The following is a 57,671-nucleotide window of genomic DNA, read 5'->3' as shown; positions in this document are numbered from 1 at the left end:
TTCGGCCTGCTGCCGCTGCTGCATCCCTTCGCGATGGATGCTGCGCACTTCTTCCACCGTGGCGATCAGCTGGTCGTGCACATGGCGCAGCGTGGCCACGTCGATCACGCCGCGCTGGTTGCTGCGCGCGGTATCCACCGAGGCCTGGCGCAGCAGGTCGGCATTGCGACGCATCAGTTCGTTGGTGGCGTCATCGATGGCCGTGGACAGTTCGACCGCAGCCTTCTGTTCGCCCAGCGAGAGCTGGATGGCGAACTGGCGCTTCCACGACGGAATGGTGATGTCGCGGACGGTGTTGAACTTCTCGATCAGCTGCAGTGCGTTGGCCTGGATCAGGCGGATCATCGGCAGCGACTGGTCGGCGGCGTGCTGCATCAGCTGCAGGTCGGACACGCGCTTCTCGATCAACCGGATCGCATTGTCGATCTCGCCCTGGCGGATGCGCTGCTGGGGGTCCTCGCTGCCCTGCCCGGCCAGCTGTTCGGCCTGCAGTTCGGCCAGCCGCTGCTTGCCCGCTGCCGCATACAGGCCGAGCGCACGACGTTCTTCGCGAACGATATCGTGCATGCGGTCGAACTCCCCCACGCGCTTTCCCATCAACGCCTGCTGCACGCCGACGTCGGCCAGCAGCTGTTCGATCTGCGCATTGGTGTCGCTGAACTTCTGCACCAGCTCGCCCTTGGAGGCGCGCATGCGATCAATCAGGCCACCGATCACCGGCACCTTCGATCGCTGCGCGAAGCCATCCAGCTTCAGGCTGCGCGCGATGCGCACCACTTCGCCCAGCTTCTCGCCACTGGCATCCAGGTCACGATTGCGCACCTGGTCCAGCAACTGGCTGGAGAACGCTGCGGTGCGCGTGGCCGCTTCGCGGCCGAACACCTGCAGGTTACCCGGGCGCAGATCGTCCAGTTCCAGACGGATCTCGGCGATGCGCGGCAGGTCCTCGCGTACCAGTCCCAGCGCCTGCAGCGCACCTTCATCGAGCGCAGTGGCGGTGGTCGTGCCGGGTACGAGGGCACCGGGGGTCTGGCTGTCCTGGGTCATCGGGCAGTCTCCTTGCAGTTGGGTAAGCGGCAGCGGCGGCCGGCTCAAGGCAGTCTAGCCTGAGCCGCGGCCACCTCGTCATCGATCTGTGCGTGCAACGTGGCAGCCTTGCCAGCCAACGCAGCGCCCGCAGCGGCCTGGCCCGCCAGTACAGCCTGCCGCCAGGCCGGCAGCAGCACGTCATGGATGCGCGCGAAGCGTTGCAGCAGCATGCTGTCCTGGTCCTGCAGCAGCTGCCATTGACCGGCTTCCAGGCGGCGCAGCGAGGCCAGCCGGCGAAGATGGTCCAGCCGATGCGACAGCGCGGCCTGACCGGCGCTATCCAGCGTCGTCAGCCGCGACGCAGCCAGTTCGGCCCAGCCGTCCAGCGCCGCGGCCGCCGCGGAATGCTCAACGATGGCCATGGCCCGCAGCTGCATGTGCTGCTGCAGGTGCTGGGCCTGCTCACGCGCCTGCAGGGTCAGTACGCCCAGCTGCGACTGCAGCGCGTGCCCTTCTGCTTCGCGAGCGACATCGCGCCCCAGCAGCCGTCCCCACCAGCCTTCCTGCTGCCGGATCTGCGCCGGGTTGCCGGCCTGCAGGGCCAGCGCGATGCGCGCAAGCGCAGCCACCAGGCGCTCACCCGCATCCGGTGGCAACGGCGTTTCGCGCCGCGCCAGCGCCTGCAGCAACGGCGCACCATAGTCGGCCAGCGCAGCGACATCGACCGTATCCGGCAGCATCGGTGGCGGCAGTGGCACGCGCGTGGTCACGGCAGCGGCGGCGGCTTCGGCGTGGATGCCGGCATGCCATCGCCGTCTTCCGGTGGCAATGACTCGCCGTAGAAATGGCGCATCAGCGCCTCATCCAGCGCCCGCTCCTCCGGCGTCGCGGCGCGGCGCACGCGCGCGCGCTGCGCCACCACAGCGCTCGGCGTGCCCCGCTCGACCTGCTGTCGCGCCCAGCCGGCGAACGCGGCCAGGGTCTGCGACACCTGCACCTGCTGCGCCTGCGATGCCGCCAGCAGCTCCACCAGCGGCGCCAGGCCCGCCTGCAGGTCTTCGGCCAGGGCCGTGGCCGGCACGCTGGGGGCTGCCACGACCGGCGCCGGCGCGGCGGCGGGACGCGCCTCTGAAAGGCGATGCAGGGCCTCCAGCAGCGCCGGCCACGGGGCCGGGTCCGCAACGGGGATCGCTTCCGGCGCGGGCGATGGCAGCTGCAGCGCGGTGGCGATATCGGCCAGCTGCGCCACCACGCGCCCGCCGACATCGCTGTCGTCGGCACCCATGGCCTTGTTGCGCAGGAAGTCGCGCTTGATCTGCGCCCAGCGCTGCGCCTGCGTGTCATCCAGTACGCCGCGCAGTTCGGCCAGCTTCAACAGGTTCTCCTCGGCGCCGGTGGTCAGCAGCTGCGCCTCGCCCAGGTAGTGGTCGGAGATCAACTGCTGCAGTTCGTCCTCGTTCATCACCGGGGAGATCTTCTCGGCCAGCTTGTTCATGTTGCGGTAGCTGCCCTGCAGGCGGAACGGCGGCTCGGTGCGGTAGCGGTCGTCCTGTGCGGCGCTGGCGATGTACTGCTGGTTGACCCGGTAGACCACGTCGCGCACACGCAGCATGCGCTGCAGGGTGGCGGTGATCTCGTTGATCTCCGCGCTGCTGTAGGCGTGGCTGAGGCTGTTGGTCGAGACCTCCTTGCCCATCGCGCGGTCGACCAGCACATACAGGTCGGCCATGTCGCGCGTGGCCAGCGGCGCCAGCACCGGATTGGAGGTCAGGCTGTTCTCGATGTAGCTGAGGGTGAAGGCGGCCTCCATGCCACCGAGCACGTCACCGAGGTTGTAGATGTCGGCACGGTTGGCCAGCATGTCCGGAATCTTGAACACCTCGCCGGACTCGGTGTACGGGTTGCCGGCCATCACCACGCAGAACTTCTTGCCGCGCATGTCGTAGGTGCGTGTGCGACCGCGCCACACACCCTCGATACGGCGGGTGCCATCGCACAGCGAGATGAACTTCTGCAGGAACTCGGGATGGGTGTGCTGGATGTCGTCCACATACAGCATGGTGTTGTTGCCCATTTCCAGCGCCAGGTTGAGCTTCTCCAGCTCCTGCCGCGAGGTCGCGTCCGGTGCCTGGGCCGGGTCCAGCGAGCGCACCTCGTGGCCCAGCGCCGGGCCGTTGATCTTCATGAAGACCAGGCCCAGCCGGTGCGCCACGTATTCCATCAGCGTGGTCTTGCCATAGCCCGGGGGCGAAATCATCATCAGCAGGCCCATCAGATCGCTGCGCTTGTTCTCGCCGACCGTGCCCATCTGCTTGGCCAGGTTGTCACCGATCACGCCCAGGTAGACATCGTTGATCAACTTGTTGCGTACGAACGAGGACAGCGGCCGCGCCTTGAACTCGGAAAGCCGCAGGGTCTCGCGCTCGCGACCGATGATGCCCTGGCGCAGCGCCTGGTAGGCATGGAACGCTGGCACGAAATGACGCAGGTGCTGCTGCAGGCGCGCCAGGAAATCATCCAGCGATACCACCAGCGTGCCATTGCTGATGCGTGCGTGTTCACCCAGCAGGCCATTGACCTCCGCCTGCAGTGCGGCATCGCTGGTACGGGTGCGCAACTGGCGCTGCACCAGCAGCAACGCGGCGGCTTCGTCGACATAGCCGGCATGCTGGGCATGCGCCGGCATCCGCGCCACTGCGCGCAGCCACTGCCCAGCCAATGACCAACGCGTAGCCAGTGGATCCTGGCCGCGCTGCAGGGCACGCTCGACCGCCTCACGCTGCCCCGCCTGCTCCAGCTGCTGGGCCAATGCCTCCAGCAGCGCCACCGCGTGGCGGCTGCTGCTGAACACCGGATCGCCCGCCGCCAGTTCTTCGCCCAGATAGGCGGATGCAGCCTGCGCGGCATCTGCATCGAACGGCAACACGTGGGACTGCGCATACGCCAGCAGCGCCTCGGCCATTTCTGTGCGCAACGCCAGACGCCCTTCGTCGGACCCCAGCAGGCGTGCCAGCGCCTCGGCGCCCACCTGCCGCGCCGGCCATTGCGCCACCGCTTCGCGCCGCTGCTCGGCGGCCCAGAACAGCAACGCCAGCGCACGCACCCGCGGTGCATGGCGCAGGCTGCCGGCCGCCTGCTGCAAAGGCAGTAGCGCACGCAGGATCAGTGCCGCATCGTGGTCATGGATGCCGCGCTCGTAGCCTTCGCGATAGCGTGGTGCGGCAAACGCACGCACGCGCTGATCCAGCGCTTCCGGGTTCGCGACGTCGTGCTGCAGCGCAGCCAGATCGAGGCCGTCGCGCCCCTCCTGCGCGGCCAGCAGCAGGCTGCCGGCCAGGTACTCGCCGCGATACAGCGTGGGCGATTCCGAGTCGAGGGTGACCGGCCAGAACGGCTTGAGTGCGTCCAGCTCCGGGTCGTGCAGGGTCTCCAGGAAGTCGGTGCCGGTCAGATGGATGGCCAACGTATCGCCACGCGGCAACAGGGTCAGGTCCAGTGCCTGCGTATTGACGCTGAAGCGATGGCGCGGGCCCAGCCGCACCACGTTGCCGCCGGCTTCGTACAGGTCACTGCGGTCGCGCAGCTGGCGCACTGCCTGGTCACGCACGCCCTTCAGCCGCGCCTCGATGTCGTCGGCCTTGACGTTGTCGTGCAGCGTGCGCAGGCGCTCGGCCAGCTCACGCAGCTTGAGGATCAGCGGATCGCCGGCAAAGAACGCGTTGAGCTCATCGGCGGTGGCGAAGCGCTCGGTGCGCCTGGCCAGGCCGTCGAGGATCCGATTGGCCGCATCCAGTACCGAACGCGCCTTGCGCTGGCGGTCATCCAGCAAGGCCTGCTTGTGCGTTTCGAAGGCCTCGACCAGCTCTTCGCGCTTGCTCAGGATGTCGCCGAGGAACTGCTCGTGTTCGCCAAACTGGCTCTCCAGTTCTTCCAGCTGGACCAGCAGGCGCGACAACTGCTCGTCGGCACGTTCGGGGTCGGTGGCCAGCGCCAGCGCGCTGGTGATCGACTGCGAGAACAGCGCGAACTGGGCGGCGAACTGCGCCACGGCCTCGGCCGAACCGAGTGACCTGCGGCGCTGGTCAGCACGCGCGCGCGCCTGGTTGAGGCGACCGTACAGCACCGAGATCGACTCGACCACGCGGGTGCGGGCAGTGGCATCGTCCACCTTCAGGCCGGCCATCAGCTCCGACAGCATGTCCAGGTCGGACGCCATGCCAAGCAGGCCTTCCAACTGCTCGTCCAGCTGGCGCGCCGTCTGTGCCTGCTGCGCGGCATCGTCCAGCGCCTGCAGGCGCGTGGCCAGCGGCGCCAGCGCCTCCTCGCCGGCGAGGAAGTCACCGGTGGCGGCGCCAACACGGTCCTGTGCCTCCACCAGTTCGACGGTCATCGCCTCGATGCGCGCGGTGTCGATGTAGCGCAGCTCGCGGAGGGTCAGCAGCCGCCCGCGCAATGCGGTGATCGCGTTGAGGGCCTCGACGAAGGCCTGCACCTCGCTCCAGTTCTGCGGTTGCAGCCGGCCCAGCAGCGCCTTGTGCGCGGCCTCGGCCTCCAGCATCGCCTGCGCCGATTGCTGACGGATCGACTGCACCTTCTCGTACTCGTCCAGCACCGATTCGCCGGTCGCGCTGATCTGCCGCAGCAGCGCCTCGGCGCCATCGCAGGCCGCGTCACCCAGCCAGTGGTGCGCATCGAACAGGCGCCGCGTATCGGCCACCAGGCGCTGGTAGCGCTGTACCGACACGTCCTGGCCATCGATCTCGCGCGCCAGGTTGAACAGGTTGGAAATGCCGCGCACCAGCTCGGCGTTGCCGATGCGGCCCATGAACGTGTTGCCGGGCGGCCGGTTGGCGGCGAACTCGTCACTGCTGAACGGCGTCTGCCAGACCTGCATCGGATGGATGCGGGTCGGTTCGCTGCCCTCGGCATGGAACAGCACCATGCGCCCGTCCTGCATCAAGGCGTAGCCATGGCCGAACACCGGGTTCTGCAGCACGCGCTGGATGGTGTTGTAGACGAACAGCGCCGAGCGCCCGCCTTCGCGCTCGTAGAAGATGTACAGCACGTCCTCGCCGTTTGGCGAACGGATGCTGCGCTTGAACTGCATGCCGGCCATCGAGGCATCAAATGCCTTGTGCTCGCCGCCCTGCAGGTAATAGCCACCCGGGAAGATCACGCCATGGTCTTCGGGCAGCTGCACGCAGGCCTGCACGATCGCATCATTGCGCACGATGCCGCCGGTCAGCGTGTTGTAGATCAGGCCGCGCCATTCGGTCTCGCGGTACGGCAGCACCTTCAGCAATACCAGCGAGCCGACCCGGGCGAACTCGAACTGGGCGTCGTCCAGCGACTGCGTGCTGTCCTCCACCGGCTCGCTGTAGATGCCCTGGCCGGTCTCGGTGTTGTTCTCCACCTTGATGGTGAGATCACCGCCGGTGGTCTCCACGAACAGGGTGTCGAGGATGTTCAGGTGCGAATGCCGGCCACTGACCGCAAGGTCGCGGGTGGCCTTGGTCCATTCGAAATCAAACGGCGGCGGCAATGCGATGTCGCGCTCACCGCGCGCATCCAGGTAAGTCAGCTCGCCCTCGCGCGACAGCGCCCAGCGGAACACGCGCACGTCGCTGCTGCGCTCGCCGATCTGGAACGAGGCCAGCAGCTTGTCGCCGACCACGATCAGCTGCAGCAGGCGCGCGTGCTTGTAGTAGGCATACAGCTCGTTGAAATCGTGCACGAAGCCGGGCTGGTCGAGGAAGCTGCCCTTCAGTTCCAGCGCAGCGACGTCGTAGCCGTCGCTGCCCTGCACCAGCCGGTACAGGCCGAACACATCCTCGATGCGGGTCTGGGTCTTCAACCCGATGAACACGTTGTAGCCGAACAGCAGGCGGTCCGGGCCCACCTGCACGATGTCACGGCCGACGCAGTTGTTGTCGCTGCGGATGCGGAAGCGCCCGACCACCTCCAGGCGGCTGTCGCCGAACTCGGCCAGGCGCTGGCGGTTGAGCGTTTCGGCCAGGCCCTGCAGGCGCTGGCCCTGCTCGGCCAGGCGGCGGCGCAGGACTTCGTAGGCGCCGCCCTGGGCGACAGCCTGGTCGACGGTGCTGCCGCCGGCCTCCGGCGCAGTGGATTCGGCGGACGGATGGGTTTCAGACATCAGCAGGTTTCCGGCTCACGGGCGGACGGCCGCGGTTGCGGCCGGCGCGGGCGGGCGATGGCGGCGGCCATCGCCCGATGCATCAACGGGCGCTGTCGACCACGGTAGCCGACACGGTCGGTACCGCTTCGGCATCCTCGGCGATCTGGCGCGGCGCCGGTTCGGCCACGGCCACGCCCAGGTAGCGCTGCATCAGCTCCTGCACGATCGGGCTCTTGCCGGCGAAGCCTTCGATCGACTTGCCCAGCGACACCGCCTTGACCAGGTTCTCGAACATGCCGCCGTCGCCACCGACCAGGTCGATATCGGCGTTGCGCAGCGCGCTGGCGATGACATTGGCGTTCTCGCGCGAGACTTCCTTGCCGGCTTCGATCGAGGCCAGCGCCTGCTTCAGGCTGTTGTCCAGCATCATGCGGAACTCTTCATGACCACGTGCCTGGTCACTCAGCGAGGCGATGGCTTCGAACTTGCGCACCAGGCCCTCGGCCTCGGCCAGCAGCTTCTTCTGCACCACGCCGGCTTCGGCATTGCCCAGCGACTCGGTGGCGGTGGCACGGGCCAGGCCCATCTTTTCCTCGCCCTGTGCCTGCGCCTGCAGGGTCTCGGCCAGCACGCGGGCTTCGTTGCTGCCCTGCTTCAGGCTGGCTTCGGCCTTGGCTTCGATCACGCGGGCCTCGGCAATGCCGACCTTCTCGATGGCCAGCGCCGAAGCTTCACGCACCTGCGCTTCGGCCAGGCCCGGCGCTGCCTGTTCGGCACGCAGGGCATCGGCCAACAGGCGCTTGGCTTCGGCCTGCTTGCCGGCCGCTTCATGCTCGGCCTGGGCCAGCGTGGTCAGTTCCACCGCGCGATGCTTTGAAGCGGTCTCGCGCGCCTGCGCTTCCTTGACTTCGCGCACCAGCGCTTCCTGCGCCTTGGCCTCGGCTTCCAGGATCAGCACCTGCTTCTGGCGGTCGGCCTCGGAGACTTCGCGCACTTCCTTGATGCGCTCCTCTTCCTGCGCCACGGTCTTGTCGATGGAGATGCGTTCACGGGTGATGTTGGCCACGTCCATCTTGCCCTGCTCGACCACCTTGTCACGCTCCACGCCCTGCAGCTGCACTTCACGATCGGTGGTGACCTGCTCCAGCTGGCGTGCGCGCTCCACGCGCTCGGCCTCGATGGCCACGGCACGCTGGCGGTTCTGCTCGGCCACTTCCACTTCGCGCAGGCGGTTCTGGTCGCGGATCTCGATCAGCTGCTGCGCTTCGATGCGGGCATTCTCGGACAGCTGGCGCTGTTCTTCCTGCACCTTGGCGGTCTCGGCCTCCTCGCGCGCACGGATGGTCTCGATCTCGCGCTTCTGCCGCGCTTCGGCTTCGGCCTGCTGGCGTTCCAGGGCCAGCAGCGCTTCGCGCGCTTCCACGTTCTTCTTGGTGATGGCGAGCTTCTCGTTCTGCTCCAGCTCGTTGGTCACCACGTTCTGCGCGGCGGTCAATTCGGTGATCTTGCGGATGCCCTGCGCATCGAGAATGTTGAACTGGTCCAGCAGCGATTTCGGGGTCTGTTCCAGGTAGTCGATCGCCACGTCCTCGAGAACGTAGCCGTTCAGATCATTGCCGATCACCGCGATGATCTCGTCGCGGAACTCCTGGCGCTTCTCGAACAGTTCGGTGAAGTCGAACTTCTTGCCGACCGTCTTCAGCGCTTCGGAGAACTTGGCGTTGAACAGCTCGTCGACGGCATGCTTGTCCGATGCACGGTCGGCACCGATGGCCTTGGCCACCCGCAGCACGTCGGCCTGGGTCTCGTTGACCCGCAGGTAGAACGCCACGGCGATATCGGCACGCATGTTGTCGCGGCAGATCAGGCCTTCCTTGCCGCGGCGGTCGATCTGCAGCGTGATCAGGCTGATCCGCATCAGCTCGGCGCGGTACAGCACCGGGATGATCAGCGCACCGGTGAAGTGCACCTTGGGCGTGGAGCTCATGTCGTTGACGATCAGGGCCACGCCCTGGTCGACCTTGCGGTAGAAGGCCTTGAACAGGCCGGCCAGGCCGAGCAGTGCGACCAGCAGCACGGCTACGCCGATCAGGAAGGGGGCCATGGTTGCCAACGTCATCAGTGATTCTCCTTGTTGCCCGGAAGCAGGTTGTCCTGGAAGTCGAGGGCGACCGCGTCGGCGCGGACCACCCGGTAATGGTGTTGATCAGCCACGTGTTCGACCAGCACGATGCGCTCGCCACGCTGCAGTTCGATCTCGCTGCGCACCTGCAGCACCAGTCCGGCGCCTCCATCGTCGAAGGTGGCGTGACCGCTGCGGGCATCCACCTTCGGCGAGGCAACCACGCCGGTACGCCCCAGCAGCGAGGCCTGCGCCACCGGGCGCAGGCGCAGCAGGAACCTGCGGACGGGGCGCAGCAGCAGCGCGGTGAACGGCACCGCCGGCAACGGCGCCAGAAGGGCCACGACCGCACCGATGGCCCAGCGCAGCAGGTCCGGCAGCGGCAACAGCACGAACAGATGGACGAAATAGGTGACGATCCAGGCGAAGAAACCCAGCAGCGTCACCACAAGCATGAGGGGAACCCCACCCAGGCCCCAGCGCGCCAGCAGCGCGGACAGTCCCTGCAGATCATGTGGGTCGCCATGCAGTGCCCCATCGGCGCCGGCATCGCCAAACCCGTCGTCGACCAGGCCGAAGGCCGCCAGTGCCCAATACAGCACCGCCACCGCCAGCACGATGCTGTACGGCAGGGTCGGGAAACCGAACACGACGGTGAGGAACTCCTGCATCGCTTGCCTTCCTGGGCTGTGGGCGGCGGCCGCCCGTTCGGGACGCGCCGGACGCGCCCCGTCGATCCCCGCGCCGGCCCTCATGGCAGGCGCGCTTGGGACCATCCTATGTGAAGAATGCGTGCAGGCTCAAATCCAGGTCCAGATCACGGCAAATAGTGACGACAATCACTCAAGAACCGTGCAATCGGCGCGGCGCACTTCCTCGACGAAAGTACGCATCCTGTAGCCGTCCTTGATGCCCGGCTCCAGTTCGATGCCGCTGGAGACATCCACGCCCCACGGCAGGGTGGCCAGCACCGCGTCGTAGACGTTTTCCGGGTTCAGGCCGCCGGCGAGCAGGAACGGGCGATGCAGGCCGGTCGGGATCCGGCCCCAGTCGAAGGCCACGCCGGTGCCGCCACCGCCGCCCGGGGCATGGCTGTCGAACAGGAAACCGGCGGCGCTGGGATAGCGCAGCTGCAGGGTGCGGGCGTTGATCTCTTCACGCCCGCCCATGGCGATCGCCTTCAGGTAGGGCATGTTGAAGCTGCGGCAGAAGCCCTCGTCTTCCTCGCCGTGGAACTGCAGCAGGGTCGGTCGTACCGTGCGCAGCACCTCGCGCACCTCTTCCTTGCTGTTGTTGCGGAACAGCGCCACCACGTCGACCATGGGCGCGATCGCCTGGCGCATCGCGCGCGCTTCGGCCGGAGCGACCCGGCGGCTGCTTTCACGGGCAAAGATGAAACCCACCGCGTCCACGCCCAGCTCACCGGCCAGGCGGACATCGCCGGCCCGGGTCATGCCACAGAACTTGATGCGTGTGCGGTAGTAGGAGCGGCTCATAGCGTGACCTCGGCGGGCAGGTGCCAGTTGTCGGGGTACAGGGGCCCAAGGAACACCAGGCCCTGCGGCGGTGCGGTGGGACCGGCTACGGTGCGATCGCGCCCGGCCAGCAGTTCGGCGATCCATTCCACCGGCTTCTCGCCACTGCCCACCAGGATCAGCGATCCGACGATATTGCGGACCATGTGATGAAGGAATGCATTGCCCTGCACGGCAACCTCGATCACCTCGCCCTGGCGGCTGACCTGCAGTGACTGCAGCTCACGCCGGGCGTGCAGCGCCTGGCACTGCACCGAACGGAACGCACTGAAGTCGTTCTCACCGAGCAGGGCCTGCCCGGCGGCGTGCATCAGGGTCTCGTCCAGCGCGCGGCGCTCCCAGCTCAAGGTCTGCCGGTCCAGCGCGGGCCGCACTTCGCGGTTGAGCAGGCGGTAGCGGTAGCGGCGTGCGCGCGCGGAGAAACGCGCGTGGAAATCCCCGGCCACCGGCACGCACCAGCGCACTGCGATCGAGCGCGGCAGGCGGGTGGTAGTGCCCAGCATCCACGCGCGCGGATCGCGCACCACGTCGGTATCGAAGTGCACGACCTGGCACAGGCCGTGCACGCCGGCATCGGTGCGGCCGGCACAGACCACCTGCAGCGGCGAATCGGCCACCGACGACAGGGCCTGCTCAAGGCTGGCCTGCACGCTCGGGCCGCTCTCGCCCAGGTTCTGCCAGCCCCTGAAATCGCTGCCGTCGTACTCGACGCCAAGCGCGTAACGCATGTGCTACCTCAGATATTGCGGGAGGGGCGGCGCTCAGGCCGGATCGCGTTCGGACCACACCGCCAGTTCGTTGCCACCGGGCTCGACGAACTGGAAACGACTGCCGCCGGGGAAGGAAAACACCGGCCGCACGATCTCACCGCCAGCGTCAAGCACCGCCGTTTCGATCGGTGCCAGCTGGTCAGCGTACAGCACCAGCAGTGGCGCACCGGCATCGCTGGCCCGCAGCGGCTGGCCGCGGAAGAAGCCGCCCTGCAGGCGGCCGTCGTCGAACGCGGTGTAGTCGCTGCCATAGTCTACGAACGACCAGCCGAACGCCTTCTCGAAGAAGGCGCGGCTGGCCGCAGGATCCGTGGAAGCGAATTCAACGTAGTCGATGCGGCGCTCGCGGCTCATGACGGGGTCCTTGTCGGCAGGGTCGATCACGGCAGGCGGGCCAGCAGTTCGCGGGCCTGGGCCTGGCAGTGCAGGTCGCCGCCCTCGGCCACTTCCTGCAGCAACGTACGCGCGGTCTGGGCATCGCCCAGGTCGAGGTAGGCGATGGCCAGCTCAAGGCGCTCCTGCCCGGCGCGCGGCGCCCAGCCGGCATCGCCGGCCGGCGCCGCAGCACCGTCTTCATGCGGCGCTGCGGCCAGCGCGTCGTGCGGCGCTGCGCCTGAAGCCTCGCCGTCAGGGTGCTCGGCCGGCAGGTCGAACACGCCGCGGAACTGCGGCTGCTGTTCGGCGTGCAGCGCGTAGTCCGGCACTGCCACCTCGCCGGGGGCCGCCTGCGCGAGCGGCTCATCCTGCGCGGCGGCGGCCGGCGTGGGATCCTCCTGCGTGAGCACCGGCTCGTCCCAGCGCGGCAGGTCGGTCACTGCCTCGGGCAGCTCCACCACTTCGTCATCGCGCAGCGTCTGCGCCTGCCAGTCAGCCTGGGCGGCGACGTCGGCGACCGGTTCGGCAGCCACGTCATCCTGCCCCCCGGTTTCGCTCGCCCAAGCCGGCATCGCCGGCTCCTGGCGGCCCGCTTCGGGCCCCACCGACGACCACGAGGACTGCTCGGCCAGGGTATACAGCGCCGCGCCCGCCGGTACCGCAGCGGTCAGACCGGCGGCATCGTCTTCGTCGCGCAGCGGCGGCAGCGGCGATGGCTTGCGACGACGCAGCAGCCAGGCTGCACCGGCCGCCAGCAGCAGCACTGGCAGCCCCAGCCAGTACCACGGCGTTGCCGCATCGCGGGTATCCGGTACCTGCGCCAGGCGCTGCTGCGCGGCGGCCAGGTCGTTGTCCTTCATCGCGATCAGCGACTGCTGCTGTTCCTTGAGTTTTTCCAGGTCGGCGACGCGCTGCTTCAGCTCGCCAATCTCGGCATCGCGGGTCGCGATGTCCTCGCGTGCCTGGCGCAGTTGTTCGTTGCCCAGCATGTCACCCTCGCTGCCGGCTCCAGTGCCGGTGGTTGTGCCCGCGCGCGCGGCGTCGGAAGCCAGCGCCGGGGCGATTTCAAGTCGTGCCCCATTGGCCGCGGCCGGGGAAGAAGCGTTCGTGGTTGCCGCCGCGGCCACCGGGGCGACGGTACCCGCCGGTTGCGGCACGGTGCGCGCCTGCCGCCACTGCGCGGCATGCTCGCGCACCAGCACTGCGGCCTCGGCGGCATCGACCGCCGCCAGTGCATCGCTGTCTGGCATGCGCAGTACGGCGCCTTGCTTGAGCAGGTTGACGTTGCCGCGGATGAAGGCCTCCGGGTTGGCCCGCAGCAGGGCGATCATCGCGCGGTCGCGGCTGACCTGGTTGCCGCGGGCCACCGCGCTGGCGATCTGCGACAGGGTCTGCCCACGCTGGACGATGACGCTGCCATCGGCTGCCTGCGCGGCAGCGGGTGCAGCCCCTGCCCGCGGGCGAGCCGATGCAGGTGCCGGCGCTGCCGCAGTGGACGGCGCAGGTGCGCTTGCGTTCTCCGCAGCGGCCGGTGCCGGTGCAACATCACGGACGATGGTGTTGGAGAGGGTACCTGCCGGCGCGACGATTTCCGGTTCGGCCACCGCCAGTGCGCTGGAGGGCGCATCAACCAGTGCCGAGTATTCGCGCACCAGGCGGCCCTGGCCCCAGTCGGCCTCGATCAGGAAGCTCAGCGACGGGGTTTCGACCGGCGTCTGCGAGGTCACCCGCACCACCGCCCTGCCCTGCGCATTGCGGGTCAGTTCGAACTGCAGCTCGCTGACCAGCCCGGCCGGCCGCTGCAGGCCGACGCGTTCGAAGGTGACCGCAGAGGCCAGCGCGACGCGCAGGTTCTCCAGTTCGGATGGATCGGCCGAGACTACCGGGATTTCGGCCAGCAGGGGCTGGCCCGGCTTGGACAGGACACGGATGTCACCCAAGCCCAGGGCAAGCGCCGAACTGCTGGCCAGGGCCAGCAGCGCGGTGGAAAGATAGAGGAGCGGGCGCTTTGCGCCCCTGGCCCGTTTATTCATGGGCGACACTATAAAGCGTGCGGACCGCGGTCCGCATCCACCGAGGGGGACCTTCGGCGGTGCTGGCCGCTGGCCGGCACCACCACATGCCCATCACGGCAATGCCGGCCAGCGGCCGGCACTACCGGTCAGGCAACCACGGTGATCAACGCTGTTCGGCGGCGACCAGCTCGGCCAGCTGCACGGCGTTCAGGGCAGCGCCCTTGCGCACGTTGTCCGACACGATCCACAGGTTCAGGCCACGCGGGTGCGACAGGTCCTCGCGGATACGGCCGACATACACCGCATCGGTCCCCGAAGCATGGGTAACCGGAGTCGGATAGCCACCGGCCTCGTGACGATCCACCACTTCGATGCCCGGCGACTGCTCCAGCAGCGCGCGCGCTTCAGCGACGGTGACCTTGTCGCGGGTCTCGATCGCCACCGACTCGGAGTGGCCGTAGAACACCGGCACGCGCACCGCGGTCGGGTTCACCAGGATGCTGTCGTCACCCAGGATCTTGCGGGTTTCCCAGATCAGCTTCATCTCTTCCTTGGTGAAGCCGTTGTCCTGGAAGTCGTCGATGTGCGGGATCAGGTTGAAGGCGATCTGCACCGGGAAGCGCTGCGGATCGATCTCCTTGAAGCTGAGCAGCTGACCGGTCTGCTTGCCCAGCTCCTCGGTGGCCGAACGACCACCGCCGGACACCGACTGGTAGGTGGAGACGTTGATGCGCTCGATGCCGTACTTGCGGTGCAGCGGCGCCAGCGCCACCAGCATCTGCATGGTCGAGCAGTTCGGGTTGGCGATGATGCCGCGCGGACGGTTGGCGACCTGTTCCGGGTTGACCTCGGACACCACCAGCGGCACGTCATCGTCGTAACGGAAGGCCGAGGAGTTGTCGATCACCACCGCACCGGCGGCGGCGAACTTCGGTGCGTATTCCTTGGACACGCTGCCGCCAGCCGAGAACAGCGCGATCTCGACACCGGTCGGATCGAAGGTGGCCAGGTCCTGGACCTTGACCTTCTGGCCGTTGAATTCAATCTCGCCACCGGCCGAACGCTCGGAGGCGAGGACGCTCAGGGTGCCGACCGGGAAATCACGCTCGGCCAGGATCGACAACATGGTCTCGCCAACGGCGCCGGTGGCACCGACGACGGCGACGTGGAAACTGCGCTGTGCATTGCTCATGGGGAACTCTCACGAAAACGGGAATGGGGGAAAAACACGCACGACAGCTGGGTTCGGGGAACCTCCTCAAGCGGAGCGCGCGGAGGTTCCCTATCGTTTCCCGGTTTTTTTGCCCAGCGTCACGCGCGCGGCCATCGCCGCGTCAGCGTTGATCGCGCTCGGCATGCGCGACGGGCCGCCGTCCAGGCCGAGCCCGGCAGCCAGATTATCCACAGCCAGCTGTACCATCGCCGTGCGCGTGGCCAGCGAGGCGCTGCCGATATGCGGAGTGAGCACCACGTTGCGCAGCGCCAGCAGCTCCGGGCGCACCTTCGGCTCGCCCTCGTACACATCCAGGCCGGCGGCAGCCAGGTGGCCGTTGGCCAGCGCTTCGGCCAGCGCCAGTTCGTCGACGATGCCGCCGCGGGCGATGTTCACCAGGGTTGCCGTCGGCTTCATCTTCCCCAGCGCAGCCGCATCGATGATGTGATGCGAGGCCGGCGTGTAGGGCAGCACCGTTACCAGATGGTCGGACTGTGCCAGCAGCGTATCCAGGTCCACGTAGGTCGCGCTGAGCGACGCCTCGGTATCGGCCGGCAACCGTGAACGGTTGTGGTACAGCACCTTCATGCCGAAACCGTGCGCGCCGCGGCGGGCGATGCCCTGGCCGATGCGGCCCATGCCAAGGATGCCCAGCGCGCTGCCATGGACATCCGCGCCCAGCATGGTCTGGAACGACCACTGCTGCCACTGCCCTTCACGCAGCCAGCGCTCGGACTCAGTGATCCGGCGCGCGGTTGCCATCAGCAGCGCGAAACCGAGATCGGCGGTGGTTTCGGTCAACACGTCCGGCGTGTTGCTGGCCAGGATGCCGCCCGCGCTGAGCGCGTCGACATCCAGGTTGTTGTAGCCGACGCCGACATTGGCGATCACCTTCAGCTGCGTGGCATCGGCTACCTGGGCCGCACCGATGCGCTCGTTGAGGGTGATGATCGCGCCGTCGGCGCTGGCCAGCTGTGCGGCGATCTGGTCCGGCGACCAGGCGGTGACGGTGTCGGTGCTGCGCAGCTGCACGCGATCGCGCAGCGGCGCGATGGCCGCCTCGATCAGCGGCTGGCTCACCCACACGGTCGGCCGCGTGTCAGCCATCGATCTGCCCGGGAATGCGCGGGGTGATCGTGCCGACATCGCCGCACTGCGCGCGATGACGCAGCGCCTGGTCCATCAGCACCAGCGCCACCATCGCCTCGGCGATGGGCGTGGCGCGGATGCCGACGCAGGGATCGTGGCGGCCGGTGGTGACCACCTCGACCACGTTGCCGGCCGTATCCAGCGACGGGCCCGGCAGGCGCAGGCTGGACGTCGGCTTCAGGGCGATCGACGCAACGACCGGCTGACCGGTGGAGATGCCACCGAGGATGCCGCCGGCATGGTTGCTGGCGAAGCCCTGCGGCGTCAGCAGGTCACGGTGCTCGGTGCCCTTCTGCGCGGCGCTGGCGAATCCGTCGCCGATCTCCACGCCCTTCACCGCATTGATGCTCATCAGCGCAGCGGCCAGTTCGCCGTCAAGCTTGCCGTAGATCGGCTCGCCCCAGCCCGGCGGCACGTTGTCGGCGACCACGTCCACGCGCGCACCGACCGAGTCGCCAGACTTGCGCAGCGCATCCATGTACGCCTCCAGCTCGGGCACCTGTGCGGCGTGCGGCCAGAAGAACGGATTGTCTTCCACCGCCGACCAGTCGAAACCGGCCGGGGTGATGTCACCCAGCTGCGACAGGTAGCCACGCACGGTAACGCCGAAACGCTCGGCCAGCCACTTCTTGGCGACCACGCCGGCGGCCACGCGCATGGTGGTCTCGCGTGCCGAGGAACGGCCACCGCCACGCGGATCGCGGATGCCGTACTTGTGCCAGTAACTGTAGTCAGCATGGCCCGGGCGGAACTGCTGGCCGATATCGGCGTAATCCTTGCTGCGCTGGTCGGTGTTGCGGATCAGCAGCGCGATCGGGGTGCCGGTGGTCAGGCCCTCGTATACGCCGGACAGGATCTCGACCTCGTCGGCCTCGCGCCGCGCGGAAGTGTGCCGGCTCTTGCCAGTCGCACGGCGCTGCAGGTCGTGGGCGAATTCGGCCGCGTCCAGCGCCAGCCCCGGAGGGCAGCCATCGATCACGCAGCCGATGGCCGGCCCGTGCGACTCGCCGAACGTGGTGACGGTGAACAGCTTGCCGAACGAATTGGAGCTCACGGGCGCTGCGCCGCCAGTTCGGTGATGCGTGCGCTGTGGGCGATCAGCTCGCGGCATTCGACCGCGAAGATGCCCATCTGGCCGACCTTGAACTCGATCCAGGAAAAATCGACTTCCGGCAGCAGCTTGACCAGATGCTGTTCGGACTCACCCACTTCACAGATCAGCAGACCGTCTTCGCTCAGGTGCAGCGGGGCATCGCGCAGGATCTTCAGCACCAGGTCCAGGCCATCGTCACCGGCACGCAGGCCCATTTCCGGCTCGTAGGAATACTCCTGCGGGAGGGCATCAGTCTCGTCGTTGGTGACGTACGGCGGGTTGGTGACGATCAGGTCGTAGTGGCGGCCGGTCAGGCCATTGAACAGGTCCGACTTGATCAGGGTGACGTTGTGCGCCTGCAGGCGCTCCTTGTTCTCCTCGGCCAGCGACAATGCGTCGTCACTCAGGTCGACGCCGTCCACTTCCCAGTTCGGGTAGTAGTGGCCCATGGCGATGGCGATGCAGCCCGAACCGGTGCAAAGATCCAGCGCGCGGCTGACATCGCGGCCGGCCAGCCACGGTTCGAAACCACATTCGATCAGTTCGGCGATCGGCGAGCGCGGCACCAGCGCGCGCGCGTCACTCTTGAAGCTCAGGCCGGCGAACCAGGCCTCACCGGTCAGGTAGGCAGCGGGGATGCGTTCGTCGATGCGACGCTGGAACAGTTCCAGCACGCGCAGCTTTTCGGCCCGCAGCAGGCGTGCCTGGCCGTAGGCCGGGCCGAGGTCGTGCGGCAGGTGCAGGCTGTGCAGCACCAGCTGGGTCGCCTCGTCCAGCGCATTGTCGTAGCTGTGCCCGAAGGTCAGCCCGGCTTCGTTGAAACGGCTGGTGCCGTAGCGGATCAGATCGATGATCGTGTGGAGTTCGGCGGCCGTTTCAGCGGTCATGGCGGTACTGCGGGCAAAGTGGCCCCCGATTATAGGGGCTGGCGCCCGCGGCAGCATCCGTTGCGGCGGAAACGATCGGGCCGCAGCCGGTATGATGGAGCCCATTTCGCGTGGGAGCCCCCATGTTCAATCGCAATGCCGGCATCATCCTGCTGATCGCCCTGGCGGCGGGGCTTGGCCTGCTCGCCGCCCAGCAGGTGTTCGCGCCGAAGCCGCCGGCCAACGCCCCGGCCACCGAAGCGATCACCCTGTACCCGCAGCCGCGTGAACTGCCCGACTTCAACCTGGCCCAGTCCGACGGCACCCGCCTGATCCCGGGCGAACTGAAGGGCCACTGGACCCTGGTGTTCCTGGGCTTCACCTTCTGCCCGGACGTCTGCCCGACCACCCTGGCCGAGCTGGCCGGTGCGCAGAACCAGTGGGAGGCCCTGCCCGATGGCCTGCGTCCGCGCGTGCTGTTCATCTCGGTCGACCCGGACCGCGACAGCGCCACCCGCCTCGGCGAGTACGTGCACGGCTTCCACAAGGACACCCTGGCCGCCACCGCGGATATCCCCTCGCTGGAGCGCTTCGCCACCTCGCTGGGTTTCGTGTTCCAGAAAGTGCCGGGCAAGCATTTCGACGAAAACCCCGAGGATTACACCGTCGAGCATTCGGCCAGCCTGGCCGTGCTCGACCCGCAGGGCCGCCTTGCCGGCCTGGTGCGCCCCCCGTTCAATGCGCCGGCGATCGCCCGCGACCTGCAGAAGCTGACCGAGAAAACCGCCCCATGAGCCTCACCACCGCCCTGACGTACGCCCTGCCCCATCGCCTGCTGTCCTCGATGGCACGCTCGCTGGCGTACTCGGACGATCCGCGCGTGTCGCGCTGGCTGATCGACACCGTCACCCGCAAGTTCAACGTCAACCTGGACGAAGCGGCCAACCCGGACCCGCGCAGCTATGCGACCTTCAACCAGTTCTTCACCCGCGCGCTGAAGCCGGGCGCGCGCGTGGCCGATGCCGATCCGCGCAGCCTGGTGATGCCGGCCGACGGCCGCATCAGCCAGCTGGGGAAGATCGAGGCCGGCCGCATCTTCCAGGCCAAGGGCCAGTCGTTCACCGCCGCCGAGCTGCTGGGCAGCGACGAGGATGCCAAGCCGTACAACGACGGTCTGTACGCCACCGTGTACCTGTCACCGCGCGACTACCACCGCGTGCACATGCCGTGGACCGGCACCCTGCGTGAAACCGTGCACGTGCCAGGACGCCTGTTCAGTGTCGGTCCTGCGGCCGTCAACGGGGTGCCGCGCCTGTTCGCCCGCAACGAGCGCCTGGTCTGCCACTTCGACACCAGCTTCGGCCCGATGGTCAGCGTGATGGTCGGCGCGCTGCTGGTATCCGGCGTGGAAACCGTGTGGAGCGGCGAGGAGATCCCGGCCTACGGCGATCGCATCACCCGCAAGGACTACCGCGGCCAGGGCATCAAGCTGGAGCGTTTCGCCGAAATGGCACGCTTCAATTACGGCTCGACCGTGGTGGTGCTGCTGCCGCCGGGCGTGGCCGAATTCGCCCCGCAGCTGGGCGCCGAGAGCCCTGTGCAGCTGGGCCAGGCCCTGGCAAAGCTGCGCTGACCGTAGATCCACGCGACGCGTGGATGGATTCAACGGAATGCCGGCCAGCGGCCGGCACTACCGGGTCTGTAGAGCCGAGCACGGGCTCGGCTCTACAGTCAGAAGCGGATTACTGCAGGACCGGTGCTGGGCCGACGTCCATGCCGTCGTAGTCTTCCACGCCGTGCTCCGCGGCCAGCGCCGCGAATTCCTGGTTGCGGCGGTCCAGCGAGGCTTCGTCGTGGATTTCCACGCGCTCCACGTGCAGCACGTGGAACGGCGCGTCGCCCTCTTCCGGTTCCTGCTCGAACAGTTCCACGAAGGTGTAGCCCTGTGCCTGCAGGTGCTGGGCCAGCGCCTGCAGCGGCTCGGCACTGGCGTGGACGAAGAAATACCCCCACAGCAACGGGCCGTTGATGTCCCAGTCGGTGTTCTCGCGGAGGTTGGCGAACAGGTTGCGGGTGGCTTCGAGGTCCATACGGATTCCAGTGGTCTTGGGAATTACTTGTCGCAGCCCTGCAGCTTCAGCGTCTGGCCCTGGCGCAGGCTGTAGGCCGGCGCCTTCAGGCCGTTGGCGCGGGCCAGGGTCGGCAGGTCGCACTGGAACTTCGCGGCGATGGCGCCCAGGGTCTCCCCCCGACCCACCTTGTGGCTGCGCGCCGGCTTCGGCCGGGCGGCCGGCGCCGGGCGCGGTGCCGCCACTGCAGCCACCGGTGCGGTCGGCACGCTGGTGGATGCAGCCGCGTCGGCCACCGGCACCACACCACCCACCGCCACGCTGCCGGTATAGCTCGCCGCGGTCGGGCGCTTGATCGCCGCGTTGAGATCAGCGGTGATCAGCGTGCGGGCGAGGTCGGCACGCGGACCACTGACACAGTTGCGCTGGTACAGGCCGGCGATGCGGGTGGTGGCGTTGATCAGCGTACCGGCCGGAATCCAGCCATCGGCCTCATAGCGCGGGTTGAGGTTGCGCAGCGCACGCATGTAGCCATCGCGGGTACCGTGGCTGCCCAGGCAGATGGTCAATTCATAGATGGTGGTGGACTTGGCCAGCCGCAGCGTGGCCGGCTGCGCGCTGATCTTCGGGAACTCCACGCCGTACTGCTGCGGGTGCAGGAAGATCCAGGCCGCGGCAATCACCATCGGCACGTAGTCCTTGGTCTCGCCCGGGAACTGGTTGTAGACACTGTCGGTCCAGAAGCTCTGGCCGGCGCTCTGCTTGAACACGCGCGCGGCACGGCCTTCGCCACCGTTGTAGGCGGCCACCGACATTTCCACGTTGTTGTTCAGTTCGCGCAGGCGCTCGTTGAGGTAGCTGGCGCTGGCTTCAGCGGCGCTGCGCGCGTCGAAGCGGGTATCGAAGCCGGTGCCGTCCGGGCCCAGGCCGAAACGGCGGCCGGTGGCCGGCATGAACTGCATCAGGCCGGCGGCGCCGGCGCGCGAGGAAGCATGCACACGGCCGTTGGATTCCTTGGCCATGATCCCGAACAGCAGCGCCTCGGGCAGGCCGCGCTTTTCCCACTCCGGCCACATCACCGCGCGCAGGTTCTGGTAATTTTCGTAGCTGGTCAGCAGCGCCGGTCGCATGTCGGTCAGCCAGCGACGGATGCCGGCCTGCACCGCCGGATTGTACTCGACCATGCTGTCGAAGGCGTGCCGCTTGTCGTTCAACAGCGCGGCAGCGCGCGCGGCCTCGGGCACGTCGGCGGTGAGGGGGCCGATGTGGTCCGGGTCGGCTTCCAGACGGTCACCGCCCTCATCGGCCACGTCATCGCTGGCGGCGGCATCGGCGTCGTGCTTGAGCAGGCGCTTGTAGCTGGCCAGCAGGGTCCCCATCTGGCAGCCCTTCTGCTTGACGCAGTCGTTGAGGACATCTTCCATGTCCTCCAGCGCGGCATCGGCTTCGTTGCTGCCCTTGGGATCGGCGTTGGCGACCAGCAGCAGGGCATCGCCGTAGCGCTTTTCGGCGGCGGTCATGCGCTGCTGCAGCGCATCCACCTTCACCTTGTCCCGGGCCGAAACCCGCTGTGCGTGGGCGTCGGGCGCCAGGGAAACCAGGCCGGCCAGGGCCAGCAGCGGCCAACCGCGGGAAATCAGGACAGGAACGGGCATTGATGGCACTGTGTGCGAAACAGGCAGGCAGAGTAGCGGCGCCGCCAAGGTCCGGGCAAGCCGACCTTCGGACCGTCACTGCCGGCGGTTAACATTGGGCTATTCATCACAAGGGCTGGACCATGGATCCGATTCTGCTCGGCAAAGGCATTACCGACGATGTTGCCGTCACCCTGCTGCCGAAACTCGGCAACCGCCACGGCCTGGTGGCCGGCGCCACCGGTACCGGCAAGACCGTGACCCTGATGACCCTGGCCGAGGGCTTCTCGCGACGGGGCGTGCCGGTGTTCCTGGCCGATGTGAAGGGCGATGTCTCCGGCCTGGCCGTGCCCGGCACCGGCGCAGAAAACCTGCTCCAGCGTGCCGCCGAGATCGGCGTGGCCGACTATGCGCCGGCCGCCAGCCCCACCATCTTCTGGGACCTGTACGGCAAACTGGGCCACCCGGTGCGCACCACGGTCAGCGAGATGGGCCCGACCCTGCTGTCGCGCATCCTCGAATTGAACGACACCCAGGCCGGGGTACTCGACATCGTATTCAAGCTGGCCGACGACCGCGGCCTGCTGCTGCTGGACATGGACGACCTGCGCGCCCTGCTCGGCCTGGTTGCCGAGGAGCGCAAGGACATTTCCACCGAGTACGGCCTGGTCAGTGCGCAGTCGATCGCGGCGATCCAGCGTTCGGTGCTGCGCCTGGCGCAGGACGGTGGCGAGAATTTCTTCGGCGAACCGGCACTTGAACTGGCCGACATCATGCGGGTCAACCACGACGGCCGCGGCATGATCGGCATCCTCGCCGCCGACCAGCTGGTGCTCAAGCCCAAGCTCTATTCCACCTTCCTGCTGTGGCTGCTGTCGGAACTGTTCGAGCAGCTGCCGGAAGTGGGCGACCTGGACAAGCCGAAGCTGGTCTTCATCTTCGACGAGGCGCACCTGCTGTTCGATGATGCACCGCCGTCGCTGGTGCAGCGCATCGAGCAGGTGGTGCGCCTGATCCGTTCCAAGGGCGTGGGCGTGTACTTCTGCTCGCAGTTCCCCGACGACGTGCCGGGCAACATTCTCGGCCAGCTGGGCAATCGCGTTCAGCACGCACTGCGTGCGTTCACCCCGCGCGACCAGAAGGCGGTGAAAACCGCGGCCGAGACGTTCGTGCCGAATCCGAAGCTGGACGTGGCCAAGGTGCTGAGCCAGCTCGGCACCGGCGAGGCACTGGTATCCACGCTGCAGGACAAAGGCGTGCCGATGCCCGTGCAGCAGACGTTGATCGCGCCGCCGCGCTGCCGGATGGGACCGATCACCGAGGCCGAGCGTGCACAGGTACGCGCCGGCAGCCCGGTCGGCAGCCGCTACGACACCGCGATCAACCGCGAATCGGCCGCCGAACTGCTGGCCCAGCGCGCGCAGAAGAGCATCGAGCAGGCACAGGCGCCGGCCGCGCGCAGCCGCGAGCAGGACGAAGCTCAGGAAGGTGGTTTCGGCCAGGCCATCAAGGATGCGATCTTCGGCACCAAGCGCCGCCAGGGCATGATCGAAACCATGGCCAAGCAGACCACGCGCACTGTCGGCACCAAGCTGGGCAACCAGATCGTGCGCGGCATCCTCGGTGGCATCTTCGGCGGCAAGCGCTAGATGCCCCTGCTGGGGTCAGAGCCCTTTCCGCTGGAAAGGGATCTGACCCCGCTTCCCGTTCGTCATCCAGAAAAGAAGTCGTATTGCATGTCCCGTTGGCGTCCCCCCGCAGAAAAAAGCACCGCCCTGATCACCGCTTCCGGGCATGCGCGACTGAAGGCCGAACTGGATGAGCTATGGCGCGTGCGCCGCCCGGAAGTGGTGAAAGCGCTCGCCGCAGCTGCAGCAGAAGGCGACCGTTCCGAAAACGCCGAGTACACCTACCGCAAGAAGCAACTGGGCGAGATCGACCGCCGCGTGCGCTACCTGACCAAGCGGCTGGAATCGCTGCGCGTGGTCGATACGACGCCAACCGATCCGCTCGCAGTGTTCTTCGGCGCGTGGGTGGAACTGGAGAACGTGGACAGCGGCGACACCAGCCGCTATCGCATTGTCGGCCCGGATGAGACCGATGCAGGCCTGGGCTGGATCAGCATCGATTCCCCCCTGGCGCGTGCGCTGCTGAAGAAGCGGCTGGATGATGAGTTCTCGGTGGAGCTGCCCGGCGGGCAGTTCACCTTTGCAGTGATCGGCGTGGAGTACGAGCCTGTGTAGCGTCGAGCCATGCCCGACCTCGCTGTCCATGTAGAGCCGAGCATGGGCTCGGCTCTACAACAGTGGCGGGTACGTGCGCCCTGCACGCAGCGGGCGGAAATAGTCGGCATTGCGGTAGAAGGCAGAATCCTGCACGTCGTGCCAGCCTGGGATTCCAGCCAACGGCAGCGGACGCAGCTGCAGCGGATCGGTCACTGCCCTGCCCTCGGCAATGGCAGCGCTCACCACGTCGACACAGGCGGCTTCGACATCGCCCTGCACCACCACGCACTTGCCGACCAGCAATCGCCCCGGCAGCAGGGCCTGTTCCATCAGCGCATGCCCGAATACCACAGTGATGGCGATGTCACCGCTCTGCCAGTTCACCGGGTCAAACAACGCGGGCCAGTCGTGTGCATCCCAGGCAACCCGCAGTGAGTCATCGCGCACACGCACGATCACGCCGGTTTCGTCGAACTGGGTCAAGGCGGCCTGCGCGCGGTTGCGCTGGCCGGGTGGCATCGCCTCGATATGCAGGCACTGCCGCACGTTGAGCGCGCGCTTCAGCTGCGGCTGTGAGGCCCACACCAGCGCATTGAACAGGTCGTGCCAGTTGCCGGCACGGGTGGCGATGCGTCCCTGCGCGATACGCGCCTCATAATGCAGACCATCGGCCAGCAGCGCGGCGTCCTGTTCAACCAGGCGCTTGCCAGGCACGGCCAGACGTGCATCGAGCGCCGCGATGGACGGCCACGCGGTGCCGTCCAGCAGGTCACGGAAGTCCTGAAGTCCGGCAAACAGCGGATGCTCGAACTGCCGTGCAGCTACCGCCGCACGTGGCGGCGGTACGAAGCGTCGTGAACCGCCGCCGTTGCCGGTGGCGGCCGACGCTGCGGTCACAGCACCTTGAGGTCGAACGCCGGACGGGGGGCGGCCGTCAGCGCGTCACCATACAGGTCGTGCTCGTCGCTCTCGGTGATCTCCACCTCGACGAATTCGCCCACGCGCAGCGGCACCTGGTCGGCATTCTGGATGTGCACCAGGCCGTCGATCTCCGGGGCATCGGCCTTGGAACGGGCCACGGCGATGTCGCCTTCGATGGCGTCGACCAGGCACTGCTGCACGGTGCCGATCTTGGCCTCAAGGCGTGCAGCGGAAATCTGCGCCTGCTTCTCCATGAAGCGGGCCAGACGCTCCTGCTTCACTTCCTCCGGCACAGCATCGGGCAGATCGTTCGCGGTCGCCCCCTCAACCGGCGAATAGGCGAACGCACCGACGCGATCCAGCTGCGCTTCGTCAAGGAACGACAGCAGTTCCTCGAACTCGGCTTCGGTCTCGCCCGGGAAGCCGACGATGAAGGTCGAACGCACAGTGATGTCCGGCGCGATACGGCGCCAGTTCTGCACGCGCTCCAGGGTCTTCTCCACCGCGCCGGGGCGCTTCATCAGGCGCAGGATGCGCGGGCTGGCGTGCTGGAACGGGATATCCAGGTACGGCAGGATGCGATTCTCGGCCATCAACGGCACCACTTCGTCCACGTGCGGATACGGGTACACGTAGTGCATGCGCACCCATGCATCCAGCTCCGACAGGCCTTCGCACAGCGCCTTCAAACGGGTCTGGTAAGCCTTGTCGCGCCACATCTTTTCGGCGTACTTCACGTCCACGCCATAGGCCGAGGTGTCCTGCGAAACCACCAGCAGCTCGCGCACGCCGCCACGCACCAGGCGCTCGGCTTCACGCAGCACCTCGTCGACCGGGCGCGAAACCAGCTTGCCGCGCATCGACGGAATGATGCAGAAGCTGCATTTGTGGTTGCAGCCTTCGGAAATCTTCAGGTACGCGTAGTGGCGCGGGGTCAGCTTGATACCGTAGTCGGGCACTAGGTCCACGAACGGATCGTGCTTGGGCGGCAGTGCTTCATGCACCGCTTCCATCACGCTCTGGTAATCCTGCGGGCCGGACACCGCCAGCACGTTGGGGTACGCCTCGCGGATCTGCTCCGGGCGCTTGCCCAGGCAGCCGGTGACGATGACCTTGCCGTTCTGGTTCATCGCTTCGCCAATCGCGTCCAGCGACTCGGTCACCGCAGAATCGATGAAGCCGCAGGTGTTGACCACCACCACGTCGGCCGAATCGTAGGACGGGACGATGTCGTAGCCTTCCGAACGGAGCTGGGTGAGGATGCGCTCGGAATCGACGAGGGCCTTCGGGCAGCCAAGGCTGACGAAGCCGACTTTGGGGTTCAGCTGGGACATGGAATCGCGGGACTCTGGGGGCCTGGGCCCCTGCCGTCGTGGCAGGGGTTCCTGGGGGCCGGGGCCTGAAAGGGCGCCAGTATACCGGGGTTGGCGGCCGCGCTCTGAATGGCCAGCCGCCCGATCCCGCACAGCCGCTGACATCGCGCTAACCCATGCAGCACCGACAATGCCGTTCTGTTCCCCACAACGAGATGGAAACGATGGCCGAGTGGATCACCCTGGATACGCATCACGGCCCGGTACGGGCCTGGCAGGCCCTGCCGGAGAGTACCGCGCGCGGCGGCTTGGTGGTGGTGCAGGAAATCTTCGGCGCCAATCCGCATATCCGCAGCGTGGCCGAACGCTTCGCGGCGGAAGGCTATGCGGTGCTGGCGCCCTCGTTCTTTGACCTGCTCGATGGCCCCGACGCCGATCCGGACGCGCTGCCCTACGACGCCGAAGGCGTGAAGCAGGGCCTGGAACGGGTCGGCGCGCTGGGCATGGAGCGTGCGCTGGAAGTGGTCCGCGCGGCGGCGACCCGGCTGGCCCCCTACGGCAAGGTCGGCACCGTCGGCTACTGCTGGGGCGGTACGGTGGCGATGCTGTCCGCAGTGCGCCTGGGACTGCCGTCGGTCAGCTACTACGGTGCGCGCAACGTCCAGTTCCTCGATGAGCCACCCAAGGCGCCGGTGATCTTCCACTTCGGCGCCCAGGACCGCAGCATCCCGCCGGAAGCCGTGCAGGCCCACCGCGAGAAGCTGCCGCAGATGGCCACCTACGTCTATCCGGCCGATCATGCCTTCAACCGGGAGGTCGGACATGCGTATGATCCAGACAGCGCCGCCCTGGCGCTGCAACGCACCCTGGACTTCTTCTCGGAGCATCTTGGATGAGCGAATTCGAACTCGATTCACGCCTGGCCACCGATAGCGTGCTGGTGGCGGAAGGACCGTTGTCGCAAGTGCGGCTGATGAACGACGAACGATTCCCCTGGCTGGTGCTGGTACCGCGCCTGGCCGGGGTCACCGAGTGGATCGAGCTGGACGGCGAGCAGCAGGACAAGCTGCGCACCGAGCTCAACCGCGCCTGCAAGGCCCTGAAGGGCTCCGACGGGGTGGAAAAGATCAACATCGGGGCGCTGGGCAATATCGTGCGCCAGCTGCACTTCCATGTGATCGGCCGCCATGACGGTGATCCGGCCTGGCCGGGCCCGGTCTGGGGCAGCGGCCCGGCGCACCGCTACGAGCCGGCGGCGCTGGACCAGCATGTCGCCTACTGGAAGGAACGGCTAGGATATCCGGCCCTGTCCTGAGCCTTCGCCGACCCGATGCGATTCAACCTCGTTGCCGCCGTCCTGCTGATCCTGATCGGCCTGTTCATGCTCGCCAGCAATCTCGGCTGGACGCACCTGAACCTGTCCAAGCTGCTGCTGACCTGGTGGCCGGTGGCCCTGGTGGGTGTCGGCATCGCGATGCTGTTCGGTCGCGGCAAATAAGGAAGGCGGCGCATTGCGCCACCTTCCTTCATGTAGAGCCGGGCCATGCTCGGCTGCCCTGCATTGAAGCCGAGCAGGGCTCGGCTCTACAGATCGCCTGCAATCTTCAGGTCCGCGGCAGGGTCACGCCGGTCTGGCCCTGGTACTTGCCGCCACGATCGCGGTACGACGTCTCGCAGATGTCATCGGCGGCCGCCTGGAAGAACAGCATCTGCGCCACGCCTTCGTTGGCGTAGATCCGCGCCGGCAGCGGCGTGGTGTTGCTGAATTCCAGGGTGACGTGGCCTTCCCATTCCGGCTCCAGCGGCGTCACGTTGACGATGATGCCGCAGCGTGCGTAGGTGCTCTTGCCCAGGCACACCACCAGGGTATCGCGCGGAATGCGGAAGTACTCCACGGTACGCGCCAGCGCGAAGCTGTTCGGCGGGATGATGCACTCATCGCCGACGATATCCACGAAGCTGCCCGGATCGAAGTGCTTGGGATCGACGATCGTCGAGTTGATGTTGGTGAACACCTTGAACTCGCGCGAGCAGCGCACGTCATAGCCATAGCTGGACGTGCCATAGCTGACGATGCGCTGGCCGTTGGCCTGCTTGACCTGCCCGGCCTCGAACGGCTCGATCATGCCGTGCTGCTCGGACATGCGGCGGATCCAACGGTCACTCTTGATGCTCATGCTTTGTCCTGGGGGGTACGAGGGGGCGCGAGGATTCTAGCAGGGGGCCGGCCTGCGCCGGCGGCCCCTGCCCCGGCACTTACAGCAGCGAGGACAGGATCGGGATCGAGGCCCGCGGGCGCTTGCCGACTTCCTCGATCAGGCGCTGCGCGGCATGGCGGTAGGCCTGGGCCGGTGCCGAATCCGGCTGGGCCACGGTGATCGGCGTGCCTGCATCGCCCTGCTCGCGGATGCCGATCTGCAGCGGCAGCGACCCCAGCAGCGGCACGCCGTACTGCGCGGCCATGCGCTCGCCGCCGCCCTCGCCGAACAGGTGCTCGATGTGCCCGCAGCTGCTGCACGTGTGCACCGCCATGTTCTCGACGATGCCCAGCACCGGCACCTCGACCTTCTCGAACATCTTCAGCGCCTTCTTCGCATCCAGCGTGGCGATGTCCTGCGGCGTGGTGACGATCACTGCACCGGCCAGCGGAATCTTCTGGGTCAGGGTCAGCTGGATGTCACCCGTGCCGGGCGGCAGGTCGATCAGCAGGAAATCCAGGTCGTCCCACAGGGTATCGTTGAACAGCTGGGTCATCGCCGAGGTGGCCATCGGGCCGCGCCAGATCATCGGGGTGTCTTCTTCGATCAGGTAGCCGATCGACATGGTGTCCACGCCGAACGCACGCAGCGGCTCGATGCTCTTGTTGTCCGGGCTTTCCGGGCGGCCGGACAGCCCCAGCATGGCCGGCACGCTGGGGCCGTAGATGTCGGCGTCGAGCACGCCCACCCGCGCACCGAGCTGCTGCAGCGCCACGGCCAGGTTCACCGAGGTGGTGGACTTGCCGACGCCGCCCTTGCCCGAACCGACCGCGATGACATTGCGGATGCGGGCATGCGGCGTAAGTCCCTTCTGGACCTGGCTGGCATGGGGACGGCGGGGAGAACTGTTCACAACGAGCACCGGCGGAGTCAGGGGGATAACCCAACATCATACAAGCTGGACGTAACCTGACTGAAATTCAGGATTGCGACGGATTCGTGCACAGATTGTTAAGTTCATGTTACGTTCGATCAGCACTGTTTTGAGCTGCGGAGCCCGTTGTTCCGGCCCGCGCGATGGCGCATGCGCAGTGCCGTTTTTGTTTTTTGCTCTCCATTGGAACTACATGAAACACGTCAGCAATACCGCACGTCGCAACACGCTCGCCGTCGCCCTGATTTCCGCTCTGATGGCCGCCGCCCCGGCAATGGCCCAGGACAAGGCGACCAACCTGGACAAGATCACCGTCACCGGTTCGCTGATCCCGCAGACCCAGGTCGAAACCCAGACCCCGGTGATGTCCATCACCGCCGAAGACATCCAGACCCGCGGCTTCAGCAGTGTGGCTGAAGTGCTGCAGCAGTCATCGCTGACCACCGGCGGCCTGCAGGGTGGCCAGACCTCGGGTGCGTTCACCCAGGGCGCCGAAGCCGCCGGCATGTTCGGCCTGAATCCGGGCTACACCAAGTACCTGATCAACGGCCGCCCGATGCTCTCGTATCCGGCGCTGTACAACGGCAGCGAGTCGTTCAACAACATCAGCGGCATTCCGATCGACATCGTCGAGCGCATCGAAGTCCTGCCGGGCGGCCAGTCGTCGCTGTACGGCTCGGACGCGATCGCCGGCGTGGTCAACATCATCCTGAAGGAACGCATGGACGGCGGCACGATGTCGATCCGTGGCGGCACCTACACCGAAGGTGGTGGCAGCAACATCCGCTTCAGCGCCGCCAAGGGCTTCAACGCGTTCGACGACCGCTTCCACGCGCTGGTCAACGTGCAGATCGAAAACGGCAGCCCGATCTGGGGCTACCAGCGTGACATCACCAGGCAGAACAACCCGGTCGGTTACACCGCGCAGCTGCCGTCGAACGACTTTGCCGTCATCGGCAACGCCGACAACAAGCTGTACATGATGGACCCGACCCGCTGCGGCAACGTGGCAGGCCTGTACGACGGCACCACCACCGTCGGCAAGCGTGCATCGGGCGAATCCTGCGGCTCGGTGTACAGCGCCGGCTACAAGACCCTGAAGAACGGCAAGAACAGCGGCCAGTTCTACTCGTCGATGACCTTCGACGTGAACGACAACTTCCAGCTGTTCGCCGACGTGCTGTACAGCAAGGAAAAGACCGAGTTCACCTCCGGCTCCAGCGCCCTGTGGTGGGGCACCAAGTCGGTGATGGGCGGCTTCTACGACCAGGGCCTGGGCAAGGTCGTGAACCTGCAGCGCGCCTTCGCACCGGAAGAAATCGGCCCGGGCCACTACAACAACATCCTGAACTCCGATGAGAGCCGTTCCTACCAGGTCACCCTGGGCGGCAAGGGCATGGTCGGCGACTGGGACTACAGCGCCAGCTTCACCCGCGGCGAATACCGTCTGGACCAGAACCGCTTCGCGCGCTGGAAGGACAAGATCGAAGGCTTCTTCGGCGACACCGTGCTGGGCCCGCGCCTGGGCACCACCGCTGATGGCTTCGGCATCTACAACCCGAACTACACCGCGTTCTACTCGCCGATCACCCCGGACCAGTTCGCCAGCTTCACCGGCTATGGCACCCACCGCAGCAAGACCTGGCAGAACCTGGGTCGCGTGCAGGTGACCAACGGTTCGCTGTTCTCCCTGCCGGGCGGCGACGCCGGCCTGGCCGTCGTGCTGGAAGGCGGCAGCGAGGGCTGGGACTACTCGCCCGACCAGGCCTTCGTCGATGGCAACGCGTGGGGCGCCAGCGCCGTGGCCGGTGCCGGCCACCGCAGCAACTACGCGGTGACCAGCGAACTGCGCATGCCGGTGTTCGAGTCGCTGACCATCAGCGCCTCGGGCCGCTATGACGCCTTCAAGATCGCCGACAAGACCGTCGACAAGGCCACCTACAGCATCGGCCTGGAATACCGTCCGGTGGAAAGCCTGTTGCTGCGCGGCAAGTACGGCACCGCGTTCCGCGCACCGACCCTGTCCGATGCCTTCCAGGGCATGAGCGGCTCGTTCGCCTCCGGCCAGAACGACTACTACCGCTGCAGCCAGATGGGTTACGCGCTGCGTGACGAAGCCTGCTCGTTCTACAAGACCACCTCGGTGTACAGCGAAAAGTCCGGCAACCCGGACCTGAAGCCGATCACCGCCGACGTGTGGAGCGCAGGCGTGGTGTGGGCCCCGGTGAGCAACTTCTCGCTGTCGGTCGACTACTACAACTGGAAGATCAAGAACGAGGTCAAGACCCTGAGCACCGACCAGCTGCTGCTGGCCGAGTACCAGTGCCACAACGGCCTGCCGAACAACACCTCGGCCAGCTGCCAGAACGTGACCGACTGGGTGACCCGCGACGCCGGTGGCAACCTGACCCGCGTTTACACCCCGAAGCTCAACGTGGCCAGCCAGAACCTGGAAGCGGTGACCGTCGGTGCCAAGTACCAGCAGGACCTGGGCCGCTTCGGTTCGCTGATGTTCTCCGGCAACTACACCAACATGCTCAAGCGTGAAGTGGTGGCCCTGCCGGGTGCGCAGAAGCTGGACCTGCTGAGCGATCCGTACAACATGTGGTACTACGACAACTTCGCCAAGGTACGCGGCGACGTGTCGGTGGGCTGGGCCATCTCCAAGTTCACCACCACCGTGTACGCCAACTACGTCGGCAGCACCCCGAACTACCTGGCCTACACCGGCCGCAGCTATGACTACGTCCACTCCTCCGGCGCCAAGGCCGGCAAGTGGGGCTCGTACACCACGTACAACATGAGCCTGAACTACCAGGCACAGGACGATCTGACCCTGTCGCTGATGGTCAACAACGTGTTCAACAAGCTGCCGGAAGGCCAGCGCTACAACTACCCGGGCAACGAATCGACCCCGTTCAACGACGGCTTCTACAGCGTCTACGGCCGTCAGATCTCGGCCCAGGTCAAGTACGACTTCTAATCCCGTCGTATTCCGGACCGCGTGTCTGGACCAGGCCCCGCTTCGGCGGGGCCTTTTTTTTGCACCACTGCGCCCCACCCTCCCGTCCGGCCTGTAGCAGAAAGTGTGATCCACAGCACACAAACATCCAGGTTCCCGGCAGCGCTGATCCAAGGCAACGCATTGATCTACAAGGCATATCCGCAATGCTGACATGCTCCCTTGCACGCCGCCATCTTTTGAAACATGCCAAAACAAATCGCCTTATCCATTGATTCGTAAGCGTTTTTCCATCTCCCAACGGCACATTGATGTGACAGGCCTGTGTTGGCAGCGTTAACGACGTGTTACGGTCGACCTGAATGGAGTCACACTGAACGAATTGTTAATGCGCAGGGAATGCGCCGCCAAGACATTGCTCACTACGGGGATCCACCATGTCTCGCCAACGTTCCACGCTCTCGCGCCACCCTTTGACCCTCGCCCTGCTCGGCACCCTCCTGGCCTCCGGCACCGCCCTGGCCCAGGACGGCAACGCGCCGACCCAGCTTGATCGTGTGACCGTCACCGGGTCGCTGATTCCGCAGACCGAGATCGAGAACCACACGCCCGTCCTGACCGTCACCGCCGAGGATATCCAGACCCGCGGTTTCACCAGCGTCGCCGATGTCCTGCAGCAGTCCTCGCTGTCCACGGGCGGCCTGCAGGGTGGCCAGACCTCCGCATCCTTCACCCAGGGCGCCGAAGCGGCGGGCATGTTCGGCCTCAGCCCGGGCTATACCAAGTACCTGATCAACGGCCGCCCGATGCTCTCGTATCCGGCGCTGTACAACGGCGGAGATACCTTCAACAACATCAGCGGCATCCCGATCGACATCGTCGAGCGCATCGAGATCCTGCCGGGTGGCCAGTCGTCGCTGTACGGCTCGGACGCAATCGCCGGCGTGGTCAACATCATCCTCAAGGAGCGCATGGATGGCGGTGTGCTCAATGTGCGCGGCGGTGCCTACAGCGAAGGTGGCGGCAACAGCTTCCGCTTCAGCGGCGCACGCGGTTTCAACTCCAAGGATGACCGCTTCCATGCACTGGTCAACGTGCAGTATGAGAAGACCAGCCCGATCTGGGGTTACCAGCGCGACCTGACCAAGGTCAACAACCCCGACGGTTACAGCCCGCAGTACGTCTCCAACGATTTCCTGGTGCTGCTGCCGGCCGCCAACAACCGCTACGCGATGATGGACCCGAACCGGTGCGCCAACGTGGCGGGCCAGTTCGACGGCACCACCGTGCTCGGTACCCGTCCGACCGGCCAGGCCTGCGGCTCGGTCTACGGCACCGGTTACAAGACCATCAAGAACGGCAAGGAAAGCGGGCAGATCTACAGCTCGGCCACCTTCGACGTGAACGACAATTTCCAGCTGTTCGGCGACGCGCTGTACAGCCTGGAGGAGGTCAAGTACGCCACCGGTTCCGGCTACACCTGGTGGGGCACCTCCTCGGGCTGGGGCCGCTTCTACGACCAGGCCAGCGGCCAGTACATGAACCTGCAGCGCGTGTTCGCGCCGGAGGACATCGGCGGCGGCGGTTACCGCGACATCATGAACACCGACCGCAACAAGGCCTACCAGGTCACCCTTGGCGGCCGCGGCACCGCAGGCAACTGGGACTACAGCCTCAGCTTCACCCGTGGCGAGTACAAGCTGACCGAGCGCAATTTCGTGCGCTGGAACGATCCGATCAACGACTACTTCGAGCAGCGCGTGCTGGGCCCGGTGCTGGGTACCACCAGCACCGGCTACAACATCTACAGCCCGAACTGGGAAGCGTTCTACGCACCGCTGCCCGCTGGTGACTTCCAGAGCTTCACCGGCTACAGCTACAGCGAAAGCCGCACCTGGCAGAACCTGGCCCGCGCCCAGGTCACCAATGGCTCGCTGTTCAAGCTGCCGGGTGGCGATGCCGGCTTCGCCGTGGTTCTGGAAGGCGGCAGTGAAGGCTGGGATTACACGCCCGACCCGGGCCTGATGGACGGCAGCGTGTGGGGGACCACCGCCGTATCCGGTGCCGGCCATCGCAGCAACTACGCGGTGACCACCGAACTGCGCATGCCGCTGCTGGAAACGCTGACCGTCACCGGCTCCGGCCGCTATGACGCCTTCAAGATCGGCAGCAACACCGTGGACAAGGCCACCTACAGCGTCGGCATCGAGTTCCGCCCGATCGAAAGCCTGTTGTTCCGTGGCAAGTACGGTACGGCGTTCCGCGCACCGACCCTGTCCGATGCCTTCCAGGGCCGCAGTGGTTACTACGCCAACGGCTCCACCGACTACTATCGCTGCGGCCAGCTGGGCTACGACCCGGCCAACACCACCGGCTGCCCGTACGACAGCGTCTCGGTGTTCGGCACCCGCTCGGGCAACCCCGACCTGGAGCCGATCACCGCCGACGTCTGGAATGCAGGCGTCGTGTGGGCACCGATCAACAACCTGTCGCTGTCGGTCGACTACTACAACTGGAAGATCAAGAACGAGGTCGATACGCTCAGCTCCGACCAGCTGCTGCTGGCCGAGTACTACTGCCGCAACGGCCAGTCCAACAACACCTCGGCCAGCTGCCAGAACGTCGATGACTGGATCACCCGTGATGCATCGGGCGTGCTCGACGAGATCTACACGCCGAAGATGAACGTCGCCCGCCAGAACCTGGAAGCACTGACCGCCAGCTTCAAGTACGTGCAGGACATCGGTCGCTTCGGTTCGCTGCAGTTCTCGGCCAACTACACCGACATGCTCAAGCGCAAGCTGCAGCCGCAGCCGGGTGACGAGTTCCTGGACCTGCTGCACGACCCGTATGCGATGTGGGTGTATGACTCGTACGCCAAGGTACGCGCGGACGGCTCGATCGGCTGGGCCAAGGACAACTGGACCACCACCCTGTATGCCAACTACATCGGCAAGACGCCGAACTACATGGCTTACGTGGGCAACGGCTATGACTACGTCCACAGCTCCGGCTACAAGGCAGGCAAGTGGGGTTCCTACACCACCTACAACCTGAGCGTGAACTACCGCGCGATGGAAAACCTGACCCTGTCGCTGATGGTCAACAACGTGTTCAACAAGATGCCGGACAACCAGCGCTACAGCTTCGCCGGCACCAGCGGCCAGCCGTACAACAACTACCTGTACAACGCCTACGGGCGCGCGATCTACGTGCAGGCCAAGTACGCGTTCGGCGTGAAGTAATCCCGCAACCGCAGCAACGGAAAAGCCCCGCCATGGCGGGGCTTTTTCGTGTCCGGCCTGAGCGGATGGAAGAACAGGCCCTGGTGGAACAGGGCCTGCCCATTCCCGGCCCCAGCGGAGCTGGCACTTGGGCTCATCGAACGCATCCACGCGCTCCACGAACGGCACAAGCGCGTTTGCCGCCTGACCACTATTCTTCGGCATGTAGCCGTAGAAACCGAGTGCAACTTGGCCGAATCGGCCCATACCCCGGTTGTAGAAACCTGTCGATCTCGGCCGACTGCTACAACTGCAAGATCGAGAACGAAGTTGATGCAGCCAGCATAGACCCGCTGCTGCTGGCCGAGTACTGCTGCCGCAACGACTTGCCGAAGAGCTCCTCGGCCACCCATCAGGACGTGGCCGACTGGGTCGTACGCGATTCGGCCAGCAACCTGAGCTCGCTGTGCCCCCCCCCCCCGAAGATGAGCCTGCCAGAACCTGCAGGCCCTTACCGTCGGCTTCACGTACTTGCAAGACATCGGCCGCTTCGGTTCGCTGCAGTTCTCGGACAACTACACCAACATGCTGAAGCATGAAGTGCAGGTGCAGCCGGGTGAGGACTTCCAGGACCTGCTGGGCAACCCGCAGTCGATTTGGAACTACGAAAGCTACGCAAAGGCAGTTCCGACACATCGACGGCCTGGTCGCCAGGCAAGGGGATCGCCACGCTGCAGGCCAACTACGGCAGCTTCCTCCGCCCCTCTGATGAACACCGCTCCTGGACGGATGATGAAACGCCTATTTGCGCAAAGTAGCCCATCTCTCCACGTTCAGCTTCGCGTCATCAAGTTGTCGCCGGCAGATCACAATTGATATTAAACGATTGTATTTGTTGCACTTTCAGCCAACTCCGAAGTGCACCTAGTACCATTTTGTGACATTTGTATGCATTTCTCGTTAAGGTCGTGTTAGGTTCCATGAACGACGCCCGTTATATGAACTTAGATGTAACGAACGGACGGAACAGCACGCTTCAATTCATTAGGGGACCCATAACGATGACGCACAACCGCCCACTTGGCCGTCACCCGCTCAGCAGCGCCCTGCTCGTCGGTCTGCTCGCCGTGGCCGCAGCACCTGCCTTCGCGCAGGAAGCCTCCTCCAACCCGATCGACCTCGATCGCGTCAGTGTGACCGGCTCGCGCATTGCGCGTACGGGCTTTGTGACCCCCTCGCCGGTCACGGCCATCACCGCCGAGGAGATTCGTGCCACCGGTGCGAACAACATCGGCGATCTGATGACGCGCCTGCCAGCGCTGACACCGACCTACACGCTGGGCAACTCGACCCGCTTCATCGGCACCGCCGGCGTGGGTCTGATGGACCTGCGTGGCATGGGCACCTCGCGCACTCTCGTGCTGGTCAATGGCCGCCGCCACGTCGGCGCGACCTCGGGCTCCTCGGCCGTGGACGTCAACACCATCCCGGTGGAATGGATCGAGCGCGTGGAAGTGATCACCGGTGGTGCATCGGCGGTGTACGGCGCCGACGCTGTGGCTGGTGTGGTCAACTTCATCATGAAGAAGTCCTTCGACGGGGCTGAAGTACGCGGTCAGACCGGCATGGCCAGCGAAGGCGGCTTCAACCGTTCCTTCATCAGTGCCTCGGCCGGCACCGACTTCGCCGGTGGCCGCGGCAACGCCGCTGTCGCCCTTGAATACAGCAAGCAGGACCGCTTCGTCCGCACCGACCGCGCCATCGGCAACGAGTTCCTGGTGTCGGTGCGCAACCCGAACTACGACAGCAGCAAGCCGTCCAGCGAAAGCAACCCGGAAACCGTGCTGGCAGGCCCGGGCGGCAACCACTCGATCTCCTTCGGCGGTACCTTCAACATTGGTACCTTCAACCCGAACAATCCGGCTACCTGGGGCAACCGCTATCAGTTCAACCCGGATGGCACCTTCCGCAAGCAGCGCTACGACGGCACCGTGGTCAGCGCAACCAGTTGCGTGAACTGTGATTTCGCCGACCTGAACTCGGTTGCCGACCTGCAGCCGAAGTTCGACCGCAAGAGCATCAACACGGTCGTCAACTTCGACCTGACCGACAACCACCGCCTGTACTTCGAGGGCAAGTACACCGAAACGGTGTCCGACTTCCTGGCACAGCCGTCGTTCGACCAGACCCTGCGCATCCAGCGCGATAACGCTTACGTGTCGCCGGAATTGCGTGCACTGATGACCAGCGCCGGCCTGAGCCAGCTAACCCTGAGCCGCTTCAACGTCGACGCCGGCCAGCGTGGTGAGCACGTGGAGCGCAACACCCAGCGCTTTGTGCTGGGCATGGAAGGCAACCTGACCGAGAACTGGACCTACGACGTTTACGGCAACTGGGGCCAGAGCGAAGTCAAGCGCTGGAACCTCAACAACCGTATCAACGAGCGTTGGCAGGCTGGCCTGGATACCGTGGTCAACCCGGCCACTGGCCAGATCGTCTGCCGCACCACGCTGAACCCGAACGCGACCAACCCCAACAACGGCAACCGCGTGTACTCGCAGTTCGCCCGCGAAGGCTGCGTGCCGTTCTCGGTGTTCGGCAACGGCGCGGTGACCCAAGCCGCACGTGACTGGATGAACGTCAATTCGTTCAACTACTCGCGCCTGCAGCAGTCGGTGTTCAGCGCGTCGCTGGCCAACGGCTCGCTCTTCAGCCTGCCGGCCGGTGATGTCGGCGTGGCCGGTGGTGTGGAATACCGCCGCGAAAAGAGCCGCGAAATCACCGATCCGCTGGCCGCGCAGGGCCTGACCTTCCTCAACGCCATTCCCAACCGCATGGGCAAGTACGACGTGCGCGAGGCCTTCGTTGAAACCACCGTGCCGCTGCTGGCCGACATCCCGGGCATCTACAACCTGACCCTGGACGCCGCAGGCCGCTGGTCGGACTACAGCAGCATCGGCAAGACCACCACCTGGAAGGTGGGCCTGGACTGGACCATCATCCCGTCGCTGCGTGCCCGCGGCACCCTGTCGCAGGCGGTGCGCGCACCGAGCATCGGTGAGCTGTACAACCCGCAGAGCGAAAACTTCGCTACGGTCAACGACCCCTGCAACTACCTGGCCACCAACCCGAACCGCCCGAACACCGCGGCGGACCCGGCACTGCGCCAGGCCAACTGCTCGGCGCTGGGCGTGCCGGTCGGCTGGGTCGACACCTACACTGCCACCCGCCCGGGCGTCAGCGGCGGCAATCCGGACCTGAAGCCGGAACGCGCACGCAGCTTCACCTATGGCCTGGTCTGGCAGCCTGATTTCCTGCAGGGCTTCGGCATGTCCGTCGACTACTGGTGGATCAGCCTGAAGGACGCCATTGGTGCGGTGACCGCGCAGACCAATGCAACCCGTTGCGTGGATTCGCCGGGGGGGATCAACAACAGCTTCTGCGGCTTCATCGAACGCGCACCGGTGGGCGGCAAGACCGATGCTGGCGGCCGCACCTTCCCGGAATACTCGATCAGCCGCTGGGTTGCGCTGAACGAAAACCTCGCCCGCTCGCGTCGCGTCGGCGTCGATCTGGAAATGGACTACCGCTTCAAGCTGGCCGAGGGTGACACCGTCATCCGCCTGGTGGGCACCCGTCTGCTGCAGTCGCGCGAGTGGGCCTTCCAGGCCTTCCCGAACGAGTACGACGAGAACGTCACCTGGGTGACCGATCCGCGCTGGCGTGGCCAGCTGCAGACCAAGTACTCGCTGGGCCAGTGGCGCGCGTCGTGGGACATGACCTACGTCGGCCCGAACCTGCGTGTGCAGCCGAAGAGCTTCCAGGCCAACCCGGGACAGACCAGCCCGATCCGCAACGGCTCGTACACGTACCACAACTTCCAGTTCGGCTACCGCTTCCCGGGTGACAAGATCGACGTCTACCTGGGCATCGACAATGCCTTCGACAAGGATCCGCCGGTGAACTACTTCGGCTCCGACGTCGGTTCGGCGATGTACGACAACATCGGCCGTTACATGTACATGGGCGCCACCTACAAGTTCTGATCCATCCAGAACCGCAACACCCGACAGACCCGGCTTTTGCCGGGTCTGCCTTTTCCGGGCCCGGCAAAAGCCCTTGCGCCCGACCATGACCTTCGACACCCTTGCAGGTCTGGCCGGCGGCGTATCGTTCGGCCCACGGTCGCACCTGCGGCCACTCCCTGACTCACTCGGCCCGGAGGCCATTCAAGTGACCCGTACTCCCAAGATCGTGCTGCTGACCCTGGCCGTTTCGGCCGCGCTGGTCGGCTGCGGCAAGACTGAAACCCCGGCCAAGGACGCCGCCGCCTCCGCCCCGGCCACCGCCGAAGCCACTACCTATAAGCTGGACGACAGCAAGCTGCCCGCCTACAACGCTTTCCAGCCGAGCGATCTGGATACCACCAAGGACGCCTGCACCGCCTTTGGCGACTACGTCAACAGCAAGTGGCTGGCCGCCAATGAAATCCCGGGCGACCGCACCAGCTGGGGCGCGTTCACCATCCTCGACGAGCGTTCGGTGGCCGTGCAGCACCAGCTGGCCGAACAGGTCGCGCAGGTCAAGAACCCGAACCACATCGAGAAGATCGTCGGCGACCTGTGGGCCACCGGCATGGACGAAGCCAAGATCAACGCACAGGGCATCGAGCCGCTGAAGGCCGACCTGGCGGCGATCGACGGCCTGCAGGACAAGGCGGCGATCGCCAACTACCTGCGCACCAGCGCCGCCAAGGGTGACAACGTCCTGTTCGGCTTCGGCGCCGAAGCGGACTTCAAGAACTCGACCATGAACATGGCCTACGCCAGCCAGGGCGGCCTGGGCTTGCCGGATACCACCTATTACACTGATGCCAAGAATGCCGACAAGCTGAAGGCCTACCAGGCGCACGTCGCCAAGGTGCTGGAGCTGTCCGGCGTCGCCGCGGCCGACGCAGCCAAGCAGGCCGAGGACGTGGTCAAGTTCGAAACCCGCCTGGCCAAGGCCTCCAAGTCGCGCGTCGAACTGTCGCGCAACGTCGAGCTGTACTACAACCCGGTCACCCTGGCCGACGCCGACAAGCTGACCCCGAACTTCAGCTGGACCGAGTTCTTCAAGTCGCAGGGCGTGGCCGCGCCGGAGAAGTTCTCGCTGGCCATGCCGGCTTTCCATGAGGAAGTGAGCAAGGCGCTGGGCGATACCGATCCGTCGGTGTGGCGCGCCTACCTGCGCTTCCACACCGTGGACAGCGCCTCGCCGTACCTGGCTGACGCCTTCGTGCAGGAGAACTACGAGTTCTACGGCAAGACCCTCAACGGCCAGAAGGAACAGAAGCCGCGCTGGAAGCGCGTGCTGGGCACCATCGAGAATGATGCCGGTGAAGCCTTCGGCCAGCTGTACGTGAAGGTTGCCTTCTCGCCGGAAGCCAAGGCGAAGATGGAAGAACTGGTGAAGAACCTGGCCGCCGCGCTGAAGGACCGCATCCAGGGCCTGAGCTGGATGAGCGAGGAAACCAAGGCCAAGGCCATCGCCAAGTGGGAGACCTTCACCCCGAAGATCGGTTACCCGGACAAGTGGCGCGACTGGTCGGGCCTGCAGACCCAGCGCGACAGCTTCCTCGGCAACGTGCGCGCGGCCAACGAGTTCAACTACAAGTTCAACCTGTCCAAGATCGGCAAGCCGGTGGACAAGACCGAGTGGGGCATGACCCCGCAGACCGTCAACGCCTACTACAACCCGCTGCAGAACGAGATCGTGTTCCCGGCCGCCATCCTGCAGCCGCCGTTCTTCGATCCGAAGGCCGACGACGCGCTGAACTACGGCGGCATCGGTGCGGTGATCGGTCATGAGATGACCCACGGCTACGACGACCAGGGTGCGCGCTTCGGGCCGACCGGCAACATGGAAGACTGGTGGACCCCGGCCGACAAGAAGAACTTCGAAGGCCTGACCGGCAAGCTGGTCAAGCAGTTCGACCAGTACAAGGTGGACGGCCAGGCCGTGAACGGCCACCTGACCCTGGGCGAGAACATCGCCGACCTGGGTGGCCTGGCGACCGCCTACGACGCCCTGCAGAAGGCCTCCGCCGGCAAGGAAGATGCGAAGGTCGATGGCTTCACCCGAGACCAGCGCTTCTTCTTCAACTGGGCCACCGTGTGGCGCACCAAGTACACCCCGGAAAACGCCAAGGTCCGCCTGGCCACCGACCCGCACGCCCCGGCGCAGTTCCGGGCCATGGGTGCGCCGTCGAACCTGCCGACCTTCGCCGCCGCGTTCCAGTGCAAGGCCGGTTCGCCGATGGCCCGCACCGGCGAGCAGCAGGTGGTGATCTGGTAAGCAACGGCTGACGTTGCGGCGTACCTGCAAGGGCCCGGGAATTCCCGGGCCTTTGTTTTTCACAGCGCCCGTCATCCACGCATGGCCCACGCCGTTGGAAGATGCCGACCTTGGTCGGCGCACGGCTCGGCGGAGCCACCGTGATGCGTGCATGCCGCGCCCATGCCCGGCTTGCTATAGTGCGCGCGCCCTCAATCCATCACGGATTCGTTCCACATGCCCAACTTCCGTCCGCTTGCCATCGCCCTGGGCATCAGCCTGGCGACTCTGGTCCCGACCCACGATGCGTTTGCCGCCGCCAAGAAAAAGGCCGCACGCGCCCCGGCCGTCAGCGCCCAGTGCAGCGACTTCTACGACGCCACCAATGCAGGCTGGCTGAAGGCCAACCCGGTGCCGCAGACCGGTGCCACTACCGCGCTCGGCCAGCTGGTCGACCGCAGCCGCCAGCAGCAGCGCGACCTGCTCGACGCCGCGATGAAGTCGCCGCAGGGCAATGTGCAGAAGCTGCTGGGTGACTTCTGGGCCAGTGGCCTTGACGAAGCCGCCGTGGAGGCGGACGGTTCCAATCCGATCGCCCCGCTGCTGACCCGCATCAACGCCATCAAGAAGGCCAAGGATGTGCCGGCGTCGATCGCCGCGCTGCACCAGGTGGGGATCCCGGTCGCCTTCAACTTCGGCCCCGACGTCGACCTGAAGGCCCTGGACCGCCACATCGGTTACTTCATGCAGGGCGGCATGGGCCTGCCGGATCCTGCGTTCTATACCCGCACCGACGCCGACACCGTGGCGCTGATGGGCCGCTACCGCAACTACGTCAAGCAGATCCTGGCGCTGACCGGCACCCCGGCGGCCAAGCTGGATGCCGAATCGCAGGCGGTGATCGCGCTGGAGACCGAACTGGCGCGCAACGCGCAGTCGCTGGCCGGCATCAACAACCCGTTCAACAACTACGCGCCGATCTCCACCAAGGAGCTCAACAGCCGCTACCGCAATCTGCAGCTGGACGCTTTCCTGAAGGCACAGGGCGTGGATGACGACCTGGTCTCGCTGGCCGATCCGGGACTGTTCAAGCAGCTCGATGGCATGGTCACCAAGCTCAAGCCGGACCAGTGGAAGGCCTACCTGCGCTGGCGCGTGGGCGATTCGATGGCGCCGTACCTGTCCAAGGCCTACCGCGACGCCGAGTTCGAATTCCGTGGCCGCGTGCTGCGCGGCGAAACCCTGCCACCGCAGCGCTGGGAAAGCGTGCTCGATGCGATCAACGTGGCCGCCGGCCCGATGGTCGGCCGCGAATATGCCGCGCGCTACCTGTCCGCCGAAGATCGTCGCCAGGCGGCGTGGATCGTCGACAAGCTGCGCGAAGTGCAGATCGAAGCGGTCAAGAACAACAGCTGGATGAGCGCCGAAGCCAAGGCTGAAGCGCAAGCCAAGCTGGCTGCGCTGAAGATCGAGATCGGCACGCCGCTGCGCGACCTGGACTACAGCGTGCAGCCGATGGGGCGCGGCTCGTTTGGTGGCAACATGCTGATTGCTTCGACCTGGCGCCACCGCGAGGAAATGAAGCGCATCGGCAAGGGCAATGCCGACCGCCGCTGGGACGTGCTGCCGCAGCAGCCGTCGCTGGCCTACGACCTGGCGCAGAACCGCCTGATCGTCACCGCCGCGATCCTGCAGGGCCCGGTGTTCAATGCCAAGGCCGACGCCGCCGACAAGTTCGGCAGCTTCGGTGGCCTGGTCGGCCATGAGCTGACCCGTGCGATCGATGCCAAGGGCGCGCTGGTCGATGCCAAGGGTGAGCTGCGCAGCTGGTGGACCCCGGCCGACAAGACCGCCTGGACCCTGCTCGGCAATCGCGTGGCCGCGCAGTACAGCGCCTACGACTTCCCGGGCGTAAAGGGTGCCAAGGTCAACGGCACGCTCACCCAGGAAGAAAACCTTGCCGACATCGCCGGCCTGGAACTGGCATGGGCGGCGTATGCCGCGCAGGAGCCCAAGGCCAAGCAGGCACAGCAGCAGGGCTTCTTCCGCGCCTGGTCGACGCTGTGGGCACAGCAGCTGTCGCCGAACGAGGCCGCACGCCGCCTGACCGCCGACATCCGCGCACCGGGCCTGTGGCGCAGCAACGGCACGCTGGCCAACCTGCCGGCGTTCGGTGCCACCTTCAGTTGCAAGGCCGGGCAGCCGATGCAGCGCAGCGAAGCCGACCAGATCAAGGTCTGGCGCTGAGCCCGCGGCCGCACTGTTAGTACAAAGGGCGCCTTCGGGCGCTCTTTTTTTGCGGGTGCAGCACGATCCCGGGTTAACACTGCGCGTGCTATCGCTGCGGCTTCGTCCAACGTGGAGCCGGACATGGCACACAAGAACACGATCTGTATCTGGTACGACAACGGCGCGCTCGAGGCCGCCACCTTCTATGCCAACACCTTTCCCGACAGCGCGGTGACCGCTGTCCACCACGCCCCGGGCGACTACCCGGACGGCAGGGAGGGCAACATACTGACCGTCGAATTCACGGTCTGCGGCATCCCCTGCGTCGGCCTCAACGGCGGCACCGCGTTCAAGCACAGCGAAGCCTTCTCCTTCCAGATCCAGACCGAGGACCAGGCCGAGACTGACCGCTTGTGGGACGCCATCGTCAGCAACGGCGGACAGGAGAGCCAGTGCGGTTGGTGCAAGGACCGATGGGGCATTTCCTGGCAGATCAGCCCACGCATGTTGATCGAAGCGGTGACCAGCCAGGACAAGGCACTGGCCAAGCGCGCCTTCAATGCGATGATGCCGATGAAGAAGATCGACATCGCCACCATCGAAGCGGCAATCAAAAAAGGGGACGGAGGGGATTAAGTCGTTTCTTCCCCCCTGTGCGCAGATGCGGATTGCGACTTAATTCCCTCCGTCCCCTTTTTCCGAGGTGCTGATGTCCTGGGATGCGATCATCATCGGTGGCGGCCACAACGGCCTGGTCTGCGCGGCCTATCTCGCACGCGCTGGCAAGAAGGTGCTGGTACTGGAACGTCGTGGCGTTCTCGGCGGCGCGGCGGTCACCGAGGAATTCCACCCCGGGTTCCGCAACTCGGTGGCGTCCTACACGGTGTCATTGCTGCAGCCGAAGGTGATCGACGACCTGCAGCTGCATGCGCATGGGCTGCGCATCATCAATCGCCCGGCCAACAACTTCCTGCCATTGCCGGACGGCCGCTACCTGCTGTCCGCACCGGGCCGCACCCAGGCCGAGGTCGCGAAGTTTTCCGAGCGGGATGCACAGCGGCTACCCGAATACGAAGCGCGCCTGGAGATCTTCGCTGATGTGCTGCGTGCCTGGGCCCTGCGCGCGCCCCCGGACTTGGGCGTGGCGGGTGGTTGGCGTGCGCTGCCCGCACTATGGCAGATGGGGAAGCTCGGCCGCGAACTGGCAACGCTGGATGCGCCGCATCGCCAGGAACTGCTGGACCTGTTCACGCTGTCGGCCGCCGAGTACCTGGACCGCTGGTTCGAAAGCGAGCCGATCAAGGCGCTGTTCGGCTTCGATGGCATCGTCGGCAACTACGCAAGCCCGTATACACCGGGCAGTGCCTACGTACTGCTGCACCATGTGTTCGGCCAGTGCAATGGCATGAAAGGTGCGTGGGGCCATGCGATCGGTGGCATGGGCGCGATCAGCCAGGCCATCGCCACTGCCGCGCGGGAGGCCGGGGCTGAGCTGCGCGTGGATGCCGGTGTGCAACGCCTGCTGATCGAGCAGGGTCGTGTCGTGGGCGTGGCGCTGGCCAACGGCGAAATCCTGCGCGCACGCGCGATGATCGCCAACGTCAATCCAAAGCTGCTGTACGAGCAGATGCTGGCACCGGAGCAGGTACCGGACGCAACGCGCGAACGCATGGCGAACTGGCGCTGCGGTTCGGGCACGTTCCGGATGAATGTCGCGCTGTCGCAGCTGCCGGACTTCCGCGCTCTGCCCGGTCCCGGCGATCACCTCAGCGCCGGGATCATCATGGCCCCCAGCCTGGATTACATGGACCGTGCCTGGCTGGATGCGCGTCGCAATGGCTGGTCACGCGAACCGATCGTGGAAATGCTCATTCCCAGCACGCTGGACGATTCGCTGGCGCCGCCCGGGCAGCATGTGGCCAGCCTGTTCTGCCAGCACGTGGCGCCCGTGCTGCCCGGTGGGCGTCACTGGGATGATCATCGTGAAACGGTGGCCGATCTGATGATCGCCACCGTTGAACGGTATGCGCCGGGTTTCGCTGGCAGCGTACTGGGCCGCCAGGTGCTGTCACCGCTGGATCTGGAGCGCACCTTCGGCTTGATCGGCGGCGACATCTTCCACGGAGCGCTCAGTGCCAACCAGTTGTTCTCGGCACGGCCGATGGTTGGCCAGGCTGGCTATCGTGGTGCCCTGCCCGGCCTGTATCTGTGCGGGTCGGGAACACATCCCGGGGGCGGCGTGACCGGCGCGCCAAGTCACAATGCGGCGCAGGTGGTGTTGCAGGATCTCTGAAGGCGTGCCACCCAAGGTTGGCACCTACCCCGCGTGGGAGAAGGCGTGCCGACCAACGGTCGGCACCTACAGCGTCAAATGATCCTTCGGATCATTTGACGCTGCGCAGATGGTTCGGGCGCTTCGGTGGGCCGGGCGGTCGGCGCTTGTTGAACGGCGGCTGCCCTCGCCAGTAGCGGATCAGCAACCAGCCGAACAGCATGCCGCCGAGGTGCGCGAAGTGGGCCACTCCCGGCTGCCAGCCGGTCATGCCCAGCACCAGTTCGCCCACGCCGAACAGGATCACGAAGGTGCGCGCCTTCATCGGGATCGGTGGGAACAGCAGCATCACCCGCTGGTTCGGGAACAGCATGCCGTAGGCCAGCAGCAGGCCGAACACGCCGCCAGAGGCCCCCAGCACCGTGGCCGGGTTCTCCAGCAGCGTACCCACCAGCAGCTGGCAGACACCGGCACCGGCCACGCAGACCAGGTAATACAGCAGGAAGCGCTTTTCGCCCCAGGTCTGCTCCAGCGGCGCGCCGAACATGAAGACCGCCAGCATGTTGAAGAACAGATGCATGAAGCTGCCATGCAGGAAACCGTAAGTCAGCAGCTGCCAAGGCTGGAAGTTGCCGCCCGGCGAGAACGCATCGAAGCCTTGCTGCAGCGGTTGCAGCATGAACGGCTCGAAGGTCTGCATGCCAAGCAGGAACGGCTGCTGCAGCAGGAACAGGATCGCGTTGGCGATCAGCAGGGCCTTGGTGACGGTTGGCAGACGCGGGAACATGGGAGCACCGGCATGGAACGGCCTCCATCATAGCCGCAGCACCGCGCCTTGTTGGCGACCGGCAGGTCCGGCCTGTTCAGTCGCCAGCGATGCTCAGCGCGGGCCCCAAACGGCAGCATCCAGCACAACCGCCGGATCGGTCGTGGGCATCCGCACCCGGCCGTTCTCAACCACCACGCCCTCGGCACGCAGCCGCTGCGACTGCTCGCGCCAGCCCGCCGACCCTTCTTCCATGGCGATGCGCCCATCCGAGCGCAGCACGCGGTGCCAGGGCAGGTCCGGGTCGTCGTTCTGGCCCAGGATGCGCGCGGTCAGGCGCGCACGCCCGGGCAGGCCCGCGCGCATCGCCACCTGGCCGTAGCCCATCACCTGCCCCGCCGGGATCGCGCGGATCACCGCCAGGATGCGCGCACGCGCCTGCTCCGGCGTCAGCGCCGCAGGCGGGTCACCAGCAGAACGCCGATCAGCACCAGCACGGTGCCGGCGATCTGTGCCGGCCCCATCGGTTCGTCGAGCAGCCATAGGCTCATCACGATGGTGGAAACAGGGCCCAGCATACCGACCTGCGCGGCCAGCGACGAACCCACGCGCTGCACCGCCAGCATGATCGCCAGCACCGGCAGCACCGTGCACACGGTGGCGTTGACCAGCGACAACCACTGTACCGGTGCCGGTGCCTGCCACAGCAGTGGCAGCGGATGGGTCACCGCGAAGTGCAGCAGCACCAGCACGCTGGCCACGCAGCTGGCGTAGGCGGTCAACCGCACCGCGCCGATGCGTGCCACCACCTGCCCGCTGCCGAACAGGTACAGCGCGTAGCTGAGCGCACTGCCCAGCACCAGCAGGCTGCCGACGATGATCTGCCCACCTTCGCGCTGCAGATCGTGGCCAAAGGCCAGCAGCACGCCCAGATAGCTCAGCACCAGCGCGCCGATCTGCCAGCGGCCCGGCCGCTGCCGTGCCAGCAGCACGTTGATCAGCAGCACCAGGGTCGGGTTCAAGTAAAGAATCAGCCGCTCCAGGGTCACGCTGATGTACTGCAGGCCCTGGAAATCGAGCAGGCTGGACAGGTAGTAGCCGGTGAAGCCCAGCCACAGCACGCGGGCGCGGTCGGCCCAGGACAGCGGCTCTGCCCGGCGCGCAGCCCACAGTGCCATCAGCACGAACAGCGGCAGCGCCATCAGCATGCGCAGGGCGAGCAGCGAGGTGGCATCGACGCCATGACGGAGGCCGAGCTTGACGATGATGGCCTTGCCGGAAGCAGCAATGGCGCCGATCGCGGCCAGGCCGATACCCCCCAGCGCAATGCGCGGGGAAGCGGTGGCGATACGGGAGGCGGGGCTGGACATCAGGACGACGGCGGGCCGCGCAGAGCGGCCCGGTAAGACGTGGGGGCGCCCATTGTCGCATGGGGGCGCCTGCTGTCCTGTAGCGTCGAGCCCGCGCCCGACTCCGCCAAGGCGGGGCGAAAAGCAGCCGAGCATAGGCTCGGCGCTACAACCGCCCAGGTCAGCGCATCAGCACCACTTCCTCGGCCGAGGTCGGGTGGATCGCCACGGTGTCGTCGAACTGGGCCTTGGTCGCGCCCATCTTCACCGCCACCGCGAAGCCCTGCAGGATCTCGTCGGCCGCTTCGCCCAGCAGGTGGATACCCACCACGCGCTCCTCCGGGCCCGCGCACACCATCTTGAACAGGCTGCGCTGGGTGCCGTTGGCCAGCGCCTGCAGCATCGGGCGGAAACGGCTGTGGTAAACGCTCACCTGGTCAAAACGCGCGCGCGCTTCTTCTTCGCTCATGCCCACTGCACCCAGCGGCGGGTGCGAGAACACCACGCTGGCCACGTTCTCGTAATCCATCTTCGATTGCGGACGTCCACCGAACAGGCGGTCCATCAGCCGCCGTGAAGCGGCCACCGCCACCGGCGTCAGGCCGACCTTGCCAGCGATGTCGCCCACCGCGTGCACGCTCGGCACAGAGGTGGTCTGCCATTCGTCCACCTCCACCTGCTGGTGCTCGCCGATGCCGATGCCCAGCGCTTCCAGGCCCAGATCACGGCTGTTGCCGCGCCGGCCGGTGGCGAAGAACACTGCATCGAACACGCTGTCGAGCGGGCCATCATGACCGAACGCACGTACGCGTTCGCCATCGCGCTGCAGTTCGCGCAGGCGATAGCCGAAATGGATGCGCACGCCCTGCTGCTTCAGGTTCTCGGCCAGCTGATCGGTCAGCTCGTAATCGAAGCGTTCCAGCAGCCGCTGGCCGCGCACCAGCAGGCTGACCTTGCTGCCCAGTGCCTGCAGCAGGCCGGCCAGCTCCACCGCGATGTAACCGCCACCGATGATCGCCACCTCGGCCGGTGCCGCACGCAGATCGAAGAAGTCATCGGAAACCAGGCCCAGTTCAGCGCCGGGAATATCCGGGCGCAGCGGATGCGCGCCGGTGGCGATCAGGATGTGCTCGGCGCTGTAATGCACGCCGTCACTGCAGGCCACGGTATGCGCATCGAGCAGACGGCCGCGCGCAGGGATGCGCACCACGCCGGTTTCATCCAGGCGCTTGCGGTAGCTGGTGTGGATGTTGGTGATGTAGGCCTGGCGATGGATCACCAGCTCCTTCCACGACAGCGCCGGGCGTGCCTCGACATCGAAGCCCATCGCATTGGCCAGGCCGATGCGCTCGTGCAGGTCGGCCGCCAGCCACATCGCCTTCTTCGGCACGCAGCCAACATTGACACAGGTTCCGCCCAGTTCGCCCGGTTCCAGCATCGCCACGCGCTTGCCATGCTGTGCTGCGCGGATGGCGCCGGCCAGGCCGGCGGAGCCGCCGCCAAGGACGATCAGGTCGTAATCATAAGGTGCAGTGCTCATCGGAATCGCTCGGGTCGGTAAGGGGCAGGATCGATCGCTGGCGTGCGGCCGCAGACGAGATCGGCGATCAGCTGGCCGGTGCCGGCGCTCATGCTGATGCCGAGCATGCCATGCCCCGCTGCAAGCCAGACGTGAGGATGCGCGGGCGCGCGGCCGATCGGCACAGCGCATGCGTGCCCATCGCTCACCCCTGCTCCGTCCCGCGCCGCATCGATGGCCACTGCCGATAGGTCATCGCACGCCATATCCACTCGATCGGGCCGAAGCGGAAATGGCGCAGCCACAGGTGCGAGAAGACCACCTGCGCGGCAAACAGCAGCAGCGCGAACAACAGCTGCACGCTGCGCGGCATCGTCTCGAACCTGCCCAGGCCATACTGGTAGAAGGTCCAGGTACACAGCAGCGACTGGCCAAGATAGTGGGTCAGCGCCATGCGCCCGACCGGTGCCAGCCAGGCCAACCGCGCACGCCAATGCACGATCCACGCGAGGTAACCCAGGCACATCGGCAGGCCACCGATCGTCACCAGCGCCATCGCCGCCGTCGCCGGCAGGCCGTAGGCACCCGGCGCCAGATAGGGCTTCCAGGCAACACCCAGCAGCGTGACCACAAGGCCCAGCGGCAGTGCCCCCCAACGCAGCACCGCGTACAGCCGCGGAAAGCGCTCCGGCGTCGCCAACGCGCCGCTGCCGGCGAACCAGCTGCCGATCAGGAACATGCCCAGCACTTCCGGGCCGGTGATCAGCAGCGCGCCCATCGAGGTGCCGAACTCGCTCAGGCGCTGCACAGTGGCCTGCGCCCAGCTGCCCTGCCCGTACACCTGCCGCTGCAGGTCGATGCTCTGCTGCGCCTCGGCAAGCATGCCCCGCACCTCTTCGGTCGAAGCCATCGACACCATCGCGCCCACCAGCAGCATCAGCGCAACGCCGCCCAGATAGACGGTCACGCCCATCCACGGCAGCCAGCTGCGCGGCGCCTCGCGGCAGGCCAGCAACGGCAACGAGACCAACGCGTACATCACCAGGATGTCGCCGGACCAGACCAGCAGCGCGTGGCACAGGCCGATCAGCAGCAAGCCAGCGCTGCGGCGCAGATAGAACGGGGTGAAGTCGCGCCCGGCGGCCTCAGCGCGCTGCGCCATCACCGCGAAGCCGGCGCCGAACAGCAGCGAGAACAGGGTGAAGAACTTGCCCTGCACGAACACGTACACAAAGGCATCGGCCCAGTAGTCGATGCCCTGCCAATGCACGTCGATGCCGGTGAAGGCCAGGTCCAGCGGTCCGCTGAAGGCCTCGATGTTCATCAGCAGGATGCCCAGCAGCGCGGCACCGCGCAGCACGTCCAGCACGGCGATGCGTTCGCCGGAAGCGACCGGCTGCAGGGAAGGAGAAGCGGCGTTCACGGGGCGTCCGTCAGGCAGGTCCGCCATTATGCCGCCGGCCCGTACGCCATGGATGGCCGCGCCGTGTTCCAGAAACGCAACGGCCCGCCGAAGCGGGCCGCTGCATCCATCACGATCGCGCTGCGATCAGTGCTGGTGACCACCGTCGCCGTGGACGTGGCCGTGGTCGATCTCTTCCTTGCCGGCTTCGCGCACGTCGACGATCTCGACGTCGAAGTGCAGGTCCTTGCCGGCCATCGGGTGGTTCAGGTCGACGTCGACGACGCTCATGCCGACCTTCTGCACGGTCACCGCACGCGGGCCGAAGTTGGTCTGCAGCACGACCTGCTGGCCCGGGGCCAGCTTGGTGTTGCCGAAGTGCTTCTTCGGCACGCGCTGGGACAGGCCTTCACGACGCTCGCCGTAGGCATCGGCCGCCTTGACGTCGACGTTGAAGGTCGCGCCGGCTTCCTTGTCCATCATGGCGTTTTCCAGGCCCGGGATGATGTTGCCGTGGCCGATCAGGATCGCCAGCGGCTCGCCGCGGTCCTTGGACGACTCGATCGGCTCCTGGCCGACTTCGGAAACGGTGTAGTGGAAGCGGACAACGCGGTCTTTTTCGATCTTCATGCGCAACTCTGTCTGGATCTGCCGGAGGCAGGCGGGTTGGGGCGGGTTGTCGCCCGGCGGGGACGCCGCCATCATGACGGCCAATCCAAGGTGGCGCATTATCCGGAGATCATGCACATCACGCCAGTTTCGTCCGGCCCGCGCCGGTTTCTCGCCCCGGCCCTGTTGCTGGCCCTGCCCGTGTTGATGACCGCCTGTGGAGGCGGCAAGGCCACCCGCCCGGCGCCGCCGCCACCGACGGCGAACTGGCCGAAGACCGTGCCGGACAACCCCGAGGCCGCCAACTCGGTGCTGATGCGGGCCATCAGCCTGGTCGGCACGCCCTACCGCTATGGCGGCAATACCCCGGATTCGGGCTTCGACTGCAGCGGCCTGGTCGCCTATGTCTATCGGGAAATGCTGGACCTGCGACTGCCGCGCACCTCGCGCGACCTGGCCGCGGTACAGGGCCCGAAGATCGATCCGCAGCGCCTGGCCACCGGCGATCTGGTGTTCTTCGGCAGCCGAGGCAGCGTCACCCATGTCGGCATCTATGTAGGTGAGGGGCGTTTCGTGCACGCGCCGAGTACCGGCGGAACGGTACGCCTCGACTCGCTCAGCGGCCCCTACTGGAAAGACCACTACACGGGGGCGAAACGCGTCCTTCGCTAAAATGAACAGGCCATATGTTCAAAACTGTGACGAAAATCACTGCCGCAATAACGTTTTACTAACGGAATTTTTAACTTATCGGCGCTTTTACAGGGCATGATGCCCCATCGTTTTTTTCCTGTGACCGACGCGTGACGACTGACGACCTGAAAAGCGAAGGCCAGACTTCCGTATCTTCACGCAGTGCCCGCCCGTTGTTGCTTGGCTTGGCACTGTGCCTGACCAGCCTTCCGGCCTGGTCGCAGACCGCTCCGAACCGTTCCGATGTGCCCCCGGCCCCGGTGGCCGAGAGCGCCGCCCGACCGGCCGCCAAGGCCGAGGCTGCCGCTCCGCAGCGCAGCCGCGTCGATGCCGCCGCCAGCGCCACGCTGGCCGCCCTGCTGCCGCACCTGGCCGCCAACGACACCATTCCGCTGATGGACCGCTCGGCCGTGGTGGCCGGCGACCTCAGCCGCCTGCTCGCCAATTACGACACCAGCAGCGCCGCCAATGGCAGCGTTGTCGGTACCGCCGCCGACAACGGCAAGGTGCAGTCGCTGCTGCGCCGCGCGATGACCCTGCTGGGCACCCCGTACCGTTGGGGTGGCAGCAACCCGGACAGCGGTTTCGACTGCAGCGGCCTGGTCGGTTATGTGTTCCGTTCGGCCCTGGGCATCGAGCTGCCGCGCGTCTCGCGCGAGATGGCCCACGATGACAACGCCGAACTGATCAACGACCGCACCGCGCTGGCCGCAGGTGACCTGGTCTTCTTCGGCCGCAAGGGCCGCGTCGACCACGTCGGCATCTATGTCGGCGACGGCCGCTTCCTGCACGCACCGAGCTCCGGCAAGGACGTCCGCGTGGACACCCTGCTCAGTGGCTACTGGGGCAACAAGTTCATGCAGGCCCGCCGGGTCGACCTCTGACCCGCTGGCGCTACGGCGCCGCCTGATGCGAGAAGCCGCTGCCCTGCAGCGGCTTTTTTTATTGAGCCCATGCAATTGATGGGTAGCTGCCGAGCGTGGTCGGCACCACCTTCATCCACGCATGGCGTGGATCTACCGTGGCTCTGCTCCAGGGTTCCGCCGATCGGGGCGGGGCTTGCCGGTGGGTGCCGACCGTTGGTCGGCACTGCCTTTCATCCTCGCTCAGTGTGGATCCACCCCGGGGCCCCCTTGGCCGGCACCGCGTCGGGCATCTCCCAAACAAAAGGCCCGCCGGTCAGGGCGGGCCTTTCAATTCACCACACACCTCAGCGCTGCGGTGGTGTCGGGTCAGGATCATCCACGCCCACATTGCTGGACGGATTGTCATACACCGCCTGGTCGAGCAACCCGGTCTCCTTGGCCACGAGCACCGGTACCAGCATCTGGCCGGTCACATTCGTCATCGTGCGCATCATGTCCAGGATGCGGTCGATGGCATACAGGTAGCCGATGGTCTCCAGCGGCAGATTGGCTGCGCTCAGCACCACCGTGGCCATGATCACCGCAGTACCCGGCACGCCGGCGGTGCCGAAGCTGCCCAGCACCGAGGCGATCAGCACCACCACGTACTGCTCCGGGGTCAGCGGCACGCCGCTGTACTGCGAAATGAACACCGCGCACAGCGCCGGATAGATCGCGCCGCAGCCGTCCATCTTGATGCTGGCGCCCAGCGGCACCGCGAACGAACCGTAGTCCTTGTTCACGCCCAGGTTGTGGGTGATCGAACGCAGCGCCACCGGCATCGCAGCGAAGCTGGACGAGCTGACGAACGCAACCTGCATGCCCGGTGCGGCGCCACGGAAGAACTTCAGCGGGTTCAGGCCGTGCGCCAGCAGCAGCGCGCTGTAGACAACCACGATGTGCAGCGCACAGGCCACGTACAACGCCAGCACGAAATGGCCCAGCGGCAGCAGCTTCTCGAACCCATAGCTGCCGACCAGGCCTGCGATCAGGCCGAAGGTGCCGATCGGGGTGACTTCCAGCACGAAGCGGGTCACCTGGATCATGATGTCGCTCATCTGGCCAACCAGCTTGCGCGCCTCGGTCACCTTCTCGCCCAGCTTGACGATGGCAAAGCCCACCAGGCCGGCGAAGAAGATCACCGGCAGGATCGAGCCGCGACCCGCAGCCAGCACGGTCTCACCGGCCGCGTTGACCTTGGTGCCGATGCCGGACAGCGCATAGAAGACATTGGCAGGCACCACGTCCAGCAGCACCTGCACCACGCTGGGCACTTCGCGCGGCACGTAGTTGCTGGCCATCGACAACTGCAGGCCACCCGCGCCGGGCTGCAGCACCGTACCCACGGCCAGGCCGACACACACTGCCAGCGCAGCGGTAATCACGAACCACAGGAAGGTGCGCCCACTGAGCGCGGCCACGGACTTCTGCCCGTGCAGCGACGAGATCGCGTTGATGACCGCGAAGAACACCAGCGGCACGGCGATCATCTTGATCAGGGTGACGTACAGCTCACCGAGCGGGCCAAACCACGTTTCCGCGGCCGGGCCGAGCGCCCAGCCGGCCAGCGCGCCGAGCACGAAGCCACCGACCACGCGCTGCCAGAACGGAATCCGCAGCCAGGCAGAGACCAGCTTCATAGGCAATCCAGAGGGGAAGGAAGGGATGCTGGCACGATAGCCCAAGGCAGCCCGCAGAACGACCGCCCGGCCGGCAAATCAGTGTGTCATCGGCGTGCCTTGCTGGGGCGGGCATAATGAATGTCCCGTTACAGTTTGTGAGATCCCAGCGTCCATGCGTCGTTCCGTCTCCCTGTTGGCCGCCTGCGCCACCACCCTTCTGCTGGGCGCCTGCGCCAGCTCCGCCCCCGCGTCCGCCCCGGCCGGCCTGAAGGTCGCCGTCGATCCCGTCGCCCATCCGGCCGGCGAGACCCCGCAGTGGTGGTACCGCAGCGGGGCCGCCCAGGCTGCGGCCAATGGTGCGATGTCCGGCAAGGCCAAGAACGTCATCCTGTTCCTCGGCGACGGCATGAGCCTGACCACTGTGGCCGCCTCGCGCATCTACGAGGGCCAGCGCAAGGGCGGCTCCGGCGAGGAGAACCTGCTGTCCTGGGAACGCTTCCCGGCCACGGCGTTCAGCAAGACCTACAACACCGATTCGCAGACGCCTGATTCGGCCGGCACCATGACCGCCATCACCACCGGCGTGAAGACCCACATGGGCGCGATCGGCGTCAGTGCCGGAAGCCGCACCGACTGTGCCGACAGCCTGTCCAAGGGCCTGCTGACCTGGCTGCAGCTGGCCGACAGCGCCGGCCTGGCCACCGGCGTGGTCTCCACCGCACGCCTGACCCATGCCACCCCGGCTGCCACCTACGCGCACTCGCCCGAGCGCAACTGGGAAAACGACACCGACCTGACTGAAGCGGCCAAGGCGGCCGGCTGCAAGGACATCGCCCAGCAGCTGCTGTCGACCTCGCGCTATGGGCGCGGCCCGCTTGTCGCCCTTGGTGGCGGCCGTGGTGAGTTCACCACCGTGGAAGAGCGCGACCCGGAATACGACGACAAGGTCGGCCAGCGCCTGGACGGCCGCAGCCTGGTCCAGGAATGGCAGCAGGCGCATCCGCAGGGTGCCTATGTCTGGAACAGCAAGCAGCTGGCCGCGGCCGCCAATGCGCCGGCCATCCTTGGCCTGTTCGAACCGGACCACATGCGCTACGAGTACGAGCGCCCGCAGGATCCGGGCGGTGAGCCGAGCCTGGCCGAACTGACGGCTGCAGCGATCAAGAACCTTTCCAGGCACCCGGAAGGCTACGTGCTGATGATCGAAGGCGCGCGCATCGACCACGCCAACCACAGCGGCAATGCCTACCGTGCACTGACCGAGACCGTGGCGCTGTCCGATGCGGTGCGCGTGGCCAACGAGCTGACCTCGGCCGACGACACCCTGATCATCGTCACCGCCGACCACTCGCACACGCTGAACTTCGTCGGCTACCCGGCACGCGGCAACCCGATCCTGGGCAAGGTGAAGGACAAGGGCGGCGAAGACGGCGCCGGCAAGCTGGACTACGCCCTGGACGGCACCGGCCAGCCGTACACCACGCTGAGCTACGCCAACGGCCCAGGCCACACCGGCAGCAGCAACCAGCAGCCGGCCGGGCCGAAGCGTTACCCGCACAACCCAAGCAGCTTCGAACCGGCCAACGGTCGCCCGAACCTGCGCGAGGTCGACACCGAGCATCCGGACTACATGCAGGAAGCGCTGGTGCCGATGAAGTCCGAATCGCATGGTGGTGAGGACGTCGGCATCTGGGCACGTGGCCCGGGCAGCAAGGCGATCCGCGGCACGCTGGAACAGAACGCGATCTACCACATGATCGTGCAGGCCACCCCGGCCCTGCGCGAGCGCCTGTGCCAGGCCGGCACCTGCGATGACAAGGGCGTGCCGGTGCAGTTGCCGGCACCGACGGCCTTCGAACGCAAGGCCGAGGCCAAGTGATCGCGCGGCGGGCCCGCCCTGCCCCTGCCAGCGGCCGCCTTGCGCGGTCGCTGGCAATGCTTGGCGTGCTGGTCAGTGCCAATGCACAGGCACAGGCACCGGCATGCAAGCTGCTGACCGACGAACACGGATTGTGGCCGCTCCCCAACTGCGAGGTGGTCGATCACCGGCTGAAGATCAGCGCCGATACGCTGAAGGACCTGAACTACGACGACCACGGCCTGGCCGTGGTGTATGCCGACCAGGGCTTCCACTACGTCGACCGCACGGGCCGCAGCCTGCCGGTGCTGACCTGGGACAACGGCCCGGAAACGCCGCAGGAAGGCCT

Annotated in this window: 44 protein-coding genes and 1 pseudogene (2 of these 45 only partly in view); 18 read left to right on the top strand and 27 right to left on the bottom strand. The window is 66.4% G+C overall.

What is annotated here, in order from left to right:
- From AC5P7X_RS17380 to prmB, 13 genes are all read right to left on the bottom strand, one after another.
- Positions 1-1,047 carry the 5' portion of a toxic anion resistance protein gene (locus AC5P7X_RS17380; RefSeq protein ID WP_005417957.1) on the bottom strand. It extends 63 nt beyond the left edge of the window, so only the first 1,047 of its 1,110 coding nucleotides appear in the window; the start codon lies at positions 1,045-1,047; its stop codon lies off the left edge, out of view.
- Positions 1,048-1,091: 44 nt separating this feature from the next.
- The gene (locus AC5P7X_RS17375; RefSeq protein WP_053500240.1) at positions 1,092-1,799 is read right to left on the bottom strand and encodes a hypothetical protein; all 708 of its coding nucleotides are present in this window, start codon (positions 1,797-1,799) and stop codon (positions 1,092-1,094) included.
- Entirely contained in the window at positions 1,796-7,183 is a 5,388-nt protein-coding gene (locus tag AC5P7X_RS17370; RefSeq protein WP_495215203.1) for a DNA repair ATPase, read from the bottom strand. The genes AC5P7X_RS17375 and AC5P7X_RS17370 overlap by 4 nt, the downstream gene beginning before the upstream one ends.
- Before the next feature lie 82 nt (positions 7,184-7,265).
- Positions 7,266-9,284 (bottom strand): hypothetical protein, encoded by a 2,019-nt coding sequence (locus tag AC5P7X_RS17365; protein WP_005417967.1) that lies wholly within the window; start codon positions 9,282-9,284, stop codon positions 7,266-7,268.
- Positions 9,284-9,958, bottom strand: a complete 675-nt coding sequence (locus AC5P7X_RS17360; protein ID WP_053500243.1) for an OB-fold-containig protein — start codon at positions 9,956-9,958, stop codon at positions 9,284-9,286. Before AC5P7X_RS17360 ends, AC5P7X_RS17365 begins: the two co-directional genes overlap by 1 nt.
- Positions 9,959-10,126: 168 nt before the next feature.
- Positions 10,127-10,783, bottom strand: a complete 657-nt coding sequence (locus AC5P7X_RS17355; RefSeq protein WP_053500245.1) for a phosphoribosylanthranilate isomerase — start codon at positions 10,781-10,783, stop codon at positions 10,127-10,129.
- On the bottom strand, positions 10,780-11,550 hold the full coding sequence (truA, locus tag AC5P7X_RS17350; protein WP_495215202.1) for a tRNA pseudouridine(38-40) synthase TruA: 771 nt from the start codon (positions 11,548-11,550) through the stop codon (positions 10,780-10,782). The genes AC5P7X_RS17355 and truA overlap by 4 nt, the downstream gene beginning before the upstream one ends.
- 33 nt (positions 11,551-11,583) lie before the next feature.
- A complete protein-coding gene (locus AC5P7X_RS17345) occupies positions 11,584-11,946 on the bottom strand; it encodes a VOC family protein (RefSeq protein ID WP_005417973.1) in 363 nt (120 codons plus the stop codon).
- 26 nt (positions 11,947-11,972) lie between these two features.
- Positions 11,973-14,000: a FimV/HubP family polar landmark protein gene (locus tag AC5P7X_RS17340; protein ID WP_495215201.1), complete on the bottom strand. Its 2,028-nt coding sequence runs from the start codon at positions 13,998-14,000 to the stop codon at positions 11,973-11,975.
- Positions 14,001-14,145: 145 nt separating this feature from the next.
- Positions 14,146-15,174: an aspartate-semialdehyde dehydrogenase gene (locus AC5P7X_RS17335; protein ID WP_495215200.1), complete on the bottom strand. Its 1,029-nt coding sequence runs from the start codon at positions 15,172-15,174 to the stop codon at positions 14,146-14,148.
- Positions 15,175-15,264: 90 nt separating this feature from the next.
- Entirely contained in the window at positions 15,265-16,302 is a 1,038-nt protein-coding gene (locus AC5P7X_RS17330) for a 2-hydroxyacid dehydrogenase (RefSeq protein ID WP_495215199.1), read from the bottom strand.
- Entirely contained in the window at positions 16,295-17,398 is a 1,104-nt protein-coding gene (gene aroC / locus AC5P7X_RS17325; RefSeq protein ID WP_495215198.1) for a chorismate synthase, read from the bottom strand. Before aroC ends, AC5P7X_RS17330 begins: the two co-directional genes overlap by 8 nt.
- Positions 17,395-18,324 (bottom strand): 50S ribosomal protein L3 N(5)-glutamine methyltransferase, encoded by a 930-nt coding sequence (gene prmB / locus AC5P7X_RS17320; RefSeq protein WP_065196981.1) that lies wholly within the window; start codon positions 18,322-18,324, stop codon positions 17,395-17,397. Before prmB ends, aroC begins: the two co-directional genes overlap by 4 nt.
- A 122-nt stretch (positions 18,325-18,446) precedes the next feature.
- Here prmB and AC5P7X_RS17315 point away from each other — a divergent pair, with 122 nt between their 5' ends.
- Positions 18,447-19,097 (top strand): SCO family protein, encoded by a 651-nt coding sequence (locus AC5P7X_RS17315; RefSeq protein WP_005417991.1) that lies wholly within the window; start codon positions 18,447-18,449, stop codon positions 19,095-19,097.
- A complete protein-coding gene (gene asd / locus AC5P7X_RS17310; protein ID WP_053501139.1) occupies positions 19,094-19,936 on the top strand; it encodes an archaetidylserine decarboxylase in 843 nt (280 codons plus the stop codon). Before AC5P7X_RS17315 ends, asd begins: the two co-directional genes overlap by 4 nt.
- A gap of 109 nt (positions 19,937-20,045) precedes the next feature.
- Here asd and AC5P7X_RS17305 read toward each other — a convergent pair whose 3' ends face one another.
- Positions 20,046-20,393, bottom strand: coding sequence for a ribonuclease E inhibitor RraB (locus tag AC5P7X_RS17305; protein ID WP_049414732.1), 348 nt, complete (start codon positions 20,391-20,393; stop codon positions 20,046-20,048).
- Positions 20,394-20,416: 23 nt separating this feature from the next.
- Entirely contained in the window at positions 20,417-22,027 is a 1,611-nt protein-coding gene (locus tag AC5P7X_RS17300; RefSeq protein WP_053501135.1) for a transglycosylase SLT domain-containing protein, read from the bottom strand.
- 122 nt (positions 22,028-22,149) lie between these two features.
- Here AC5P7X_RS17300 and AC5P7X_RS17295 point away from each other — a divergent pair, with 122 nt between their 5' ends.
- Positions 22,150-23,655, top strand: coding sequence for a helicase HerA-like domain-containing protein (locus tag AC5P7X_RS17295; RefSeq protein WP_005418005.1), 1,506 nt, complete (start codon positions 22,150-22,152; stop codon positions 23,653-23,655).
- An 87-nt stretch (positions 23,656-23,742) separates the two neighbouring features.
- Positions 23,743-24,249 carry a transcription elongation factor GreB gene (gene greB, locus AC5P7X_RS17290; RefSeq protein ID WP_005418006.1) on the top strand — a complete coding sequence of 169 codons (507 nt, stop codon included), beginning with the start codon at positions 23,743-23,745 and terminating at the stop codon, positions 24,247-24,249.
- Between the two features lie 54 nt (positions 24,250-24,303).
- Here greB and AC5P7X_RS17285 read toward each other — a convergent pair whose 3' ends face one another.
- Entirely contained in the window at positions 24,304-25,128 is an 825-nt protein-coding gene (locus AC5P7X_RS17285; RefSeq protein WP_372484092.1) for a DUF3025 domain-containing protein, read from the bottom strand.
- Complete coding sequence (gene rimO / locus AC5P7X_RS17280) at positions 25,125-26,486, bottom strand: 30S ribosomal protein S12 methylthiotransferase RimO (protein ID WP_005418008.1); 1,362 nt, start codon at positions 26,484-26,486, stop codon at positions 25,125-25,127. The genes AC5P7X_RS17285 and rimO overlap by 4 nt, the downstream gene beginning before the upstream one ends.
- Before the next feature lie 203 nt (positions 26,487-26,689).
- Here rimO and AC5P7X_RS17275 point away from each other — a divergent pair, with 203 nt between their 5' ends.
- Genes AC5P7X_RS17275 through AC5P7X_RS17265 form a run of 3 tightly spaced genes read left to right on the top strand, consistent with a single transcriptional unit; the run spans position 26,690 to position 27,963 of the window.
- Positions 26,690-27,361 (top strand): dienelactone hydrolase family protein, encoded by a 672-nt coding sequence (locus AC5P7X_RS17275; RefSeq protein WP_495215197.1) that lies wholly within the window; start codon positions 26,690-26,692, stop codon positions 27,359-27,361.
- Entirely contained in the window at positions 27,358-27,780 is a 423-nt protein-coding gene (locus tag AC5P7X_RS17270; RefSeq protein WP_049414742.1) for an HIT domain-containing protein, read from the top strand. The genes AC5P7X_RS17275 and AC5P7X_RS17270 overlap by 4 nt, the downstream gene beginning before the upstream one ends.
- 15 nt (positions 27,781-27,795) lie before the next feature.
- On the top strand, positions 27,796-27,963 hold the full coding sequence (locus AC5P7X_RS17265) for a LiaI-LiaF-like domain-containing protein (protein WP_005418011.1): 168 nt from the start codon (positions 27,796-27,798) through the stop codon (positions 27,961-27,963).
- A 106-nt stretch (positions 27,964-28,069) separates the two neighbouring features.
- Here the strand turns inward: AC5P7X_RS17265 and dcd are convergent, their stop codons facing one another.
- On the bottom strand, positions 28,070-28,642 hold the full coding sequence (gene dcd / locus AC5P7X_RS17260; protein ID WP_005418012.1) for a dCTP deaminase: 573 nt from the start codon (positions 28,640-28,642) through the stop codon (positions 28,070-28,072).
- A gap of 79 nt (positions 28,643-28,721) precedes the next feature.
- Positions 28,722-29,576, bottom strand: a complete 855-nt coding sequence (gene apbC / locus AC5P7X_RS17255) for an iron-sulfur cluster carrier protein ApbC (protein ID WP_005418013.1) — start codon at positions 29,574-29,576, stop codon at positions 28,722-28,724.
- Between the two features lie 214 nt (positions 29,577-29,790).
- On the opposite strand from apbC, the gene AC5P7X_RS17250 reads away from it, so the two are divergent.
- The 7 genes from AC5P7X_RS17250 to AC5P7X_RS17220 all read left to right on the top strand — a co-directional run bounded on the left by AC5P7X_RS17250 (position 29,791) and on the right by AC5P7X_RS17220 (position 46,620).
- Entirely contained in the window at positions 29,791-32,580 is a 2,790-nt protein-coding gene (locus tag AC5P7X_RS17250; protein ID WP_495215196.1) for a TonB-dependent receptor plug domain-containing protein, read from the top strand.
- Between the two features lie 416 nt (positions 32,581-32,996).
- Complete coding sequence (locus AC5P7X_RS17245) at positions 32,997-35,804, top strand: TonB-dependent receptor domain-containing protein (protein ID WP_065179173.1); 2,808 nt, start codon at positions 32,997-32,999, stop codon at positions 35,802-35,804.
- A 1,040-nt stretch (positions 35,805-36,844) separates the two neighbouring features.
- Positions 36,845-39,829, top strand: coding sequence for a TonB-dependent receptor domain-containing protein (locus tag AC5P7X_RS17240; protein ID WP_495215195.1), 2,985 nt, complete (start codon positions 36,845-36,847; stop codon positions 39,827-39,829).
- A 187-nt stretch (positions 39,830-40,016) separates the two neighbouring features.
- Positions 40,017-42,119 (top strand): M13 family metallopeptidase, encoded by a 2,103-nt coding sequence (locus AC5P7X_RS17235; RefSeq protein ID WP_495215194.1) that lies wholly within the window; start codon positions 40,017-40,019, stop codon positions 42,117-42,119.
- A 216-nt stretch (positions 42,120-42,335) separates the two neighbouring features.
- Complete coding sequence (locus AC5P7X_RS17230; RefSeq protein ID WP_005418018.1) at positions 42,336-44,345, top strand: M13 family metallopeptidase; 2,010 nt, start codon at positions 42,336-42,338, stop codon at positions 44,343-44,345.
- 123 nt (positions 44,346-44,468) lie between these two features.
- Entirely contained in the window at positions 44,469-44,963 is a 495-nt protein-coding gene (locus tag AC5P7X_RS17225) for a VOC family protein (RefSeq protein ID WP_495215193.1), read from the top strand.
- 73 nt (positions 44,964-45,036) lie between these two features.
- Positions 45,037-46,620, top strand: a complete 1,584-nt coding sequence (locus AC5P7X_RS17220; RefSeq protein WP_495215192.1) for a phytoene desaturase family protein — start codon at positions 45,037-45,039, stop codon at positions 46,618-46,620.
- Positions 46,621-46,711: 91 nt separating this feature from the next.
- On the opposite strand, the gene AC5P7X_RS17215 is transcribed toward AC5P7X_RS17220, so the two are convergent.
- The 7 genes and pseudogenes from AC5P7X_RS17215 to AC5P7X_RS17185 form a co-directional block, all read right to left on the bottom strand.
- Positions 46,712-47,386, bottom strand: a complete 675-nt coding sequence (locus AC5P7X_RS17215; RefSeq protein WP_095377638.1) for a rhomboid family intramembrane serine protease — start codon at positions 47,384-47,386, stop codon at positions 46,712-46,714.
- 93 nt (positions 47,387-47,479) lie between these two features.
- Positions 47,480-47,908 carry an MGMT family protein gene (locus tag AC5P7X_RS17210; RefSeq protein ID WP_425520241.1) on the bottom strand — a complete coding sequence of 143 codons (429 nt, stop codon included), beginning with the start codon at positions 47,906-47,908 and terminating at the stop codon, positions 47,480-47,482.
- The gene (locus tag AC5P7X_RS17205) at positions 47,815-48,735 is read right to left on the bottom strand and encodes a DMT family transporter (RefSeq protein ID WP_053497135.1); all 921 of its coding nucleotides are present in this window, start codon (positions 48,733-48,735) and stop codon (positions 47,815-47,817) included. The genes AC5P7X_RS17210 and AC5P7X_RS17205 overlap by 94 nt, the downstream gene beginning before the upstream one ends.
- Positions 48,736-48,895: 160 nt before the next feature.
- The gene (gorA, locus tag AC5P7X_RS17200) at positions 48,896-50,254 is read right to left on the bottom strand and encodes a glutathione-disulfide reductase (RefSeq protein ID WP_329842427.1); all 1,359 of its coding nucleotides are present in this window, start codon (positions 50,252-50,254) and stop codon (positions 48,896-48,898) included.
- Positions 50,251-50,412: pseudogene (locus tag AC5P7X_RS17195) on the bottom strand (amino acid dehydrogenase); the annotation flags it as partial. The gene gorA and the pseudogene AC5P7X_RS17195, both read right to left, overlap by 4 nt.
- Before the next feature lie 26 nt (positions 50,413-50,438).
- Positions 50,439-51,683, bottom strand: a complete 1,245-nt coding sequence (locus tag AC5P7X_RS17190; RefSeq protein WP_005418032.1) for a DUF418 domain-containing protein — start codon at positions 51,681-51,683, stop codon at positions 50,439-50,441.
- A 99-nt stretch (positions 51,684-51,782) separates the two neighbouring features.
- Positions 51,783-52,265, bottom strand: coding sequence for an FKBP-type peptidyl-prolyl cis-trans isomerase (locus AC5P7X_RS17185; protein ID WP_005418041.1), 483 nt, complete (start codon positions 52,263-52,265; stop codon positions 51,783-51,785).
- A 111-nt stretch (positions 52,266-52,376) separates the two neighbouring features.
- Between AC5P7X_RS17185 and AC5P7X_RS17180 the strand changes: the two genes are divergently transcribed.
- Both AC5P7X_RS17180 and AC5P7X_RS17175 read left to right on the top strand, forming a co-directional pair.
- Positions 52,377-52,916: a C40 family peptidase gene (locus AC5P7X_RS17180; RefSeq protein ID WP_005418044.1), complete on the top strand. Its 540-nt coding sequence runs from the start codon at positions 52,377-52,379 to the stop codon at positions 52,914-52,916.
- 131 nt (positions 52,917-53,047) lie between these two features.
- Positions 53,048-53,821, top strand: coding sequence for a C40 family peptidase (locus tag AC5P7X_RS17175; protein ID WP_053497133.1), 774 nt, complete (start codon positions 53,048-53,050; stop codon positions 53,819-53,821).
- A 326-nt stretch (positions 53,822-54,147) separates the two neighbouring features.
- Here AC5P7X_RS17175 and AC5P7X_RS17170 read toward each other — a convergent pair whose 3' ends face one another.
- Entirely contained in the window at positions 54,148-55,482 is a 1,335-nt protein-coding gene (locus AC5P7X_RS17170; protein ID WP_053497131.1) for a dicarboxylate/amino acid:cation symporter, read from the bottom strand.
- A gap of 154 nt (positions 55,483-55,636) precedes the next feature.
- Here AC5P7X_RS17170 and AC5P7X_RS17165 point away from each other — a divergent pair, with 154 nt between their 5' ends.
- Positions 55,637-57,343, top strand: coding sequence for an alkaline phosphatase (locus AC5P7X_RS17165; protein WP_053497129.1), 1,707 nt, complete (start codon positions 55,637-55,639; stop codon positions 57,341-57,343).
- Positions 57,340-57,671, top strand: the 5' portion of a protein-coding gene (locus AC5P7X_RS17160) for a WG repeat-containing protein (RefSeq protein ID WP_329842430.1). 214 nt of this gene lie beyond the right edge of the window; only the first 332 of its 546 coding nucleotides appear in the window; it begins with the start codon at positions 57,340-57,342; the stop codon falls past the right edge of the window. The genes AC5P7X_RS17165 and AC5P7X_RS17160 overlap by 4 nt, the downstream gene beginning before the upstream one ends.

This window comes from Stenotrophomonas sp. YJH_SMC_53 (assembly GCF_059369995.1).
Note: the sequence above shows the minus strand (reverse complement) of the source record. Positions and strands in the feature narration are given on the sequence as shown.

Coding starts and splice junctions, on each gene's coding strand:
- AC5P7X_RS17370 (WP_495215203.1), bottom strand. CDS start 7,183: ATGTCTGAAACCCATCCGTCCGCCGAATCCACTGCGCCGGAGGCCGGC.
- AC5P7X_RS17365 (WP_005417967.1), bottom strand. CDS start 9,284: ATGACGTTGGCAACCATGGCCCCCTTCCTGATCGGCGTAGCCGTGCTG.
- AC5P7X_RS17360 (WP_053500243.1), bottom strand. CDS start 9,958: ATGCAGGAGTTCCTCACCGTCGTGTTCGGTTTCCCGACCCTGCCGTAC.
- AC5P7X_RS17355 (WP_053500245.1), bottom strand. CDS start 10,783: ATGAGCCGCTCCTACTACCGCACACGCATCAAGTTCTGTGGCATGACC.
- truA (WP_495215202.1), bottom strand. CDS start 11,550: ATGCGTTACGCGCTTGGCGTCGAGTACGACGGCAGCGATTTCAGGGGC.
- AC5P7X_RS17345 (WP_005417973.1), bottom strand. CDS start 11,946: ATGAGCCGCGAGCGCCGCATCGACTACGTTGAATTCGCTTCCACGGAT.
- AC5P7X_RS17340 (WP_495215201.1), bottom strand. CDS start 14,000: ATGAATAAACGGGCCAGGGGCGCAAAGCGCCCGCTCCTCTATCTTTCC.
- AC5P7X_RS17335 (WP_495215200.1), bottom strand. CDS start 15,174: ATGAGCAATGCACAGCGCAGTTTCCACGTCGCCGTCGTCGGTGCCACC.
- AC5P7X_RS17330 (WP_495215199.1), bottom strand. CDS start 16,302: ATGGCTGACACGCGGCCGACCGTGTGGGTGAGCCAGCCGCTGATCGAG.
- prmB (WP_065196981.1), bottom strand. CDS start 18,324: ATGACCGCTGAAACGGCCGCCGAACTCCACACGATCATCGATCTGATC.
- AC5P7X_RS17315 (WP_005417991.1), top strand. CDS start 18,447: ATGTTCAATCGCAATGCCGGCATCATCCTGCTGATCGCCCTGGCGGCG.
- asd (WP_053501139.1), top strand. CDS start 19,094: ATGAGCCTCACCACCGCCCTGACGTACGCCCTGCCCCATCGCCTGCTG.
- AC5P7X_RS17305 (WP_049414732.1), bottom strand. CDS start 20,393: ATGGACCTCGAAGCCACCCGCAACCTGTTCGCCAACCTCCGCGAGAAC.
- AC5P7X_RS17300 (WP_053501135.1), bottom strand. CDS start 22,027: ATGCCCGTTCCTGTCCTGATTTCCCGCGGTTGGCCGCTGCTGGCCCTG.
- AC5P7X_RS17295 (WP_005418005.1), top strand. CDS start 22,150: ATGGATCCGATTCTGCTCGGCAAAGGCATTACCGACGATGTTGCCGTC.
- greB (WP_005418006.1), top strand. CDS start 23,743: ATGTCCCGTTGGCGTCCCCCCGCAGAAAAAAGCACCGCCCTGATCACC.
- rimO (WP_005418008.1), bottom strand. CDS start 26,486: ATGTCCCAGCTGAACCCCAAAGTCGGCTTCGTCAGCCTTGGCTGCCCG.
- AC5P7X_RS17275 (WP_495215197.1), top strand. CDS start 26,690: ATGGCCGAGTGGATCACCCTGGATACGCATCACGGCCCGGTACGGGCC.
- AC5P7X_RS17270 (WP_049414742.1), top strand. CDS start 27,358: ATGAGCGAATTCGAACTCGATTCACGCCTGGCCACCGATAGCGTGCTG.
- AC5P7X_RS17265 (WP_005418011.1), top strand. CDS start 27,796: ATGCGATTCAACCTCGTTGCCGCCGTCCTGCTGATCCTGATCGGCCTG.
- dcd (WP_005418012.1), bottom strand. CDS start 28,642: ATGAGCATCAAGAGTGACCGTTGGATCCGCCGCATGTCCGAGCAGCAC.
- AC5P7X_RS17250 (WP_495215196.1), top strand. CDS start 29,791: ATGAAACACGTCAGCAATACCGCACGTCGCAACACGCTCGCCGTCGCC.
- AC5P7X_RS17245 (WP_065179173.1), top strand. CDS start 32,997: ATGTCTCGCCAACGTTCCACGCTCTCGCGCCACCCTTTGACCCTCGCC.
- AC5P7X_RS17240 (WP_495215195.1), top strand. CDS start 36,845: ATGACGCACAACCGCCCACTTGGCCGTCACCCGCTCAGCAGCGCCCTG.
- AC5P7X_RS17230 (WP_005418018.1), top strand. CDS start 42,336: ATGCCCAACTTCCGTCCGCTTGCCATCGCCCTGGGCATCAGCCTGGCG.
- AC5P7X_RS17225 (WP_495215193.1), top strand. CDS start 44,469: ATGGCACACAAGAACACGATCTGTATCTGGTACGACAACGGCGCGCTC.
- AC5P7X_RS17220 (WP_495215192.1), top strand. CDS start 45,037: ATGTCCTGGGATGCGATCATCATCGGTGGCGGCCACAACGGCCTGGTC.
- AC5P7X_RS17215 (WP_095377638.1), bottom strand. CDS start 47,386: ATGTTCCCGCGTCTGCCAACCGTCACCAAGGCCCTGCTGATCGCCAAC.
- AC5P7X_RS17210 (WP_425520241.1), bottom strand. CDS start 47,908: ATGGCTGCTCGACGAACCGATGGGGCCGGCACAGATCGCCGGCACCGT.
- AC5P7X_RS17205 (WP_053497135.1), bottom strand. CDS start 48,735: ATGTCCAGCCCCGCCTCCCGTATCGCCACCGCTTCCCCGCGCATTGCG.
- gorA (WP_329842427.1), bottom strand. CDS start 50,254: ATGAGCACTGCACCTTATGATTACGACCTGATCGTCCTTGGCGGCGGC.
- AC5P7X_RS17190 (WP_005418032.1), bottom strand. CDS start 51,683: ATGGCGGACCTGCCTGACGGACGCCCCGTGAACGCCGCTTCTCCTTCC.
- AC5P7X_RS17185 (WP_005418041.1), bottom strand. CDS start 52,265: ATGAAGATCGAAAAAGACCGCGTTGTCCGCTTCCACTACACCGTTTCC.
- AC5P7X_RS17180 (WP_005418044.1), top strand. CDS start 52,377: ATGCACATCACGCCAGTTTCGTCCGGCCCGCGCCGGTTTCTCGCCCCG.
- AC5P7X_RS17170 (WP_053497131.1), bottom strand. CDS start 55,482: ATGAAGCTGGTCTCTGCCTGGCTGCGGATTCCGTTCTGGCAGCGCGTG.
- AC5P7X_RS17165 (WP_053497129.1), top strand. CDS start 55,637: ATGCGTCGTTCCGTCTCCCTGTTGGCCGCCTGCGCCACCACCCTTCTG.